General features: G+C 48.3%; 41 protein-coding genes (2 of these 41 only partly in view). 29 read left to right on the plus strand and 12 right to left on the minus strand.

All coding sequences use genetic code 11. From position 1 onward, the window contains the following. Positions 1–165, minus strand: the beginning of a protein-coding gene (locus TBC1_RS02060; RefSeq protein WP_062037797.1) for a glycoside hydrolase family 3 C-terminal domain-containing protein. Its footprint begins 2,493 nt before the window's first position; 165 of the gene's 2,658 nt are visible here — the first part of the coding sequence; the start codon lies at positions 163–165; its stop codon lies off the left edge, out of view. A gap of 528 nt (positions 166–693) precedes the next feature. Here TBC1_RS02060 and TBC1_RS02065 point away from each other — a divergent pair. Together TBC1_RS02065 and alr are read left to right on the plus strand one after the other, a co-directional pair. Then, entirely contained in the window at positions 694–2,160 is a 1,467-nt protein-coding gene (locus tag TBC1_RS02065; RefSeq protein ID WP_062042656.1) for a sodium:solute symporter family protein, read from the plus strand. Continuing rightward, positions 2,138–3,289, plus strand: coding sequence for an alanine racemase (gene alr / locus TBC1_RS02070; protein WP_062037800.1), 1,152 nt, complete (start codon positions 2,138–2,140; stop codon positions 3,287–3,289). The genes TBC1_RS02065 and alr overlap by 23 nt, the downstream gene beginning before the upstream one ends. 155 nt (positions 3,290–3,444) lie before the next feature. On the opposite strand, the gene TBC1_RS02075 is transcribed toward alr, so the two are convergent. Together TBC1_RS02075 and TBC1_RS02080 are read right to left on the minus strand one after the other, a co-directional pair. Then, positions 3,445–4,701 (minus strand): phosphoglycerate kinase, encoded by a 1,257-nt coding sequence (locus TBC1_RS02075; protein WP_062037802.1) that lies wholly within the window; start codon positions 4,699–4,701, stop codon positions 3,445–3,447. A gap of 86 nt (positions 4,702–4,787) precedes the next feature. Further along, the gene (locus TBC1_RS02080) at positions 4,788–5,141 is read right to left on the minus strand and encodes a hypothetical protein (protein ID WP_062037805.1); all 354 of its coding nucleotides are present in this window, start codon (positions 5,139–5,141) and stop codon (positions 4,788–4,790) included. Positions 5,142–5,757: 616 nt separating this feature from the next. Between TBC1_RS02080 and TBC1_RS02085 the strand changes: the two genes are divergently transcribed. The 5 genes from TBC1_RS02085 (at position 5,758) to TBC1_RS02105 (ending at position 9,419) form a co-directional block, all read left to right on the plus strand. Next, complete coding sequence (locus tag TBC1_RS02085) at positions 5,758–6,102, plus strand: single-stranded DNA-binding protein (RefSeq protein ID WP_062042658.1); 345 nt, start codon at positions 5,758–5,760, stop codon at positions 6,100–6,102. 52 nt (positions 6,103–6,154) lie between these two features. Next, a complete protein-coding gene (locus TBC1_RS02090; protein WP_062037808.1) occupies positions 6,155–6,499 on the plus strand; it encodes a single-stranded DNA-binding protein in 345 nt (114 codons plus the stop codon). A gap of 56 nt (positions 6,500–6,555) precedes the next feature. After that, complete coding sequence (locus TBC1_RS02095) at positions 6,556–6,900, plus strand: single-stranded DNA-binding protein (protein WP_062037811.1); 345 nt, start codon at positions 6,556–6,558, stop codon at positions 6,898–6,900. 262 nt (positions 6,901–7,162) lie between these two features. After that, the gene (locus tag TBC1_RS02100) at positions 7,163–7,720 is read left to right on the plus strand and encodes a lipocalin family protein (protein ID WP_236695630.1); all 558 of its coding nucleotides are present in this window, start codon (positions 7,163–7,165) and stop codon (positions 7,718–7,720) included. Between the two features lie 364 nt (positions 7,721–8,084). Then, complete coding sequence (locus tag TBC1_RS02105; protein WP_236695663.1) at positions 8,085–9,419, plus strand: PhoH family protein; 1,335 nt, start codon at positions 8,085–8,087, stop codon at positions 9,417–9,419. Between the two features lie 5 nt (positions 9,420–9,424). Here TBC1_RS02105 and TBC1_RS02110 read toward each other — a convergent pair whose 3' ends face one another. The 5 genes from TBC1_RS02110 to TBC1_RS02130 are packed head-to-tail and all read right to left on the minus strand — an operon-like array spanning position 9,425 to position 14,355. Further along, positions 9,425–9,958, minus strand: a complete 534-nt coding sequence (locus TBC1_RS02110; protein WP_062037814.1) for a dihydrofolate reductase family protein — start codon at positions 9,956–9,958, stop codon at positions 9,425–9,427. Between the two features lie 2 nt (positions 9,959–9,960). After that, positions 9,961–10,965 carry a M28 family peptidase gene (locus TBC1_RS02115; protein ID WP_062037817.1) on the minus strand — a complete coding sequence of 335 codons (1,005 nt, stop codon included), beginning with the start codon at positions 10,963–10,965 and terminating at the stop codon, positions 9,961–9,963. Between the two features lie 18 nt (positions 10,966–10,983). Then, the gene (locus TBC1_RS02120) at positions 10,984–11,580 is read right to left on the minus strand and encodes a nitroreductase family protein (RefSeq protein ID WP_062037820.1); all 597 of its coding nucleotides are present in this window, start codon (positions 11,578–11,580) and stop codon (positions 10,984–10,986) included. Between the two features lie 50 nt (positions 11,581–11,630). Further along, the gene (locus TBC1_RS02125; protein WP_062037822.1) at positions 11,631–12,986 is read right to left on the minus strand and encodes a sensor histidine kinase; all 1,356 of its coding nucleotides are present in this window, start codon (positions 12,984–12,986) and stop codon (positions 11,631–11,633) included. Then, the gene (locus tag TBC1_RS02130; RefSeq protein ID WP_137305375.1) at positions 12,976–14,355 is read right to left on the minus strand and encodes a sigma-54-dependent transcriptional regulator; all 1,380 of its coding nucleotides are present in this window, start codon (positions 14,353–14,355) and stop codon (positions 12,976–12,978) included. The genes TBC1_RS02125 and TBC1_RS02130 overlap by 11 nt, the downstream gene beginning before the upstream one ends. A 359-nt stretch (positions 14,356–14,714) precedes the next feature. Here TBC1_RS02130 and TBC1_RS02135 point away from each other — a divergent pair, with 359 nt between their 5' ends. The 9 genes from TBC1_RS02135 (at position 14,715) to TBC1_RS02185 (ending at position 30,866) form a co-directional block, all read left to right on the plus strand. Then, positions 14,715–15,968 carry an efflux RND transporter periplasmic adaptor subunit gene (locus tag TBC1_RS02135; RefSeq protein ID WP_062037826.1) on the plus strand — a complete coding sequence of 418 codons (1,254 nt, stop codon included), beginning with the start codon at positions 14,715–14,717 and terminating at the stop codon, positions 15,966–15,968. Positions 15,969–16,002: 34 nt separating this feature from the next. Beyond that, positions 16,003–16,704 carry an ABC transporter ATP-binding protein gene (locus TBC1_RS02140; protein WP_062037829.1) on the plus strand — a complete coding sequence of 234 codons (702 nt, stop codon included), beginning with the start codon at positions 16,003–16,005 and terminating at the stop codon, positions 16,702–16,704. A 51-nt stretch (positions 16,705–16,755) separates the two neighbouring features. Continuing rightward, positions 16,756–19,164 (plus strand): ABC transporter permease, encoded by a 2,409-nt coding sequence (locus TBC1_RS02145; RefSeq protein ID WP_062037831.1) that lies wholly within the window; start codon positions 16,756–16,758, stop codon positions 19,162–19,164. Positions 19,165–19,808: 644 nt separating this feature from the next. Further along, positions 19,809–21,200, plus strand: a complete 1,392-nt coding sequence (locus TBC1_RS02155) for a type III PLP-dependent enzyme domain-containing protein (protein ID WP_062037837.1) — start codon at positions 19,809–19,811, stop codon at positions 21,198–21,200. A 328-nt stretch (positions 21,201–21,528) separates the two neighbouring features. Beyond that, a complete protein-coding gene (locus tag TBC1_RS02165) occupies positions 21,529–22,398 on the plus strand; it encodes an arginase family protein (RefSeq protein WP_062037843.1) in 870 nt (289 codons plus the stop codon). Between the two features lie 609 nt (positions 22,399–23,007). Next, positions 23,008–24,771, plus strand: coding sequence for a PKD domain-containing protein (locus TBC1_RS02170; protein ID WP_062037846.1), 1,764 nt, complete (start codon positions 23,008–23,010; stop codon positions 24,769–24,771). A 61-nt stretch (positions 24,772–24,832) separates the two neighbouring features. Then, positions 24,833–27,769: a SusC/RagA family TonB-linked outer membrane protein gene (locus TBC1_RS02175; protein WP_201781622.1), complete on the plus strand. Its 2,937-nt coding sequence runs from the start codon at positions 24,833–24,835 to the stop codon at positions 27,767–27,769. A gap of 11 nt (positions 27,770–27,780) precedes the next feature. After that, positions 27,781–29,241, plus strand: a complete 1,461-nt coding sequence (locus tag TBC1_RS02180) for a RagB/SusD family nutrient uptake outer membrane protein (RefSeq protein WP_062037852.1) — start codon at positions 27,781–27,783, stop codon at positions 29,239–29,241. Positions 29,242–29,402: 161 nt separating this feature from the next. Next, positions 29,403–30,866, plus strand: coding sequence for a glycoside hydrolase family 30 protein (locus TBC1_RS02185; protein ID WP_062037855.1), 1,464 nt, complete (start codon positions 29,403–29,405; stop codon positions 30,864–30,866). 68 nt (positions 30,867–30,934) lie between these two features. Here the strand turns inward: TBC1_RS02185 and TBC1_RS02190 are convergent, their stop codons facing one another. Both TBC1_RS02190 and ypfJ read right to left on the minus strand, forming a co-directional pair. Beyond that, entirely contained in the window at positions 30,935–31,909 is a 975-nt protein-coding gene (locus TBC1_RS02190) for a deoxyhypusine synthase family protein (RefSeq protein ID WP_062037858.1), read from the minus strand. A gap of 400 nt (positions 31,910–32,309) precedes the next feature. Further along, positions 32,310–33,152 (minus strand): KPN_02809 family neutral zinc metallopeptidase, encoded by an 843-nt coding sequence (gene ypfJ, locus TBC1_RS02195; protein ID WP_062037861.1) that lies wholly within the window; start codon positions 33,150–33,152, stop codon positions 32,310–32,312. Positions 33,153–33,437: 285 nt separating this feature from the next. Here ypfJ and priA point away from each other — a divergent pair, with 285 nt between their 5' ends. The 8 genes from priA to TBC1_RS02235 all read left to right on the plus strand — a co-directional run bounded on the left by priA (position 33,438) and on the right by TBC1_RS02235 (position 46,444). Then, complete coding sequence (gene priA, locus TBC1_RS02200; RefSeq protein ID WP_137305377.1) at positions 33,438–35,966, plus strand: replication restart helicase PriA; 2,529 nt, start codon at positions 33,438–33,440, stop codon at positions 35,964–35,966. 677 nt (positions 35,967–36,643) lie between these two features. Continuing rightward, complete coding sequence (locus TBC1_RS02205) at positions 36,644–37,756, plus strand: PSP1 domain-containing protein (protein ID WP_062037867.1); 1,113 nt, start codon at positions 36,644–36,646, stop codon at positions 37,754–37,756. Between the two features lie 107 nt (positions 37,757–37,863). Next, complete coding sequence (locus TBC1_RS02210; RefSeq protein ID WP_062037870.1) at positions 37,864–38,346, plus strand: gliding motility lipoprotein GldH; 483 nt, start codon at positions 37,864–37,866, stop codon at positions 38,344–38,346. Positions 38,347–38,413: 67 nt separating this feature from the next. Further along, a complete protein-coding gene (locus TBC1_RS02215; RefSeq protein WP_082189448.1) occupies positions 38,414–40,768 on the plus strand; it encodes a penicillin-binding protein 1A in 2,355 nt (784 codons plus the stop codon). 1 nt (position 40,769) lies between these two features. Then, a complete protein-coding gene (locus TBC1_RS02220) occupies positions 40,770–42,392 on the plus strand; it encodes a hypothetical protein (protein WP_062037873.1) in 1,623 nt (540 codons plus the stop codon). Positions 42,393–42,539: 147 nt separating this feature from the next. Next, the gene (locus TBC1_RS02225; protein ID WP_062037876.1) at positions 42,540–43,958 is read left to right on the plus strand and encodes an MBOAT family O-acyltransferase; all 1,419 of its coding nucleotides are present in this window, start codon (positions 42,540–42,542) and stop codon (positions 43,956–43,958) included. A 1-nt stretch (position 43,959) separates the two neighbouring features. Further along, a complete protein-coding gene (locus TBC1_RS02230; protein WP_062037879.1) occupies positions 43,960–45,303 on the plus strand; it encodes an alginate O-acetyltransferase AlgX-related protein in 1,344 nt (447 codons plus the stop codon). A gap of 70 nt (positions 45,304–45,373) precedes the next feature. Beyond that, a complete protein-coding gene (locus TBC1_RS02235; protein ID WP_062037882.1) occupies positions 45,374–46,444 on the plus strand; it encodes an alanine racemase in 1,071 nt (356 codons plus the stop codon). Here TBC1_RS02235 and TBC1_RS02240 read toward each other — a convergent pair. After that, positions 46,438–48,339, minus strand: coding sequence for an amidophosphoribosyltransferase (locus tag TBC1_RS02240; protein ID WP_062037885.1), 1,902 nt, complete (start codon positions 48,337–48,339; stop codon positions 46,438–46,440). The genes TBC1_RS02235 and TBC1_RS02240 overlap by 7 nt on opposite strands. A gap of 1,341 nt (positions 48,340–49,680) precedes the next feature. Here TBC1_RS02240 and TBC1_RS02245 point away from each other — a divergent pair. The 3 genes from TBC1_RS02245 to TBC1_RS02255 all read left to right on the plus strand — a co-directional run bounded on the left by TBC1_RS02245 (position 49,681) and on the right by TBC1_RS02255 (position 53,380). Then, positions 49,681–50,151, plus strand: a complete 471-nt coding sequence (locus tag TBC1_RS02245; RefSeq protein ID WP_062037888.1) for a GNAT family N-acetyltransferase — start codon at positions 49,681–49,683, stop codon at positions 50,149–50,151. Between the two features lie 86 nt (positions 50,152–50,237). Beyond that, positions 50,238–51,329 carry a DUF4476 domain-containing protein gene (locus TBC1_RS02250; protein ID WP_062037891.1) on the plus strand — a complete coding sequence of 364 codons (1,092 nt, stop codon included), beginning with the start codon at positions 50,238–50,240 and terminating at the stop codon, positions 51,327–51,329. A 182-nt stretch (positions 51,330–51,511) separates the two neighbouring features. Continuing rightward, on the plus strand, positions 51,512–53,380 hold the full coding sequence (locus TBC1_RS02255) for an aldehyde ferredoxin oxidoreductase C-terminal domain-containing protein (protein WP_062037894.1): 1,869 nt from the start codon (positions 51,512–51,514) through the stop codon (positions 53,378–53,380). Positions 53,381–53,990: 610 nt separating this feature from the next. Here the strand turns inward: TBC1_RS02255 and TBC1_RS02265 are convergent. Further along, the gene (locus TBC1_RS02265) at positions 53,991–55,031 is read right to left on the minus strand and encodes a GMP reductase (RefSeq protein ID WP_062037900.1); all 1,041 of its coding nucleotides are present in this window, start codon (positions 55,029–55,031) and stop codon (positions 53,991–53,993) included. Between the two features lie 250 nt (positions 55,032–55,281). Here TBC1_RS02265 and TBC1_RS02270 point away from each other — a divergent pair, with 250 nt between their 5' ends. Next, the gene (locus TBC1_RS02270; protein WP_062037903.1) at positions 55,282–56,433 is read left to right on the plus strand and encodes a metallophosphoesterase; all 1,152 of its coding nucleotides are present in this window, start codon (positions 55,282–55,284) and stop codon (positions 56,431–56,433) included. A gap of 501 nt (positions 56,434–56,934) precedes the next feature. Continuing rightward, on the plus strand, positions 56,935–57,671 hold the start of the coding sequence (locus tag TBC1_RS02275) for a YfcC family protein (protein ID WP_062037906.1). It continues 865 nt past the right edge of the window; only the first 737 of its 1,602 coding nucleotides appear in the window; its start codon is at positions 56,935–56,937; its stop codon lies off the right edge, out of view.

The raw sequence follows: 57,671 nt of genomic DNA on the forward strand, positions 1-57,671 counted from the left end.
TTCAACCAGCATGAAAAGCTGCCAGAATTTCTCTTCAGGGGTCATGCGGCTCAACAGATCGTTTACCCTTAAAGGAACCGGAGCATCCGGGTTTTTATAAATCTGGCCCGGAGCTTTCACACTAAACAATGAAAGCAAAATGGCAGCTGTGAGAATTCTTGTCATCCTTGTGAATTTTCAGGAAATCTTATTATTAATCAAACATACATGAATTATAGGTTAGTCACAAAAGTGCTGAAATATTTTTGAGCTTTTTTTGTCTGTGCTGATGTACAAAAGATACAATCCAAGCATTTTATTCTCACGGATTGATCAGGTGGAAGCCCGGCAGGCCTGAACCATTGATTTTGCAATGATAACCCCGATTTACGGCTTGTTCAGTTTTTGACCGGACGACCTGATATTGAAGTGCCTCTTTGATACCCCGGCAACAGTGGCCTTACATTTTGTTACTGTTAAAGTATTGACTTTCAATATTTATTTTTAATTTTGTTTTCATAAAATTTGATTTTCAGCGTCAGGACTCCGGAGGAGCTCCTGATATTTTCAGGAGGCATGTTTCGGTAACATGCACGTTTTCAATTCTTTATCTCCTGAATCGCAAAGCCTTAAAGGTTTTTTGGGCGCACCGGCAAAGTGTTTACAGCCGGAGGTGGCTTTCTAACCCTTATTGCGTATCCTAAAGGAATTGCCATGGCGACAATTGATTTACTGATTTTTATCGTGTATATGCTTGGGATGCTGGGTGTGGGATATTATTTCCATATCCGCAATACCGGAGTTGAGGATTATTATGTTGGTGGCCGTGGAATGGGGAAATGGCACATTGGCCTTTCGGTGGTTGCAACGGATGTAGGAGGTGGTTTTTCAATCGGGCTGGGCGGCCTGGGCTTTTTGATCGGTATTTCCGGATCCTGGATGCTGTTTACCGGCTTACTGGGCGCCTGGATCAGCGGGATATTCTTGATTCCGAAGATTAAAAGATTATCCGACAAACACCGGTTTTTTACTTTTCCAGAAGTTTTTCTGCATTTTTTCGGATCCAGGGCTGCGCTCCTGGCAGGCCTGATTTCCGGTATAGGCTATCTGGGATTTACCAGTTCCCAGCTTCTGGCAGGGGCAAAGCTTGCATCGGCAGCATTCATCAGCCTCGACCTGACCACTGCATTGGTGGTTATGGGATTTGTGGCAGTAGGTTATACGGTGATGGGAGGGATAAAGGCAGTGATCTACACCGACACCGTTCAATGGATTTTATTGATGTCCGGGCTTATTTTTCTGGCAATTCCGATGGCCTGGGTTGCGGTGGGAGGATGGGAGAATATTTCAGCTTCACTACCTCCCGAGTTCTTCTCTTTCACCAATCTCACCTGGCAACAGTTTCTGAACTGGATGGTAACCATACTCCCGATCTGGTTCGTAGGGATGACGCTCTATCAGCGGATTTATGCCAGCAAGTCAGCAACAGAAGCCAGAAAGGCATGGTACATTGCCGGTTTATTTGAATGGCCTGTCATGGCATTTATGGGTGTGGGGCTGGGGCTGCTTTCCAGGGTGGCGTTTCAGGATGGGATGTTTGCGCCGCTGGGGTTTTCACCTGAAGGCCAGATTGACGCTGAAATGGGCTTGCCACTGCTCTTACGTACCATTATGCCCGCCGGATTGCTGGGATTGATGTTGTCGGCTTATTTTTCCGCCATCCTTTCCACGGCCGACAGTTGCCTGATGGCATCTTCCTCAAATCTGCTTCACGATCTGATTCAGAGGCTTTTTCCTTATGCCATTAGCCAAAAGTCAGCGATGAAATGGTCGAAACTGCTGACACTGTTGCTGGGAATCATTGCAGTTTTCATTGCCCTGAATCTATCGGAAGTTTTGTCCCTGATGCTGTATTCCTATGCTTTTATGGTAAGCGGTTTGCTGGTTCCGCTGATCGCTGCCGTATTTGCGGGTCAGCGCAGCGAAACAGCAGCAATACTCTCGATGTTCGCCGGTGGCGGGACCACCCTTGGACTGATCATTTCAGGTGCTGAGCTCCCGTTCGGTCTTGATGCCAATGTATTTGGAATTACGGCATCATTATTTACTTTCCTGATCTGCATTTACATATCCGGATCTGCAAACAAACTGATAAAGAATGAGAACACCCACAGAAATTGAAATCAGCCTGAATGCATTGGAACACAATATCCGCTTTATAAAGCGGCTGGTTAAGAAAAATGTAAGAATTTCATCGGTAGTTAAAGGTAACGCATATGGTCATGGAATCGAACAATACGTCCCTGCTGCTGAGAGTTTTGGGATTGATCACTTTTCGGTTTTCAGTGTGGATGAAGCCTGCCGGGTGATGAAGGTAAAACAGCCCGGATCAGCCATTATGATTATGGGTTGGATTCCGAAGGATCAACTTTCATGGGTCATCAGAAATGAGATTGAATGCTGGATATTTGATCTGGAAAGGCTGCGGTTATGTATAAAAGAAGCCATGAAACAAAAGAAGAAGGCGCGCATACATATTGAGTTTGAAACCGGCATGAACCGGATGGGTTTAAATGCTGCCGATGCCGCAAAGGCAATCAGCCTGATCAGGTCAAAACCTGAGACACTTGATCTTGTCGGACTTTGTACCCATCTGGCCGGAGCCGAAAGCATCGCCAATCATGTCAGGATTCACCGCCAGATCAAACAGTTTAAACGCCTTGCCTCACTCTTTGAGCAGAACGGCCTCCGGCCATCTGTGCTACATGCAGCCAGTTCAGCAGCAACAATTACTTATCCTGCTTTCCGTTTCAATATGGTTCGCATAGGCATACTTCAGTATGGTTACTGGCCGAGCCTGGAAACACTGATTCAATATATAGGGCGCAGAAAAGATAAAAAAGATCCCCTGCACCGGATTATACGCTGGAAAAGCAGCATCATGGCCCTGAAGGATGTTAAGCAGGGCGAATTTATCAGTTACGGAACCACATTCCAGGCGTCAGCGCACAAAAAGATCGCGGTAATACCCGCCGGTTATGCGCATGGCTACAGCCGTTCGCTCAGTAATTCGGGATCGGTGCTTATCCGGGAACAACGCCTGCCCATCATTGGTATGATCAATATGAATATGCTGATTGCAGACGTTACAGCGATTCCGGATGTGAGTACCGGTGATGAAGTAATTTTAATCGGAGATCAGGGAGAGCTCAGCATCAGTGTGGCCTCCTTCAGTGAACTCAGCAATCAGTTGAATTATGAATTATTGTCAAGGCTTCCAGCCGGAATTTCCCGCCGTGTTGTTCAGTAAGGTAATGTGACGATATTCCCGCAAAGGGTTTTACATTCCTTAATATTATAGATAGAAGAACAAGGAAAAATACGGAACCTGAGCAGCATGCGTGCTTTAAGCAAAAAGCCCCGGCGACCTGGCCCCGGGGCTGATATTACAACATTTTTAAAAGATTATTCCTCAATGGCTGCTACACCGGGGAGGATTTTCCCTTCGATAAACTCAAGCATGGCACCTCCGCCGGTGCTGACGTAACTCACTTTATCAGCAAGCTTGAATTTATTGACAGCAGCAACAGAGTCTCCTCCGCCAACCAGCGAAAAGGCGCCCTTCTGGGTCGCATTGGCGATGGATTTGGCTACCTGAATGGTACCTTCGGCAAATGCCGGCATTTCGAAAACGCCCATGGGCCCGTTCCAGAGAATGGTTGACGAGTTCATCAGGATTTTATCGAACAGCGCAACGGATTCAGGTCCGATATCGAGGCCCATCCATCCGTCGGGAATTTCGCCTGATTTAACCAGTTTAGTATCGGCATCATTGGCAAATGCATTGGCTGCAACCGCATCTACAGGGAGAATAATGTTGACGCCGTGCATTTTTGCGCCTTCCAGGGTGTTGATTGCCAGTTCGAGCAGGTCTTCTTCAACCAGAGATTTGCCTACGTTACCGCCCTGCGCCTTGATAAAGGTAAACATCATGCCGCCTCCGATAATGAGGTTATCCACCTTATCCAGCAGATGGTTGATGATTTGTATTTTGCCGGAAACTTTGGCGCCACCTAGTACAGCAGTAAATGGTTTTTTGCCTTCTCTCAGCACTTTATTGAGGCTGCCGACTTCAGCATTCATCAGGTAACCGAATAGTTTATCTTCGGGGAAGTATTTTGCTACCAGCGCGGTAGAAGCATGGGCCCTGTGCGCAGTGCCGAATGCGTCATTGATGTAGCAATCGGCATAAGTTGAAAGCTGTTTGGTGAAATCTTTCTGTTTTTCCTTTGTGGCGGCTTTGGCAGCTTTTTTCTCCTCTTCGGTCGCTGTTTCGGGCAAACGGGGTTTTCCTTCTTCCTCTTCGTAGTAACGGAGGTTTTCGAGCAGCAGCACTTCGCCCGGCTTTAGCCCGGCACTCAGGGTTCTGGCCGATTCACCCATGCAATCATCGGCGAATTTAACCTCCTGACCCAGTACATGGCTCAGGTAAGGAACGATATGTTTGAGTGACAACTTATTTTCGAAATTCTTTTTAGGCCTGCCCAGGTGCGACATAAGGATCACTGAACCGCCTCCGGCAAGCACCTTCCTGATTGAAGGGAGCGCCGCGTCAATACGGGTGGTATCGGTGATTTTCAGCTCATCATCCAGGGGTACGTTAAAATCAACGCGGATAAGCGCGCGTTTGCCTGTAAATTCGTATGAATCAATGTGTTTCATATATTTCTGTTTGATTTTTAACTGTACAAAGATACTGAATTTCCTGATTGCCTGAAAGCCGGTAACCGGATGCCGTGAACAGCAATCTACTTTTTATCCCGCACAACCAGCATATAAAAATCGTTTTCCAGCGGCAGATATCCGTATTCATAAACAAAGCGGTAGGTGGATCCTTTCTGCGTTGTGTAAAGGTGGGTATGGTAATTAAAATTGAAGCCCAGGTTGGATAGCTTTTCCTTGCTTACCGTCGTTTTGTCGTTGGGATTGAGTTCTGCCAGGATGCGCCGGTTCTTCCGGAGGATGTTATTAACCTGACGCATAAATGCGGTGATATCACTGTTCAGCTTGTTATTGTAATTGTTGCGGCACTGATCGCTGCAAAATTTCTTATCTGCCCGCCCAACCAATGGTTCGCCACAGTCAAGACATGTTTTCTGCATAATCCTGAAAATTATTTTTCTATAAAATATTGATGAGTATTGGTTTATTTAGAGTATGTAATCGTCGGAATCGTAAGAGAATAGTAATAAACATGATGTAAACATGCAGCATGTTTACAGCATAGAAAAAAGATCAATAACGAAGAAACTGATTGCCTACTTATTCTTTTTTTCTTTTTTCTCGGCGCGCTTTTCTTTCAGGCTTTTGGTAGGCGCTTTCTTCGTTTCCTTTTTGGCATCCATGCTTTTTGCCATAGCTTTGGGTTTTTGGTTAGAAAATGATTAAATCAATGATTGATAAAAATATTTCTTTATACAAAAATAAAGCATAAAATCAGAAATGTGACAAGGGCATTTCATTTTTTCTTTTGCCCTGAATTTTCCTGTCAAATGGCTGATCGGTTCTGTTCAGCAATGGCAGCGCAAACCCGATATCCATATTAAGCGTTTACAAACGCTTACAAATGTTTTTATCCGTAAGTAAATGATTAATAACCGAATCAGGTGAACAGGCCGTTATACTTTTGCTTCATCGTTCAACCGGACTGAGTATAGGTTGGAAAAGGTTAAGTTAATAAATGTTGAACAAGCCCTCACGGGCGCAAAACAAAAAACAATGAAAGCATTAAAAAATCATGTTCAGCTGATCGGCCACCTGGGTGCGGATCCTGAAGTAAAAACGTTTGAAAACGGCCGTATGATGGCCCGTCTTTCGCTGGCAACCAATGAGCCTGCCAGGGGTAAAAACGGGGAGAAGTCTATCCGCACCCACTGGCATACACTGGTTGTTTGGGGTAAACTGGCTGAAATATGCGCAAAGTATCTCCAAAAAGGGAGGGAGATTGCAGTGGAAGGCCGTATTTCATACCGCACCTACACGGATAGTGAGGGAAACAGCCGCTTAAGCACTGAGATAACCGTAAATGACCTGTTGATGATCAGCGGGAAAAGGGCCGGATAGTTCCGGGTACTTCAGGAAACCAATCAATGCTAAACCTTAAAAAACGAAAGTCATGAATAACCTTAATAACACAGTACAATTAATCGGTCGTCTGGGCGCTGACCCCGAGGTAAGGACCCTTAAGGGGGATCGTCGCTACGCCCGTCTCCGGCTTGCTACCAGCGATACCTATTTCAATAAAGCCGGCGAGAAGGTGCAGGAAACCCAATGGCACAATCTGGTGGCCTGGGGCGGACTTGCGGATGTATGTGCAAACCATCTTTCCAAAGGGCAGGAGATTGCCGTTGAAGGAAAGCTTGGCTACCGGATCTATACAGATAAGGACAACAATAAGCAGTTTATAACGGAGGTTACCATCCATGACCTGCTGATGATCAGCGGTCGCAAGGCAGGATAAATACTTATTCTTATTCATACAAAAGCGATTTTCATTAACCCTTAAATTTGATCAACATGAATTCACTGAGAAACCGCGTACAACTGATTGGCCACCTGGGCGCCGATCCTGAAGTAAAAACCTTTGAAAATAACCGGAAGGTTGCCAGGTTATCATTGGCCACCAATGATGAGTATACTGACAAGGAAGGTCAGAAAGTAAAACAAACCCAGTGGCACCAGCTGGTAGTATGGGGAAGGCTGGCCGACACCTGTGAGAAATATCTTGCAAAAGGCAAGGAAGTCGCCATTGAAGGCAAACTGACTTACCGCACCTGGAACGACAAGGACGGGAAAAGCCACAACATTACCGAGATCATGGTAAATGAACTGCTTATGATGGGTGGTAAGGAGAAGAAATGATCCCGGTCCTTCATTGAATCTCATGGCTGTCAGCAAAACTGGCAGCTTTTTTTTGTGACCAATGGTTAAACATGCAGTCTATCGGTGAAATTTCCGGGTTTTGAGGGCAGGGAACTAATTTTTCAACAAGCTCCGGATCAGAAGCTCTTAACCGGAGCTGATAATTGTTGATAAATTTTGTAAAACATAGATATACAGTGATTTATATCCAGATTCTATTGTTACTTAATAATTGAAATTCCGTAGATCTTACGGGGTGTTTATGATTAAATTTACCTCAGAGATGAATATTTCTATGAAATTCAGCGCGATGATCACTTTGGCCGGAATCTTTCTGCTGGGTTGCAGGGCTCAGGACAGAACACCAACTGCAGTTGGAAGTGTTGACCTGGAAAAGTATGCCGGTTTGTGGTATGATATTGCATCATTTCCACAGCGTTTTCAAAAAGGATGCCACTGTACTGTTGCTGAGTATGGTTTAAATGCCGATGGAACTGTCAGTGTTACGAACCGTTGTCGCAAGGGAGGTTATCAGGAGAAGGAAAGCAGTGTGACAGGAAAGGCTTTCATAGTTAAGGGCAGCAACAATACCAAGCTCAGGGTTCAGTTTTTCTGGCCTTTTCGGGGAGATTACTGGATCGTGATGCTTGAACCCGGATACCGGTGGGCTGTGGTTTCTTCACCAAAGAAGGATTATTTATGGATTTTAAGCCGGACCCCTTCCATGGATGAGAATGAATACAACGCTATCGTTAACAAGCTCGCGACAGAGGGATACGATACCGGCAAACTGGTCCGAACGCTGCAGGAGTGCCAATAATTTTAACAGTAGAAAAACTCGTACTATGGCTAAAAAGAAACTTAAAGCAGATGAAGGAAACGGGAATCCGGAATCAAAAAAGAAAACCACTTCAAAAACCAGGCAGGCTAGAGTAATCAAACCATTTGAAACGATCCGCCCGGGAAAGAAGGGGATCAGCCATAAACCATCCGATGTACTTCCCATCTCTTTGAGTGATGTAAAACCTTTTCATGACGCGGGTGCTGCTGAAAAAAACGGGCAGGAGACGCCTCACAGGTCTGAATTTATTCAAATGGAAGAATTTCCGGCAAAACACGGCTCAACGGATTATTCCCCGGCACATAAGCCTGCCGTGAAGAAAGCCCCGGTGAAGACAACAAAGGTGAAACGTGACAGCAAAAAGAAAAAAATTTTCGTACTCGACACTTCAGTAATTCTGTATAATCACGACTCAATCAACAACTTTGAGGACAACGATGTTGCGATTCCCATTACGGTGCTTGAGGAACTTGATAATTTCAAAAAAGGGAACGATACCAAGAATTTTGAAGCAAGGGAGTTTATCCGGATCATCGACAGCCTTTCGGATAATGCCACCCTCACCGACTGGATTCCACTGGTAAAGTCAAAAGGGGGCATGTTCAAGGTGGTAATGAACGAGCGCAGCGACCTTGATGCCCGTCAGATTTTTGATGATAATAAGCCTGATCACCGTATCCTGAATGCAGCCCTGAGCCTGGTGCAGGAGTATCCCGACCGCAAAGTGATCCTGGTCAGCAAGGACATTAATCTCAGGCTGAAAGCCAAGTCGCTCAATCTTACGGCCGAGGATTTTCTTACCGGTAAAATTAAGGATGTTGAAGGACTATACACCGGCATTTCCACAATTAACAATCTCAGCAGCCGGATCATTGACAAACTCTATCAGAGCGGGTATTGCCTCCCGCGCGACATCGGGGTGAAAAATCCGGTTCCTAACCATTATTACATTCTACGTAATACGAACACTTCCGCCCTTGCATGCTATAATGCACTGACCAGGCGGATTGAACGGCTCGAGAAACGTTCTGCCTTCCGCATTACCCCGCGTAATGCCGAGCAGGTATTTGCCATGCACGCCATTCTTAACCCGGATGTGAAGCTGGTTACTTTGCAGGGCGTTGCAGGAACCGGTAAAACGCTCCTCGCCCTGGCTGCCGCGCTCGAACAAAAGAGGAATTTCAAGCAGGTATTCCTTGCCAGGCCTATTGTTCCGCTGAGCAACAAGGATATCGGATATCTGCCGGGCGATATCAAGTCAAAGATTAATCCCTACATGGAGCCGCTGTACGATAACCTGAAGTTTATCCAGAGCCAGTACAGTGAAAAGGACAAGGAGTATAAAAACATTACCGATTCTCTTGAGAATGAAAAGCTTGTTATTCAGCCGCTTGCCTATATCAGGGGAAGAAGTATTTCAAATGTCTGCTTTATCATTGATGAAGCCCAGAACCTGACGCCGCACGAGGTGAAGACCATCATTACCAGGGCGGGGCAGGGTACCAAGATTATCTTCACAGGGGATATCTACCAGATTGATACTCCTTACCTGGATGCGCAGAGTAATGGTCTTTCCTACCTGATAGACAAGGTAAAGCACCACTCCATTTATGCACATGTAAGGCTGGAAAAGGGAGAGCGTTCGGAACTGGCAAATCTGGCCAATGATCTGCTTTAGCAGGTTCAATAAATGACGTTGTATTCCGTCTGAACAAGTCCGGAAGAGAAGCCTTTAACCTGAAGGAGCTCCAGTTTCAATGGATATAATCCTTCCCTGAAAAGGGGGATTCCATTACCCAGGAGCACAGGAATTGTTGAAATACAGATGCTGTCGAGCAGACGACTGTTTAACAGTTCACCGATCATTTGCGGTCCTCCCTCAATCTGTATGTCCTTTCCGGCCAATGATTTCAGCTCTCTGATAAGTTGTGTCAGGTTTCCGCTGTAAAATACAACCGGTCCGGACTCCGGATTTCCGGAGGAAGATATCACATAAACCTGTTTTTCCTTAAACGGAGAAGTGACACCATCCGAACTGACTTTTTCCCAGGTGCTGCGGCCGATAACGACAGTATCGGTTTCGCCGGCGTAGGCTGCATAACCATAATCTTCCCCAGCCCGTTCCACCGTCTGCAGAAAGCTCAGGTCATGATCCGGTCCGGCAATGTATCCATCGAGGCTGGTGGCAACGAACAGCCTTACTTTACGGGGTTGCATATTTACTTTGTTTCGTAAACAACAGTAATTACGGTGTGTCCGACCACCCTCAGCGTTTCCCTGCTGATGTGGTTCATATCATCATTTACGGTATGCCACTGGTCAAAAAAGCCCTTTTCACGGTCGGGATCGTAATCGATGATATCGATGGTCGGAATCCGGATGATCTCATTGATGTAGAGGTGGTCGTCTGTGATGCCGCCGGTTTTACGGGTCAGGAAATAATTCTGGTATCCCAGGCGGTGGGCAGTATTCCATACCTTACGCATGATGTCGGGCGCGTAATACATCGAGGTTCCTTCCATGGTAAAAGCGGGACTGGCGGCGCCCACCATATCGAGCAATATGCCGAAACGGGCGGAATAGCCCGGCACATGTGGATTTCTGGCCCAATACTGTGATCCCAGCGCCCATGAGTCAGTATTATTCCCGGGCCCTTCTTCGTGGTCGCCGTAATCTTCGGCATCGAACAGCACAATATCAACACCGATCCCGGGATTATAAAGGCTCATTTGCCGGGCAATTTCAAGCAGCACACCTACGCCGCTTGCGCCGTCATTGGCTCCGGGGATGGGTTCACGGCGCCTTGATGGATCGGGATCATGATCGGCCCAGGGCCTGGAGTCCCAATGGGCGCATAGCAGCACCCTTGAACGGTTCTCCGGATTAAAGGAAGCTATGATGTTTCTGGCATCAAGCATGGTACCGTCAGAAGCCCTGAGCCTAGTTTGCTGCACAATCACTTCGGGTGTAAATCGTTTCAGCGTATTTTCAAGCCAGGCGGCACAGGCTTTATGGGCAGCGGTATTGGGCACCCTCGGTCCGAATGAGACCTGCTTTTCAACATAATGGTAGGCCGAATCGGCATTGAATTGAGGGACAAATACAGCAACAGGCTCTTTCCCTTTCACATCGGGTTCCGCCTTTTTATTTTTCCGGTCTCCGCATGAAATCAAAAGCAAAAGTATAATTCCAAAAATTATATGGTGGTGGATGTTAATTTTCATTTAAGTCTGGTTTAATCATCAGAAAATAGAAGAAGGTGTATTGAATTTGCTGCTGAAGACTGAATCTTTGGCCTTCCGTCTTTCTCTGGGAGAAGTTTCTGATGCCACTAGATTTTTATGCAGGGATTCAGGTTTACCGATGTATCCCACTGCAACCACAGTCATCGCTTCGTGTGTGTCAGGGATTCCGAATATGGTTTTGGCCAGCAACGGGTCAAATCCACCCATCTGATGCACATACAATCCTTCTTCCATAGCCTGAAAGGTAAGATGCGCCACAGCCTGACCGAGATCGTATTGGGCAGTCGGATTGATTTCACCCTTTTTACCGATTTTATTGGCAACAGCCACAAAAAGCAAAGGCGCGCTGGTGGCCCAGAGCAGGTTAAATTCAACCAGTGTTCCGGTAATTTGTTCATAGGTGTCGTCGCCCTTCAGCCCTACGATAAAATACCATGGCTGAATATTGGAAGCCGACGGTGCCCAGCGGGCGGCTTCGAAAAGGCTGCGGATCTTGTCCGGTTCAATAAACCGGTTGTTAAAAGCCCTTGGCGACCATCTCTCTTTTAATAAAGGATGAATCGGGAAGTCGTTTGAAGCAGTTTTTATATTCATTTTGTTTCGTTTGTCCTGATCGTTAATATTTGACAGATTAAAAATTTATCTCAGAAGGTAACCGTAAACACTGTTCCCTCTCCGGGGGATGATTTCACAGTGACCGTGCCTTTGTGCAGATGCATGATCTGGCGCGAAAGACTCAATCCGATCCCCGATCCGTCCTTTTTCGATGTGAAGAATGGCATAAAAATCTTATCGAGGATATCAGGTTTGATTCCATGTCCGTTGTCCGAAAAGTCAATACTTACCCTGCCGTTGCTGTTTGGTGAGGCTGTCACTGATATCCGGGGTTCCGTTTTTTCTTTTACGGCATCGATGGCGTTAAGCAACAGGTTGATAAATACCTGGTCGATAAGGTCCGGATCAGCGGTGATCATAAGGTCTTCGGGAAATACCCGGGGAACGCAGACAATGCCGAGTTTTTCCATTTTTGGTTTCAGCAGGGTATGGGCCCGGTCAAATAGCTCTTTTACAGCGAAATACCTGAAATTTGGCCGGGGTATACGAGTCAGGTTGCGGTAAGTTTCAACAAAATTAAGCAATCCTTCGCTCCGGCTCTGAATGGTAATCAGTGCCTGGTGGATGCTATCCAGATCGTCTTCGTCAAGCGTATGGATCTGCACGCTGTTTTCACTTTCATCCAGCAGCATTTCGCGCACTGTTGATGCCAGCGATGATATCGGTGTGATTGAATTCATGATTTCATGCGTGAGCACCCTGATCAGTTTCTGCCAGGATTCAATTTCTTTTTCTTCCAGTTCCGAACTGATGTTTTGTAAGGAAACCAGCAGAAATTCCTCCCCGCGCATCCTGAATTCAGTTGCATAAACCGATATCTGAAGAAGCTCATTGTCAACTACCAGTTTGATCAGTTGCCTGTCACCGGCATTCATGCTGAGCAGCATCTCAGGCAGGGATGATTTGATCACGCCCAGGTCTCTGATGTGTTTAAGGTTCGAGATTTTCAACAGACGCTTGATGGCATTGTTGAAGATATCCACCTTACCGTCTTTTCTGAAAGCAATGATACCGATGCTGACATGCTGAACCACCGTGAGCAGGTAATTGTAGTGCTCTTCTTTTTCGGCCCTGTTTTTCCGGAATTCACTGATAACTTCATTGAAAGCGCGGTTGAGACCTTCGAAACTTCTTCCCAGGTCTCTGTCGAAGAAGGAAGTGCTGAAATCGGAATGCCTGATGCTTTCAAGGAATTGGGTAAGTTTCCGGTTGGTACGTTCAATATACCGGATAAGCACAGCGACCTGAATTACAGCCAGTAATCCGGTAATCAGTGCCGTTACTTCCTGTTGTTCATTGCGTGAAAGGATTACCAGCAACAAGAGGTTGGCTGTAATCAGCAATACCCTGACAATGACATTAATCCGGAATTTTTTAAAGCCCATGTTTCTCTATTCTGCGATAAAGTGAGGCCCTGGTAAGCCCGAGTTCTTTTGCAGCTTTGCTGATGTTTCCCCCGTGCTTGTCAATCACCCGGCGGATCAGCAGTTTTTCCCTTTCTTCGAGGTTGGTGATATCATCCGATTCATCGGACTGACCACCATCTTCTATCTGCGAGAGGAAGAAGTCCTGCGGCTGAAGGATATTGCTCTCACTGAGGATTACCGCTCTTTCCACAGCATGCTGAAGTTCCCTGATATTGCCCGGCCAGCTGTGTTTTTCCAGCCTTCTGATGGTTGTCGGGTTGATTCTTTTGAGCGGCATTTTATATTTTTTACAGTAGATCACCAGAAAGTGCTCCACCAGTTGCTGGATGTCCTCCAGTCTTTCGCGCAGGGGAGGCAGTAGAATTTCCACGGTATTGATGCGGTACAGCAGGTCCTGACGGAATTTGTTTTCATTCACCATCTGATATAACGGCATATTTGTGGCGCATATCAGCCTTACATCAATCGGTATCTCGCGGTTGGTCCCCAGCCTTACCACTTTCCTGTTCTGAAGCACGCTCAGCAACTTCGACTGCAGGTTAAAGGAAAGGTTTCCGATTTCATCAAGAAAAACAGTCCCTTTATTGGCAGCTTCAAAACGGCCGGCCCGGTCTTCCTTGGCGTCGGTGAAGGCGCCTTTCTTGAATCCGAACAGCTCGCTTTCGAACAGCGTTTCACTGATTGCACCCAGATCAACACTGATAAAAACCTCATCGCGGCGCGATGATGCTTTGTGAATGGCCCGGGCAATCAGTTCCTTGCCTGTTCCGTTTTCTCCGAGAATCAGTACATTGGCTTCTGTTTTGGCCACTTTCTCAACCGTGGCCATCACCTTCTGCATGGCAGGCGATTGGCCGATCAGGTTACCATAAGCCTGATCCTGGTTGGCAATCAGCACTTTTTGTTTGCTCTTCAGGTCTTCAATTTCTTCCTTGTTGTGCCTAACTTTCAGGTTGGCCGTAATGGTGGCCAGCAGTTTTTTATTGTCCCAGGGTTTCAGGATAAAGTTGGTAGCTCCTTCTTTTATGCCCTGCACGGCCAGCTCAATATCACCGTATCCGGTAATAAAAATAACCACCGCCAGGGGGTCAATTTCAATAATTTTATTCAGCCAGTGAAATCCCTCCTTACCACTGGTGGCATCCCTGGAGAAATTCATATCCAGCAGGATAAGATCATAGCTCTCATTCTTCATGATGGCTGGTATGTTCTCCGGATTTTTCTCCGTATGTATAATATTGAAGTGTTGCTTAAGAAAAAGCCTTGCTGCCAGCAGTACATCCTGATCATCATCAACAATCAGGATTTTAGCGTCAATCTTACTCATCAATTGTTTTTTTTTAGTTCTTTGCTTTGGTTATTCCGGCTTTTGAAGAGGAAAGTCCGGTGAAAAACTTCCATTAGAAATTTTGAGCAGGATCGCTTCCCAAACCGGCATGTTACAACAACTGATCCTGATATATTCTGGCGAAACGCAACCGGCAGTTGTCTCGGTTCCTGAATGGCCTGAAACTGACCCGGCAGGTTGCTAAGGTATAAAATGTTCGGAAACGTACATTCAAAAGAACGGCTTTGAACAACAATAAATTGTTAAAATTTTCATAAAATTTTTATTTTACTGATAAATAGTGTGTTATAATTAGTGGCATGGAATTAGTAACACCGGTTTCAGCATAAATGTAATTTATGGACAGGATCATAGAAAAGAAGCGATGGACTCCCGGAAGGATTGCCGCAATAGCGGGAATAGTCATGTTGGTGATACTGGTTTTGTGGGTATTTGTTTTCAGGGACAACCGCAGCAGGCTTTATGTGGAATATAACCAACTCAGTATAGCTGCAGTTGAAAAGAGCAGATTTCAGGAGTTTATCCCTGTTGACGGCATTGTTTTCCCGCGGAATACGGTTTATATTGATGCCGTTCAGGGTGGGATTGTTGAAGAGATTTATGTTGAAGACGGCGCCATTCTTAAGAGAGGGGATCCCATATTAAAGCTCTCTAATGCAAATATGGAGCTGAGTTATATGGATCAGGAAACGCGGATGTATGATGCCATCAACAACCTGGCCAATACCAGGATCAGCCTGGAGCAGTTGAAATACGTCAGACAGAAAGAAATTACTCAGCTTAACTATGATATTGACAGGCTCAAGACGGATTTCAGCCGTAAAGAGCAATTCTATAAGGATAAACTGATTTCCGATAAGGAATTTGAGGATGCCCGCCGCGACTACCAGTATTCACTAAAGCAGCTGGAGATCGCGCTGAACCTGAAAAGGCTTGACTCGATTTCAGGTGTTTCGCAGGGCAGGCAGATTTCTTTGTCGATGGAAAGGATGAATAATAATCTGGCCCTGCTGAAAAAGAATATGGATAATATGACCATTAAATCACCTGTTGATGGTAAGCTTTCATCATTCCTTGTAGAAATAGGGCAAACCAAAGTTTCCGGAGAGCACCTTGGCCAGATTGATATGATGGACGGCATCAAGCTTCGTGCAAACATTGATGAAAGGTATATCTCCCGTGTTTTTACCGGTCAGGAGGCATCCTGTGATATCGGGAACAAAACATACGAGCTTGAAATATCGAAGATCTATACAAATGTTACCGGTGGTACTTTTCAGGTGGATCTTTTGTTTACAGATGAAGAGCCTGTTAAAGTCAAGCGGGGGCAGACCATTCAACTGAAGGTGAAATTTTCAGGAGCCTCCGATGCCCTTATCCTGCGCAGGGGTGGATTTTTTCAGGAAACAGGCGGTAACTGGATTTATGTGCTGGATCCCTCAGAAGAATACGCGGTGAAGCGCAGCATCCGGATAGGCAGGCAGAATGCATCCCATTATGAGGTGCTTGAAGGACTTGAAGCCGGTGAAAAAGTTATTGTTTCGTCATACGATAACTTTAACGCGAAGGAGAAACTAATTTTCAGAAAATAAAATCAGTCAGCAAACGCTCTAAAATTCAAATACTATGCTCAAAACGGTAAATCTCTCCAAAATTTTCAGGACAGACGAAGTAGAAACCACTGCATTGAATAAAGTTTCTTTTGAAATCAAAAAAGGTGAGTTTGTCGCCATCATGGGGCCTTCGGGTTGCGGGAAGTCAACATTGCTTAATATTCTGGGGTTGCTGGATAATCCGACAGAAGGTGAGTATTATTTTCTGGGGAATGAGGTTTCAGGTTTTACCGAGAAGCAGCGTGCCAATACCCGCAAACAGAACATCGGTTTTGTATTTCAGAATTTTAATCTGATCGACGAACTGAATGTATATGAAAATGTTGAATTGCCGTTGATATATCTTGGTCTGAGTTCCTCAGAGCGCAAGCGCAGGGTTGAATCGGCCCTTGAACAGATGCAGATTATGCACCGCCGCAAACATTTCCCGCTTCAATTATCGGGTGGTCAGCAGCAGCGCGTGGCTGTCGCCAGGGCCGTGGTGGCCAATCCGCACCTTATCCTGGCCGATGAGCCTACCGGTAACCTTGATTCGGCGCACGGCGAAGAGGTGATGAACCTGCTGGCCTCGCTCAACCAGAACGGAACTACCATCATAATGGTTACACACTCTCAGCGTGATGCCGAGTATGCGCAGCGCATCATCAGGCTGTTTGACGGACAGGTGATCAATGAGAATATCAAAGCCGGTAGGGTTGAATCCGGAAATTTTTAAAGGCTTTTACTTTAAATTTTGATTTCCCGGCAATCCCTAAATACCTGAACCATGTTTGCCAATTACCTGAAGACTGCTTTGCGCAGCCTGATGCGCCAGAAGAATTACGCCCTGATTAATCTTGCCGGGCTCTCGTTCGGGATTGCAGCTTTTATCCTTATCATGCTGTATGTGCAGCATGAATTGAAATTCGACCATCACCTGAGTAAGCGTGACCGGATTTTCAGGGTGGTTGAAATTCAGAATGAGCCGGGTGTTGGTGAGCAGCATGTAGCCATTACCATGGGCCCGCTTGCCCAGGCAATGCTCAACGATTTTCCCCAGGTAAAGAACGCAGTCAGGCTGATGAGTGCTTTTAATGTGACTGCTGTCAGTCATGGTGAAAAGTCATTCAGGGAAGACCACCTGTATTATGCCGATCCCTCAGTAATCGACATGTTCGATATTTCTTTCATATACGGAGATCCGGCCACCGCGCTGAAGGAGCCACGAAGCGTGATTTTATCAAAAAAAGCTGCGGAAAAGTACTTCGGTGATGCCGCGAAAGCCACAGGAAGTAATCTTTTATTTGACAAGACAGGTTTTACGGTTACCGGGGTTATGGAAGATCAGCCTGAGACTACCCACTTCTTTTTCGATATGCTGATGCCCATCGCCACTGCCGAGGCATTGCCCGGATTTGAATGGATGAAGGGCTGGGGTTCCAATTCGCTGGTTACCTATGTGGAGCTGGACAGGACTTCATCGGCCGAGGAGGTTAACAAGGGATTTGATGATTTTCTGAAGCGGCATGTCTTTAGCCAGGAAGACGGCTGGCAGTACCTCGAAATGTATCTTCAGCCGCTGAACGAAGTGTATTTGAAATCAGGCCATATTAAGTTTCAGAATGTTTCAGCCATGGGCGATGCTTCCATGGTAAATGTTTTTATCGTGATTTCGGTGCTTATCCTGCTGATAGCCTGTGTGAATTTTATCAATATTGCCATTGCGCGTTCCGTTAAGCGCTCACGGGAAGTAGGTATGCGTAAAGTGCTGGGTGCGGGCAGAGGCAGTCTTATCGTTCAGTTTATCAGCGAGTCAGCCATTATTACCCTCACCTCGGTATTGATTGCCATTGGAATCGTTGAACTGGCCCTTCCTGAATTAAATAAAATGCTTGGCACTTCCTTCAGCATAGATTTCATTTCGAATCCCCTGTTTAACGTTGGTTTGCTGTTTCTTCTCGTGCTGATCAGCCTGGTCTCGGGTTCATATCCGGCATTCTACCTTTCGCGCCTGCATCCGATCGCTGTGCTGAGGGGCATTTCGGGGAAGTCAGGTCCGGGCAGCGGTTTACTGAGTAAGATTCTGGTAGTTTTTCAGTTTATTATTTCTGTCGGGCTGTTGCTTGCCGTATTTGTTATTCACGATCAGGTAAATTTTATCAGAAACAAGGATCTGGGCATTCAGTATGTTAACAGATTGTATGTGGACTTTGGCGAAACAGGGTATGAAAAAATCCGGGTTATCAAGCAGGAACTCATGCAGCATCCGGCCATACAACAGGTTTCAGGATGTTCTTATGTGAATGGTGTGGCCGGGAGCCAGGGGCCGGTATTCGTTGATGATTCAGCCAATACCAAGCTTTATGTAAGATATGGCTTTGTGGACGATGATTTTTTCGGCACTATGGACGTTCAGTTTGCCGATGGCCGCAATTTCAATGGTTTACAGTCAGGAGATATCAACAGGGCGGTAATCGTGAACCAGGCTACCATAAACGCGTTGGGGTGGGATAACGCCCTGGGGCGGAAGTTTGTGTTCCCCCAGTCTGCCGATTCTTCAGGGAAGGCTGAAATTATCGGCGTGGTGAAAGATTATCATTATTATTCATTGCGCAGCCCCATAGAACCTGCCGTATGGATATGGCAGCCGGAGCGCTTCAAGGGTGTTGTTATTAAATATGCAGGCAGTGGCAACAAGGATGAAATCAGAAGTTTTATTGAATCGAAGTGGGCTTCCGTTTATCCCGGGTTGCCGGTGCAGATTATGGAGGCCCCCAATTATCTGACACAGAATTACAAAGGCGACCAAACCACCTTTACCCTTTTCATTTATTTTACCCTGGTTTCCTTGCTGCTTTCCTGCCTTGGTCTGTTTGGCCTCACTTCATTGCTGATTGAACAGAGAACCAGGGTGATCGGCATCAGAAAGGTGATGGGCGGAACTGTTACCCAGATTACCGTTCATCTGGTTAAAGATTATCTGTTACTTGTATTAACTGCAGGGATTATCGCTTTGCCTGCCGGTTATTTACTACTTCAGAAACAATTGGATGAGTTCGCCTACCATATCTCCATCAATGTGATCCATTTGATAGTGCCTGTTATACTGGCATTGCTGATCGCTTTCCTGACCATTGTTTTCAAAGCGTATAAGGCAGCAAATGCCAATCCGGTTATAGCCCTGAAGTACGAATAGTGCACACAGGAAGCTCCTGTATTATTTCACCGGTTGGATGACCGGATGATTTCTGTCTGTCATCATTCATATACATCATTCTGAGCAGGTTAATCTATTTCGGATAGAGTGGTCCTTCTTTTTTATTCAGATCCCGGATCACTAGATTATTGCCGGTTCCAGATAAATTATTTATACAATCTGCTTAAGCATAACACTTATCAATCGATTTGCCAGTGTTGATTCTGAACCCTTCTCCTTTCCCGGGTTATAAACTGATCAGCATTTTGGGTGTTGTGTTTGCGATAATGATCAGCATTAATACGTCAGGTATTCTCGTTAGCTATCTGCTTTAATGAATAATATTTTTCCTGAATATCATAATTATAATTAATCCGGATAATGCAGAATGTAATAATTCTGATGATCCGGAATGCCCGGATGGTGAAAAGAATTTGCATCGATTGCTTATTTGGATTATTAAATAACATGAAATCAGGATGATAGAAAATTTTCATCGCCGAATGAATACAAATTCCGGCTTGGCCGGATTTATTTTAATCAGTCAATGTAATATAGATGCATTTCATTAGAAAATCTTATCCGGTAGCTTGAAAAATAGTTTATTTTTGCATTCCTTATTCATTTAATTATTCTCTCAGGCGATGAAAAACAAATACATTGATCTCATTGAGCAAACATTCGACTTTCCCCAGGAAGAATTCCGGGTTGAAGACAATGAGCTGTATTTTCACAATATTCCTTTGATGGATATCATCAAACAATATGGTACACCACTAAAGATATCCTATCTGCCGAAGATCAGCCAGCAGATTCAGAAGGCCAAGAAATTGTTCAATGTTGCCATTGCGCGGAGCGATTACCAGGGGGATTATCATTATTGTTATTGTACGAAGAGTTCCCATTTTTCATTTGTACTGGAGGAAGTGCTTAAGAATGATGTACACCTTGAAACCTCTTCCGCATTTGATATTTTTTTGCTGGAGACCCTGCATGAACAGGGGCTGATTGACAAGGAGACCTACATTATCTGTAACGGGTTTAAACGGCCGCAGTACATTGAGAACATTGCCAAGCTGATCAATGAAGAGTTTGTGAATACCATCCCCATCCTCGACAACAAGTTTGAACTGGATCAGCTTGACCGGAACATCACCCGCAAGTGCAAGATCGGTATGCGGATTGCCGCTGAGGAGGAGCCGAAATTTGAGTTTTACACTTCAAGGCTGGGAATCCGTTACAACGACATCATTCCCTATTATGAAGAGAAGATCAAGAACAATCCGAAATTTGAACTGAAGATGCTGCACTTCTTTATCAACACAGGGATCAGGGATTCAGCCTATTATTGGAATGAGCTTTCGAAATGCGTCAATCTGTATTGTCAGTTGAAACATATTTGTCCTGAACTTGATTCATTGAATATTGGCGGTGGTTTCCCCATCAAGAATTCGCTTTCGTTTGACTACGATTACGAATATATGGCCGAGGAGATCATTGCACAGATCAAGATGATCTGTGACAGGAACAACACTCCGGAACCACATATTTTCACTGAGTTCGGCTCATATACCGTTGGAGAAAGCGGCGCCGTGCTCTATTCAATCATTGACCAGAAACAGCAGAATGACCGGGAGTTGTGGGATATGATCGATTCATCATTTATGACCACGCTGCCTGATACCTGGGCCTTGAACCAGCGTTTTATTTTACTGGGCATTAACAAATGGGATTCGGAATACGAAAGGGTGTTTCTGGGCGGGCTTACCTGCGACAGTGAAGATTATTACAATGCAGAGGCACACGCCAACGCGATATTTCTTCCCAAGCTTGACAACGAAGAGCCGCTGTACATCGGTTTGTTCCATACCGGTGCTTATCAGGAATCCATCGGGGGTTACGGAGGGATTCAGCATTGCCTGATTCCTGCGCCCAAGCATATTATTATTGATCTGGACGAAGAAGGCGAATATACCACCAAGCTTTTTGCCAAAGAACAATCGCACAAATCAATGCTTCGCATTCTTGGTTACTGAGGCCTTTTGCAGCAGTCAAATTTTATAATTTATAGTCAGATTCCTGTACAGGTGTGTCCATGCCAGATGTATTTTTATGTGCAGGTCGAACCGGTGATTCAGTTGCCTTGTTCTGCCATGATGCGTGTTGGCAGGTTATACCCGTTGTTCCACTGCATACCCCTTACCTGATCTCTTTTTCCGGCCATGAAAATAACGGAATATTATCTTTCCGGTGATGGTTTTTCTTAAAGCTTGTTTAACTTTGTAGTCAGGGTTACTGATTCCCGAAGGGATTATTTTTTTATTTATCCGGTTTTCAAACACGCAGTAAAAAATTAACCTGACCATGAAACAGAAACAATTCGGATCACTTCCTGTCCAGCTTACGAACTTTGAGAATGCAAAATTTGTAATCCTTCCGGTTCCGTTCGAAGGTCCCGGCCATGTTTTCAAAGGCTCGGACAAGGGTCCCGAAGCCCTGATTGATGCTTCTGCTTCCATCGACCTGTATGATATTCATTCCGATTCAGAAGCCTATAAGGCCGGCATACACACAGCAGAGGCTGTCAGGGAGCGGTCACCCGAAAAAATGGTGAAAGAGGTGCAAGCCAGGACCCTGCAACTGCTTAAGAAAAAGAAATTTCCGGTTATTGTTGGCGGGGAACATACCGTTGCCATCGGGGCATTCAGGGCTTTTGCCGACTATTACAAGGATAAGGATCTTACCATTCTGCAGTTTGATGCCCATGCGGCGGGAAGTGCTGAAGCAGGGGGTACTGCTTACCATCACCATTGTGTAATGAAGCATGCAGCTGTTCATGCACCAGTACTTCAGGCAGGAATCAGGAGCATGAGTCTTGCTGAGCGCGAGGATGTGGAGCCGGGCAGAATGTTTTACGCCGGAAGCATGCTCGACGGATCCAATAAGACCTGGATGTATGATTTTCTGAATAAATTAACAAGGAATGTTTTTATCACCATTGACCTGGATGTACTCGATCCATCACTGATGCCGGCGGTAGCAACGCCGGAGCCGGGAGGACTTCAATGGTCCGGATTTATTGAAATACTCACCAAGGTCAGCGAAAAATCGAACATTGCCGGAGTGTGTATTGCCGGACTTGTCCCGATCAAATATAACAAAGCGCCCAATTTTATCGCCGCCAGGCTTTTGAACACCATTCTAACCCTCAGATATACTTCTGCATTGAAATAGTTTACCTGATTTTCCGAACTGATAGCGGATTTTTCGCGTAAGGGCATGGCTGCGGGTGGAAGGTCTGTAAGGGCAGTACCTTTCTTTACGTTTGTTTACGGGGGGCTCTGAACCGGATTGAGCATCTGATAATGCTTAAACGATTAAGTGTTTATGGTCTGCCCGATATTACCTGCGCAAAACCAACACCAGACCGGAGTCTCCTCAGAAAATCAAAAGTTCAGCCCGTTCAGGCTTTCTGTTGATTAAGCCGGGTTTATTTTTTCTGACAACCTGTAAATGCAATTGTTTTTTTCTTGTTTATTAGAAAAAGTTCACTTAGTTTTACTGCCACTTAGTGTATTAAATACACAAACATAGTGTATTAAGTACACATAAGAAAAGGTTTAATGTAATCTCCGGAAATAATTAGTCTATAGAGTTCATAAACATTGAGTTACCGATGTGAGTGACTGAAACGGAAAAAGCCGGAGGAGAAATGATTTTTAAATTGTTGTATAAAGGATATACTTTGAATGCAGGCAATTTTGGGCAGGGCTGAATTTTAAAGGTGTTTAATGAACAGATTACAGGCAAAACCAAATACAAACCAAACCAAACCAATCAAAAATGAAACAATTTTTCAGAATCCAATGGGCCATGCTGCTGTTGCTGGCAATCAGCCAGCTTACGGCATGCAAAAAGGACAAAGAGGATGATGTGATTGCCAGTTTTACCTATAAGGTTGACGAGGCTGACTTCCGTAAAGTTGCGTTCAAAAGTTATGCGAACGCGATCAATGAAGCACCGGAAATCACCTGGGATTTTGGCGATAATACCACTTTGCCGGGCGAAACTGAACCTGTTCATACGTATCAGGCTGAGGGCGTGTATACTGTAACGCTGACAGCTACCGCTTCGAACGGGGCAAAAGATGTGTACACAGTGCAGGTTGTAATTGCCGATCCGGATGTTGAACTCGCCAAGCTGGTGGGAGCCACGGAGAAAACATGGAAACTGCTGCGTGATGTAAGTACGGGAAGGTATCCGCTTGAGGTGGGGCCTGCAAATTTCTCCTCCATCTGGTGGGCAATGGGTCGTCAGAACGATGAGCTGGCCAACCGTCCCTGTATGCTGAACGATGAATGGATATTCAGGCGCGGCGGTGAGATGGAGTTTGACTCCAAGGGCGATTACTGGGCAGAAGGCGGTATATTTTTCCCTTCGAATATCTGTGCCTCCACCGACCAGATGGTCGGCCTGAGTGGTGAGGATCTTTCGGCCTGGGGCAGTGGTGTCCACAGTTTTGAGCTCACATCGGGAGATCAGCCTACCCTGAAAGTGATCGGCCTTGGCGCCTTTATCGGTCTGTCGAAGGTAGCAACGGATGCTGAAGTACGTGTACCTCAGCAGTCGGTTACCTATAGTATCATCAAACTCACTGACGGACCTGTGGATACCCTGATCCTTCAGACCTCCTATATGACTGGCGGAACAGCGCCCCAGCCAGCCTACTGGCGTTTTGTACTGGTGCATTATGACAATCCGCTTGATGAGCCGCCCATACCCGGCCCTGCACCCACGGCTGAGTTCTCGTTTACAGCTAGCGGGCGCACCATCACTGTTACCAACACTTCTACCCTCGCCGATTCCTATTTGTGGGAGTTCGGCGACGGACAGACCTCAACCGAGAACAATCCGGTGCATAACTATGCTACTGACGGTGCCTTCAACATCAAACTTACGGCCACCAATGCCAATGGTTTCAGTACGGCAATGAAATTCCATTTTATTTCAAAGGAAGGTATTGTGGCAACAGATATTCAGGGTGGCGCGTGGAAGGTCAGGCTGGATGAGAAATCCATTTTTGTCGGGCCTGACATGGCCAGCGACGGATGGTGGAGTTTGCCGCTCTCGTATCTCGACGGATCATCGACCGGTACAGATGACTGGTCGTGTATTGCCAATGATGAGTTTATTTTCAGCGCCGGCAGTGTTTACGAGTACAAGACCAACGGCGATGCCCGCAACGACGGATATTTCGGCGGAACAAACGGATGTATTTCGGATGATGAGATTGCTGCCAGCGGCAACGGGGCAGCTTTCGGCAGTGGCGTTCATACCTGGGCGTTCACCCCTGCCTCGGGCAGCGACAGGGCAAAGATTACCCTGACCAACGGGGCCAACAGAGCCGCCTTTATAGGATTTTATAAAGGTTATTTTGGCGGTGAAAACCTGAATGCTTCCGACCCGCCTAACGGAGGCAATTCCACAAACACTTACGAGGTGGTGGGATATGCCAGCACAGGTTCAAAGGAATATCTCTTTGTGACTGTGGATGTTTCGGCCGCGCATGATGGAAGTTCCTCGTGGTCGGCTGTGCTTGAGCGTTAGGGTCAGGATAACCTCTTAAAAATCTGAAAAAAACAAATTCATGAAGTTAAAAGAAAAGGTTATGAATAAGCTACTGCTGATTATATCATTTACCCTTGCCTCGTTGTTTGCATTTTCGCAAGGCAGGCCTTTGACAGGGAAAGTTACCGATGCCGGCGGGCAGGGACTGCCGGGTGTTACCGTTCTGATTAAAGGGACGGCTACAGGCACAACTACTGATATCAATGGTAATTACAGCCTGAATGTGGAGAACGGCAAGACCCTTGTATTCAGTTTTATGGGTTTTGTCAGTCAGGAAATTATCTATTCCGGACAGGGAGTCATCAACATCACGCTTGCCGAGGACAGCAAATTGCTAGACGAGGTGGTGGTAGTAGGATACGGTGTTCAGCGAAAGAAAGACATTACCACGGCTGTGGCGGTGGTGGATGACAAGGCGCTGAAAGACCGTCCCATTGTCACGGTGGCCCAGGCATTGCAGGGAAAAGCTGCCGGTGTGCAGGTCACCCAGCCTTCGGGGAAGCCGGGCAGCGGACTGGCCGTGCGTGTACGCGGCGCCACTTCGGTACTGGCAGGCAATGAGCCGGCCTATATTGTTGACGGTATCCGTACAACGGATATCAACGGGCTGAATCCCAACGACATTGAGTCGATGACCATTCTGAAAGATGCCTCCGCGGCAGCCATCTACGGTGCCGCCGCCGCCAACGGCGTGGTGCTGATCACCACCAAAAGGGGAAGTGCCGACAAGCCGGTGATTTCGTTTAATACTTACTTCGGATTCTCAACACTCCGGAAAAACATAGATGTACTCAATACCCGGCAATACAGGGATCTGATGAATGACATCGGTATTGCCTATGATCCGACATGGACCCGGTTCGGCGACTGGACCGATGAGACCTTCGGAACCGGATATCAGCAGTCGTACCAGGCTTCTTTTTCGGGCGGAAATGAAAAGAGCCGCTATTTTGTATCAGGAGGTTATCTGACCGAGCAGGGGATGGTAAAACCGGCCCGTTTCGACCGTTATACCTTCAGGATGAACCTCGACAACGAAATCAGGTCATGGTTCAAGTTGAAGACCAGCCTTTCGGCCTGGACGATTGACTCCAAAGACACGCCCGACAATGCCAGCTCGGGAAGGGGCGGGGTGATAATGAGTGCCCTGAATACGCCTCCTTTTCTGAATGTTTACAAGCAGGACGGCAGTGGCTGGTTCGACCCGAATCCTTTCCAGCCCTCATGGGAAAACCCTGTTGCCTACATGCAGGGGCCTGATCAGCTGACCCGCGACAATAAGGTGCTGGGTACGGTGGAGGCCGAAATAAATCTGGCCAAGGGCCTTAAGTTCCGTTCAAGCGCAGGTGCCGATATCACCAGCCACCGCTGGGATTATTACCTGGATCCGCTGCGCACGAATTACGGTAGGCAGAACAATGGAATAGGGCAGTCGGACAACTCTAACCATATGGTGATTCAGATCGAGAACCTTTTTGACTATACCGTGAAAACCGGTGAGCATACTATCTCAGCCCTTGTCGGAAATACGCTTATAAAATACGAAGGCCGGGGAACCTACATAGAAGGGAAAGATTTCCCGGAAGACACCAATGTGAAAGACCTCTGGGCTGCCAATCAAATCAGTACCGGCGGTACCTGGCATAATGCAAATTCAAGTGTTTCGTTCTTTGGAAGGCTGAATTACGATTTCGGCGGCAGGTATTATGCTACCTTCTCGTTTCGGCGCGACGGAAGTTCCAAGCTGGTGAACAAATGGAGGACTATGCCGGGTGTTTCAGCAGGTTACCGGCTCTCTTCTGCTCCCTTTATGCAGAAATTCACCTTTATAGATGACCTTAAAATCCGCGGGGGATACGGGGTTACCGGAAATTTCCAGGGTTTGAGCGATCAGGCGGCTTTTGCCCTTTGGTCATATTACCGCCGCGATCCAACGGATCCTCTGTCAGGCCCCGGTATCTACCAGTTGAGCTACGGAAACCCCGACCTGAAATGGGAAACCACGCGACAGACAAATCTCGGACTTGACCTGACCATGTTTGATGGAAAGGTATTGTTCACATTTGATGCATATCATAAACAGACGGTGGATGTTTTGCTGAATGTACAACTCACCAGCTCACTTCCGGTTTCTTCCATCCTGACCAATGCCGGAGAGATTATCAATAAAGGTCTTGAATTCAGTCTGAATACAGTCAACATCGACAACCGCGAACTCAACTGGACCACCGAGTTTAACCTTTCCTTCAACAAAAATGAAGTTGCGAATCTCAAATATACGCCAGTCTATTATTTTGGAAGTATATACAGCAACAATGAGTTTGCTTCAAGGGTGAAAGTGGGTGATCCGCTGGGAACATTTTACGGTTATGTTTCAGAGGGGGTGAATCCTGAAACAGGAGATATTATGTACAAGGATGTGAACAACAACGGGATCTTTGATCCCGGCGACCGTACCGTAATTGGTTATGGAATGCCTAAGGTAACGTTTGGATTCACAAATAATCTGGTTTATAAGGATTTCAGTCTGAATCTCTTCTTCCAGGGTTCGTACGGGAATGACATTTTCAATGCTACCCGTATCGATCTTGAGGGGATGTTCGACAGCAAAAACCAGTCGGTGGCCGTGCTCGACCGCTGGACACCGGAGAACCCAAATACCGATATCCCCAGGGCAGTTGGCGGAGGAAACGTAGATAACGTCAGGAACTCCACCCGTTTTATTGAGGATGGTTCCTATCTCAGGCTGAAATCGGCTACCCTGTCATACAATGTGCTGAAAAATAATGCCAAAGTCAGTTTTGTGAAAAACCTGGCAATCTATGTTACTGCACAGAACCTTTTCACCATCACCAATTATTCAGGATTTGACCCTGAGGTGAATGCATACGGAAACAGCGCCGTGGAAGTAGGAATTGACTATGGCACCTATCCGCAGTCGCGCACCTTTGTTTTTGGCGTAAATGTTGAATTTTAAAACGTTGAATTATGAAAAACATATTTAAATACAGCCTGTTTCTGTCGTTTGCCCTGGCTCTGGCATCCTGCGAAAAGTTTCTGGATATTGAACCCACAGGCAATTCCATTTTTATTGAAGAGCGGGGCGACACCATCTTCAGGACCGCCAATGAGGCGGAAGCTGCGCTTAGTGCTGTTTACGGCGATTTTCAGAATGAATACTGGCAGCTCGACTGGCTGGTCAACGGCGATGCGCAATCGGACGACGCTTATGCCGGAGCTGATAACCCTTCCAATTTCCAGATTGATGATTACCGGATTGTGGCCACCAATTCCAATGTAAGCCGCGACTGGGCTTATTTGTATCAAACCATCGGGAAGGCCAATCTGCTCATCAACAATGTTGAAGTAACGCCCGATGCCTCTTTCAGCGAACAGCGCAAAAAGGAAATAAAGGGTGAAGCATCTTTTGTCAGGGCGGTGATGTACTTTGAAGCCGTTCAGCTCTGGGGCGATGTTCCGCTGCAATTGAAAGAGGTTACCAGTGTGAGTGCCGCGGAGCTGGATGAAATTTATCCCCAGCTTTATCCCGAGCGCAAACCCATGGCCGAAGTATATGAGCAGATTATTGCTGACCTGGAATATGCCCTGGCCAATGTTAAAACAACCCAGCCCCACAAGGGCTTTGCGACCAAAGGTGCGGCCAATGCCTACCTGGCGAAAGTCTACGCCACCATTGAACCGAAAGATTACAACAAAGTAGTGGAATATTGCGATGCGGTGATTGCCGGGGGCTATTCGCTGCTGCCCGAATTCGACATGCTCTGGAATAATGAGAATGAGAACTCCCCGGAATCCATCTTTGAGGTGAATTATGCAGGTACCGCCAGCGATGCCAACTGGGGTTCCAGCATGTTCAGGGGCACCGACTGGAAGAAGTTCAATATTCCATCCAATGATCTGGTGAAGGCTTTTGACGATGAGAATGATATGATCCGCAAAAATGCTTCAATATCATTTGAAGATGTAACCGGTAAGTGGTCGGATGCCAACTGGCCGGCCAATAGTTATCCGTTTATGAACAAATACCGGATCATCACCTGGCCGAGTCCTCAGAATTATATCCTGGTAAGACTGGCGGATATTATACTGCTAAAGGCTGAAGCGCTGAATGAACTGGGCGATGTGAACGGCGCTGCCCAACTGGTAAATCAGATCCGTGGCCGTGCAGACCTGCCGGATACCCAGGCTTCGACTCAAGAGGCGATGCGGTTGGCTATAGAGAAGGAACGCCGCCTGGAGCTGGCTTTTGAAGGCAAGCGCTGGTTTGACCTGAAACGCACCGGAAGGGCCATAGAGGTGATCAACAACGCCATCGGACCCGACGGGAATAAGTTCGGATACAACCTGACGCAAAACGGCCTGTTGTGGCCCATCCCGCAATCGGAACTGGATAAGAATGAACTGCTGACCCAGAACCCGGGTTACTGATCTGAGATCCGGATTTTTGCCGGATCATCCAGGCTCAAATAACAACCACGCCGGGGCGCGTCTTTTACCGGATGCGCCCCTGTTTACGGTTGCCCGGTGGTTGCCGGGAACGCATGATTTCCTGTGAATTGTCGTTTAACTGTTGTTTAAAGATTACTGAGATGAAATCTGAAAGAAGCAAACTGCCGGTAATACTGATTTTAGTTATCCTGCTTTCGACGGGAGTGACCGCCTGCACCAAGAAGGATAAACCCAAACCTGAAGAACCCGGGCCGGGAAACAGCGTAAAATCATGGGTAACCACCGGCGACCGTGCGCAATTGCTGGCAGCAGGCAGGGAGATTTCCTTTATCAGCAGCGTCCCTGCCGGGCAGGCTGTGCTCAGGATCGACACCGCCATTACCTATCAGGAAGTGGAAGGCTACGGCGCCGCACTCACGGGTTCTTCGGCCTGGCTGATCAACCGCAAGTTAACGCCACAGACAAGACAGGCACTGTTGAATGAACTGTTTGACCCTGAAGCCGGGATTGGTATTTCTTACCTCCGGCTGACTATGGGCGCTTCCGATTTTTCGCTTTCCGACTTTACCTACAATGATTTGCCGGCCGGTCAGACGGATTTCGGATTGAATAATTTTTCGCTTTCCCAGGACAGGGATGATGTGATTCCGGTGATGAAAGAGATCCTTCAAATATCTCCGGATCTCAGCATACTGGGATCTCCCTGGAGTCCGCCGGCATGGATGAAAACCAACGGCAAGCTGGCGGGCGGAAAGCTGAAGACAGATTGTTACCCTGTATATGCCGAATATTTTGTCAGGTATATCCGGGCGATGGCGGAAGAAGGCATTACAATTGACGCGGTGACGATACAGAATGAGCCCCTGCATTTTACGGCCAATTATCCGTGTATGCAGATGCAGGCGGGAGAGCAGCTTCAGTTTATTAAAAACAACCTGGGACCGGTGTTTGCCGCTGAGGGTATATCCACAAGAATCATCACTTACGACCATAACTGGGACCGGCCCGATTATCCCATTACCATTCTGGATGATCCTGACGCCAGGCAATATGTGGCAGGTTCGGCCTTTCACGCTTATGCCGGGGATGTGTCGGCCATGGGAACGGTACATCAGGCCCATCCCGACAAGGCGCTGTATTTTACAGAAATTTCCGGTGGTGCCTGGGCTACCGATTTTGCCGGCAACCTGATGTGGAATATGCGAAACATCTTTATCGGAACCGCCCGTAACTGGTCGAAGAACGCGCTGCTCTGGAACCTGGCCCTGGATGAAAATTACGGGCCGCAGAACAACGGGTGCAACAACTGCCGGGGTGTGATTACCATCAATTCGGTAACGGGAGAAATCACCCGGAATGAGGAGTATTATGCCATCGCCCATTTTTCGAAATTCGTTCGTCCCGGAGCGCGCAGAATCAGCGGGAATCTGCCGCAATCGGCGGGTGATGCCGGGGTGGTAGCGTTTCAGAACGCCGATGGCTCGAAGGTGCTGATTGCCGCAAATTACAGCGGCGATGCCGTGGGGTTTGCCGTAGAACAGGGGCCGCAGATCTTCACCGTGAACCTGCCGGCAACTTCGGTTACCAGTTTTGTGTGGAAATAATTAACCCCGGAAGTTCATCCCGGGGTTAATCCATTAATTATCAGTTAAATTGGCTGAAACGTCGAAAATTACCAACGCAGCAGCCATGCGAAGATCAGGGGAGCGACGATGGTTGCATCGCTCTCGATGATGAATTTCGGAGTGTCGATATCGAGTTTGCCCCAGGTGATTTTTTCGTTGGGAACTGCGCCTGAATAGGATCCGTAAGAGGTGGTTGAGTCGCTGATCTGGCAGAAGTATGACCAGAAAGGAACGTCGTGCCACTCAAGGTCCTGATACATCATGGGTACCACGCAGATGGGGAAATCGCCGGCGATGCCTCCGCCTATCTGGAAGAATCCTACTCCTTTTCCCGAGGAATTCTTACGGTACCATTCCGAGAGGTACATCATGTATTCGATGCCCGACTTCATGGTGGAGGGATTCAGTTCGCCTTTGATACAATATGAAGCGAAGATATTTCCCATGGTGCTGTCTTCCCAGCCCGGAACGATGATCGGCAGGTTTTTTTCGGCGGCGGCCAGCATCCAGGAATGTTTGGGATCTATTTCATAGTCCTTTTCCATCACTTTGCTGAGCAGCAGTTTGTACATATATTCATGCGGGAACCAGCGCTCGCCGTTTGCCTGGGCATCCTTCCAGATTTTCTCGATGTGATGCTGAATTCTGCGGAAAGCCTCTTCCTCGGGGATGCAGGTATCGGTAACCCGGTTCATGCCCTGTTCCAGCAGTTCAAATTCCTGCTGCGGGGTGAGGTCGCGGTAGTGCGGCACCCGTTTGTAATGGCTGTGGGCAACCAGGTTCATAATGTCTTCTTCAAGATTGGCACCGGTACAACTGATGATTTGTACCTTGTCCTGACGGATCATTTCGGCAAGGGAGATGCCCAGCTCGGCGGTGCTCATGGCTCCGGCCAGGGTAATCATCATTTTTCCGCCTTCGGCAAGGTGATTTTCGTAAGATTTTGCGGCATCCACCACGGTAGCGGCGTTAAAATGCCTGTAGTGATGCTCGATAAATTGTGAAACAGGTCCTCTGTTCATGACAATGATTTTTTTTGCAAAGATAGGAAATGAAGTGAGAAGTGAGTCAAATCGGAGACAGGGGAGAAAAGGGCACGGAAGGGACGACCGTGCCAGCCTGGTAGAGAGTGAAGGGGAGAGGGAGGGAAGTAAGAAGTAAGAAGTATGAAGTAAGAAGTAGGTAGCAGGTAGTAAAAAGTAGGTGGAAAGTTGCAGGATTCACATGCAGGATGAAAAAATGAGAGGTTAAATGGAGGTTAGTAATTTATCACGGTTGCCGTTCAGCCGATGAGGGCTGGGTAAGTTGCTTCTAACGGACATGAGCACTTGAACATCTTAACACCTTAATACCTGAACACGCTGGACGGGACGTTCCTGCCAGCCCGGTATTTGAAATTATGAAACGTAAAGTGTGATACTGCTAAACAGCTCCCCTCCTGAAGGTATCGCCCTGAGCCAGGTCGCCGGTTTCCCAGCCTTTACGGAACCATGACATCCTTTGTTCGGAGGTGCCGTGTGTAAAATCGTCGGGGACAATACGGCCCTGGGATTTCAGCTGGATATTGTCGTCGCCGACGGCAGCCGCGGCGCGTAACGCTTCTTCGATGTCACCGGTCTCGAGGATATCCATCATGCGGTCGGCATGGTGGGCCCACAATCCGGCCAGGAAGTCGGCCTGCAGTTCGAGTTTAACGGTTAGTGCATTGGCTTCCGTCTGGCTGAGCCGGGCTCGTTGTGCCTGCACTTCTTCGAGAATTCCCAGCAGTTTCTGAACATGATGGCCTACTTCATGCGCAATCACATAGGCAACAGCAAAATCGCCCTGAGCGCCGAAACGGGTCTTCAATACATCACAGAAACTCAGGTCGATGTATATTTTTTCGTCGCCCGAACAATAGAAGGGTCCGCTGGCAGCACTGGCATACCCACATGCCGATTGCACCTGATCCCTGAAAAGTACCAGTTTCGGCTCCCGGTAAGTTTGTCCAGATTGTTCAAAAATCATTTTCCAGACTTCCTCGGTATCGGCAAGTACCACCGATACAAATTGCGCCATCTGGTCTTCTTCGGCGGACGTCTCCACTGTTTGTTCAGTTTGCCCTGATTCCAGGCCTCCCAGCATCTGGCCGGGGTCACCGCCCATGAGCCAGACAATCAGCACAATAACAATGGTGCCTAATCCTCCGCCAAGGGCCATCTTGCCGCCCGACATGCCACGGCGGTCTTCAACATTTGAACTTCCACGTCTTCCGGTCCAGCGCATATTTCAGATTTGTTTTTGATGAATAAAAACCTTTCGCACCAATATCAGCAGGTATGATGCAGTATGGTTATGGTACAATAAAGTAAATTAAATCAGGACTTCAGGCTAACGGATGCCGGTATGTTCCTCAATGCTAAGTTAATCATTTTTCAGTTTTCATCTCGGGCAGGTACAATAAAATGACGAATTTCAGAAGACCGGACAGGTGGTTGTCCGTAAACATGCTGCGCGGACCGGGCCGGGTGTTAAGAAATATTCCAAAACAATTTCAGGGGGTTTGTATCTTTGATCGTTGAAAAGAATACCACTTTGACGGATCAGGAAACCATCACTTTATTTGCGGAAGTTCTGCTTCCGCTTCCTGTAAAGGGCTATTTCACTTACAGGATACCCCGGGAGCTGAACGGGATGATTGCTCCGGGCATGCGTGTGGTGGTGCAGTTCGGTCAGAAGAAGTTTTATACAGCGCTGGTCAGGCGGATACATCAACAGGTGCCTGCTGTGATGTCGGTAAAGTATGTGCTTGCAGTTGTGGATCCCTGGCCGGTAGTGAACGGGAAGCAGTTCCAGCTGTGGGAATGGATGGCTGAGTACTATTTATGTACGGTGGGCGAAGTGATGAATGCTGCCCTGCCTTCGGCGTATAAACTGGCGAGCGAAACCCGGGTGGTAATGGATCCTGAATATGTAAAGGACGGAGAGCTGCTCAGCGACCGGGAGTTTATGGTGACAGAAGCCCTTGAGTTGCAGAAGATCCTTACGCTCACCGATATCAGCCGCATTGTCGGGATGGCCAAAGTGATTCCTTTGGTGAAGACAATGATAGAGAAGGGTATAGTCAGGGTTGAAGAAGAGATCACCGAAAAGTATAAGCCCCGGACCGAAACCTGTATACGCCTTACAGAAGCCTGCCGCGATGAATCGCTGTTGCATGCCGAGATGGACAGGCTTAGCAAAAAGGCGTTCAAACAACTGCAGGCTTTGATGGCTTATATCAGCATCAGCCGCTGTTTTTCGGAAAATCCGGTTGAAGTCAGCCGGCCTGAACTGCTCAAAACCCCGGATATCAGCGCTGCCCAGCTTGACGGGCTTATTAAAAAGGGGATACTGGAAACATATTCGCGCAATGTCAGCCGTCTGATCCATGATGATGCAAGCGACAGTTCGCGGAACATCATTTTCTCTGACGCTCAGAAACAGGTACTTGATGAGCTGAAAAGCCTGCTGAACGGAACCGGAATCGCCTTGTTAAAAGGGGTTACCTCGAGCGGGAAAACGGAGGTTTATATTCATTTGATTGAAGAAACCCTTGGAAGGGGGAAACAGGTGTTATATCTTCTTCCCGAAATCGCTTTAACTACGCAGATCATCAGGCGGCTTCAGAAGTATTTCGGCAATAAGGTCGGGGTTTACCATTCAAAGTATAACGAGTTTGAACGGATTGAGATCTGGAATAAGGCCAACATACCACTCTCGGACAATCAGCAAAACCAACCCTACCAGGTATTGCTCGGCGCCCGGTCGGCCCTGTTTCTGCCCTTTACCGACCTGGGGCTGATTATAGTGGATGAAGAGCATGACAGCTCATATAAGCAAAACGATCCCGCCCCCCGGTATAATGCCAGGGATGCTGCCACAATGCTTGGATATATACATCAATGTCCTGTTTTGTTAGGCTCTGCTACTCCTTCCGTTGAAAGTTATTTTAACGCCGTGAGCGGCAAATATGGGCTCGTTAACCTGAATGAGCGTTTTGGCAGTATGCAGATGCCGGAAATCCGGATTGTCAATATCAGGGAAGAGGCCCGGATGAAACGGATGAAGTCGCATTTCTCGCCGCAGTTGCTAGACGCCATCAGGCAAGCCCTGGGGGCAGGGGAACAGGTTATCCTTTTCCAGAACCGCCGGGGTTTTTCGCTCAGGCTGGAATGCGACACCTGTCATCATATTCCGCAATGTATCAACTGTGATGTAACGCTCACCTACCACAAGCAGGTAAATGTAATGAAGTGCCATTACTGCGGGTACACCACCCGGGTTCCGGATGTATGCCCCGAGTGCCACAGTCCGGCTATTAAGATGCAGGGGTTTGGCACGGAGAAGGTGGAGGAGGAGCTTTCCATTCTGTTTCCTGATGCGGTGATCGGGAGGATGGACCTTGACACCACGCGGACCAAGAATGCCTATCAACGCATCATTGGGGATTTTGAATCGCGGAGGATTAATGTTTTGGTGGGAACCCAGATGGTTACCAAAGGACTGGATTTCGACAATGTAAGTCTGGTGGGTGTGCTTTACGCGGATGGGATGATGAGTTACCCCGACTTCCGGGCGCTGGAGCGAAGCTATCAGCTGATGGCCCAGGTGAGCGGCAGGGCAGGGCGCAAGCATAAGCGCGGGCTGGTGATGATTCAGACGAACAATCCCAAACATCCCCTGCTTCAGTGGGTGGTGGATGACAATTACGATGCCATGTTTGAACAGCAACTTTCGGACAGGCATAAATACCGGTTTCCTCCGTATTTCAGGCTGATTGAAATATCCCTGATGCACCGTGATTCCGAATTGCTGAACAAAGCGGCTGCTGTCCTGGCAGGTATGCTGAAGCCAACCTTTGGCGCACTGTTGCTGGGCCCCGAGTATCCGTTGGTTTCAAGGGTCAGAAATCTTTATATCAAGAATTTACTGCTGAAAACCGGCAAAGGCTTGCAGGGGAAACAAAGTAAAGCTGAGCTTACCCGTCAGCTGGAAATATTCAGGGCCCTGCGGGATTATAAAAGTGTCAGAATTGCCATTGATGTAGATCCGGTTTAAGAATCCGGTGAAAGGTGTATAACATCAGCCGGGTTCAGGCAAAAGCCTCCCTGACTGAATTTTCAGTTGCAGGCAAACCAGGAACCCTTGCGGGGTTATTCGTTAAATGATGCGCTGGTTTTATGATATCTCGATTGTTATCAGGACATAAAAATCAAATATTTGTAAGGGGATAAATCATCAGTAAGTGTTAAAGGTTTATCCCTCAAAATCAGACTCGCTGGGTCTTTTAAAATAAGCAGTCACATAGAACTCAACGAGGTATCACTGTGACGAATATTGAACTCTGTGACCCTCTGTGACTACTCTGTGAATCTCTGTGAAAAAAAAGTTACACAGAGCACACCGAGGCTTCACGGAGCAACACGGAGAAGAATACAACCCTCTTTGAGCCTCAGTGACTTCTCTTTGATTCACTATGCATCTCTGTGAAATTATTTCCTGGATTACACTGCTAATTATTAAGTACATCTTTAACTGCCGCACATCAAATGACGAATTAACCCCCATACGGGAGAAAATGAACATCCTGATTCCTTTAACCCTTAATTTTCTTTTCAAGCTTTTATTGTACATTTGCCTTTTACATGTTCAACCGATGACCGGTTGAAAATCAATATATTTCATCCCGTTTCAGGGGGCATCCCTGAGGGATTCAATTTCACAACACTCAAAAAATGGAAGAAACTGAAAAAATATCTCCCGAAAAAAATCATTTTGTTACCCGGGGCTGCTGCCATCAACCCAGCCTGATTCATAAGAATGACAAGATTTTTAAGCACGGTTGCGCCAAACTTGACGCTTTTGACTGGCTGGGTTATGTACCGATGCCTGAGGGCCATAAACCATTTGATTGTATTGAGGTAAGGTTTAAGAATAACCGCAAGGAATTTTTCCGTTCCTCCTGCGATCCTGATCTGCACGCCGGCGATATTGTGGCGGTGGAGGCCAATCCGGGCCACGACATCGGGATTGTTTCCCTGACCGGTGAGATTGTCAGGCTTCAGATGCGTAAACGGAACACTGATCCCGGAAGGGATGATATCCGCAAGGTATACCGCAAGGCCAGGTTAAGTGATATTGAAAAGTGGATAACCGCGGTGGAAAAGGAGGACAACACCATGTTCAGGGCCAGGGAAATTGCCGCCCGGCTTAACCTGAAAATGAAAATCAATGATGTTGAATACCAGGGGGATGATACGAAGGCGATTTTTTACTATACGGCTGATGAGCGGGTTGACTTCCGTGAACTGATCAAAATTCTCGCTGAAGAGTTCAAGGTGAGGATTGAGATGCGTCAGATCGGGGCAAGGCAGGAGGCCGCCCGTTTGGGGGGTATAGGTACCTGTGGCCGTGAACTTTGCTGCTCAACCTGGCTCAACGGATTCAACACGGTAAGTACCAATGCGGCGCGCATTCAGCAACTTTCACTTAATCCGCAGAAGCTCGCCGGACAGTGTGGCAAGCTCAAATGCTGTCTGAATTACGAGTATTCCGCTTATGCCGAAGCGTTAAAACACTTTCCTCCGGACGATACCGTGCTCAATACGAAAAAGGGAGATGCCATACCCCAAAAAACGGATGTTTTTGGCGGCGTGATCTGGTATGCCTACAAATCGGACCCGAACAATATGATGGCCATCCCCGTGGATAAGGTAAAAGAGATCATTGATCTGAACAGGAAGGGGAAGGCCATTGATAAACTCGAGGACTTTGCCCGCAAACTGGAGAAAAAAGTTGATTTTGAAAATGTTGTTGGTCAGGAGGATTTGCACAGATTTGATCAGTAATCCGGCTGACGGGAAGAGGATTTTGATGAGTGATGAAGTTTAAATTTCACGAACGGAAATCCGGGGTGAGATAATTTATCTGCCATTCGGGCGTTGAATACAACGTAATGAAAATGACATTTCTGAATAACCTGGTTAAATATCCGTTATCCTTTCTGCTGGTGATTGCCTTTGCAGGTTGTGATCCGGATAAGTTTTATGATGAGAGCCTGAGCCTTCCCGGTGACCGCTGGCCCAAGGAGGATGCGCTGAGTTTTACCGTGAATATTGAAGATACCGTCAGTCCTTACAGTTTTTATCTGAATGTGCGAAACAGTACTTCGTACAAGTACAATAACATCTATTTCTTTCTTACCACCTCCTATCCCGGGGGTGGCATGTCGCGCGATACCATTGAGTGTATGCTGGCATCCAAAAACGGTGAATGGCTGGGCAAGGGCAACGGTCGCTACCGTGACAACCGCATCTGGGTAAGGGACAACATCCGTTTTCCGCGGAAGGGAGAATATACGTTGCGGCTGAACCAGGCCATGCGGGAGGATGTGTTGGAAGGAATTTCGGAGGCGGGTGTAAGGCTGGAGAAAAAGTAAAGGATGCCGGTAGCAGGATTGGAAGGCCGGGTGAAGTTTGAGTGATCAGAACGAATGTGACAACAGAATGAGCAAAAAACCTAAAGGCAGCACAGCTGATGTTAATTCCTGGAAGAAGCGCTTCTGGAAAGCATACCTCGTTGTATTTGTTTTCATAGTCCTTTTATTTACAGCCATTTCTTCAGGACTGCTCGGATTTATGCCTTCATTTGAAGAACTGGAGAATCCCAAGAGCAACCTGGCTTCCGAAATCATCTCGGCCGACCAGGAGTTGCTGGGCAAATATTATATTGAAAACCGGTCAAATATAAATTACAAAGACCTGTCTCCCAACCTGGTAAATGCCATTATTGCCACGGAGGATGCCCGTTTTGAGAAGCATTCGGGGGTAGATGTAAAGGCGCTTTTCAGGGTAACCTTCGGGCTGCTGACCGGGAGCAATAAAGGCGGAGGAAGTACGCTCAGCCAGCAGCTGGCCAAAAATCTCTTCCCGCGGAAAGCCAACCGTAATTTCTTTGAAACGGTGTTTATCAAGTTAAAGGAGTGGGTAACAGCCATAAAGCTGGAGCGTAATTACACTAAAGAAGAGATTCTGGCCATGTACTTCAATACAGTGGATTTCGGAAGCAATTCGTTTGGCATCAAATCGGCTGCGAAGACTTTTTTTAACAAGCTGCCTTCCGAATTGACTATTGAAGAGTCGGCCATGCTTGTGGGTATGCTGAAAGCGCCAACCTTCTTTTCGCCGGTGCGTAATCCCGAAAGGGCCATCAAGCGCAGGGAGGTGGTGCTCCATCAGATGGAAAGATACGGTTACATCAGTGAACATGCATACGATTCCATCAGGGTGATTCCCCTGGATATGTCAAAATACCGGCAGCAGGATCATACTTCAGGTACAGCTACTTACTTCCGTGAGTACCTGCGCATGGCCATGTCGGCAAAGAAGCCGCACCGGAAAAACTATATAGACAAGCAGGCATATACCGAGGATTCATTGCAGTGGGTCTCCAATCCGATCTACGGATGGATAGAGAAGAATCCGAAACCCGACGGATCGAAATACAATCTTTACAAAGACGGATTAAGGATCTATACCACCATTAATTCACGGATGCAGCGTTATGCTGAGGAGGCCGTGGCGGAGCACATGGGTGGCGATATCCAGCCTGCATTTTTCAGGCACTGGAAGGGCAGGGAAGAGGCTCCTTTTGATTTTCCGAAGTCACAGGTGAAGGCGGAAGCGCACAAGCTGCTCAATGCTTCGATGAAACGATCAGAGCGTTACCGGAAAATGAAGGCTGCCGGGTTGCCCGAAGACTCCATCCGCCTGGCGTTTCACACCAAAACACCTATGAAGGTATTTACCTGGCAGGGAGAGCGCGATACCATTATGACGCCCTGGGATTCCATCCGTTACTGTAAGTTCTTTCTGCAAGCCGGCCTGTTGTCGGTGGAGCCGCAGACCGGATTTGTCAGGGCTTATGTAGGTGGCATCAATTACAGCCACTTCCAGTTCGACCATGTTAAAATGGCCAGGCGGCAGGTTGGTTCTACATTCAAGCCTTTTGTTTACACGCTGGCCATGCAGGAGGGCGATTTCTCACCCTGCACCAAAGTGGCGAACATTCAGTACAGCATCGATCTCCCTGAGGGCGGAAGGTGGGAACCCCGCAACTCCAACGATTATAAGAAAGGCGAGATGGTGACCCTGAAAGAGGCACTTGCCAATTCCATCAACTGGATTTCGGCCTTTCTGATCAAAAGGTATTCGCCCATGGCGGTGATCAAGATCGCCCGGAAAATGGGGGTTGTCAGCCCCATCGACCCCGTGCCTTCCATTTCGCTGGGGACCCCTGACCTTACTCTTTATGAGATGACAGGGGCCATGAATACTTTTGCGGCCAAAGGGGTATACATCGAACCGCTTTTCGTGACCCGCATCGAAGATAAAAACGGAAACGTGCTGGCCCGCTTTATGCCCCGGCAGGAAGAGGCCATGAGTGAAGAAACCGCCTTTTTGATGCTGGAACTGATGAAAGGGGTGGTGGAAAGCGGAACAGGCGTTCGTTTGCGGTATAAGTACGGCATTGCAAATCCCGTGGCCGGTAAAACCGGAACCACGCAAAACAACTCAGACGGATGGTTTATGGGCCTGACCCCCGACCTGGTAACCGGCGTGTGGGTGGGCGGTGAAGACCGCAGCATCCGTTTCAGGACCATCACCCTGGGGCAAGGGGCGAATATGGCACTCCCGATCTGGGCCCTTTATATGAAGCGCATTTATGCTGATCCGAAACTGAAACTGTCGCAGGGCGATTTTGAAGGGCCTTCAGGTCCACTGTCGGTGGAAATTGACTGTAAAAAATACGAAGAATTACAGAAACAGCAGAAAAGCAAATACAGTCCCGGAGACTTCTGAGATGAAGAAATTGGTTGACGGCATTGACCGGATTTCTGAATATTTCTTCGGTAAAGCAGGAAAAAACCTGCTGTCTCTTGTTACACTCTGGCTGGTTTTTATCAGTATAACGGGTATTAATCTGAAAACGCGTGAATGGGAGAACCCCATCCGCATCATTCAGGACGACGTACACCTTTACTATATTTATCTCCCTGCTGTTTTTGTACATCACGATCTGACGTTCGGTTTCTTTCAGGAAGAACCTGATTATCAGCGAAAATTCTGGCTTTCCGCTCATCCTGAAACCGGAGTCAGGATACCCAAGATGTCGATGGGGATGGCGATGGTTTATGCCCCTTTCTTTCTTTTTACCCATTACATTGTTATGCCGCTGACAGGTGCGGCGGGCGGAGTCTATACTATTCCCTACAAAGTGGCCCTGGTGATCGCGTCCCTGTTGTACCTGCTGCTGGGCTTGTGGCTGCTCAGGAAACTGCTGCTCAGCTATTTTGATGAAGCTGCGGTGGCTCTTACCCTTGTTGTGGTGGCATTTGGCACAAATATGCTTTGGTATGTAACCCATGAGCCGGCCATGTCGCATATCTTCAGCTTTGCGCTGATCCTGCTGATGGCCGTTCAGACGCAGCGGTGGCTGGCAAAACCAGGACTGAAACAATCCCTGCTGCTGGGTCTCTTGTTCGGCCTGATTGTGCTGATAAGGCCGACCAATATAATTTTTGGCATGATCATACTCTTTATGCCCGGGAAAGCTGTTTATCGCTTCCGCGAGAGGGCTCAGTTTATTCTGAGCAATTACAGGGGGCTGATCATCATGATAGCCGGATTTTTAATAGTATGGGCGCCGCAGCTGGTATTCTGGAAATTTGCCAGCGGCAGCTGGTTTTATTACACTTACGGCGAAGAGGGGTTCTTTTTTGGTAATCCGCAGGTTTTCAGCAGCCTGTTCAGCTGGCGGAAGGGATGGCTTGTTTATACGCCGCTGATGCTGCTGGCTTTTACCGGACTTCCTTTACTATACCGCAAACAGCGGGGATTATTTAACCTCACGGCAATTATGCTGGTGTTGCTTGTCTGGGTGAATGCATCATGGTGGTGCTGGTGGTTTGGCGGGAGTTTCGGTAACCGTGCCTACATTGACGGATACGGGATATTTGCCTTTGGGGTGGCTGCCGTGGCACAGGCTATGCTTACGCAGCGTTTCAGGTTACTCAGGGCTGCATTTCTGCTTATAACCGGTTTCTTTGTTTTTTTAAGTGTCTTCCAGCAATGGCAATACCGGCAGGGCATTATTCATTATGATGCCATGACCCGGGCAGCCTATTCAGATGCTTTTTTCGAAACAACCCTAAGGCCTGACCTGCAGGGATCCCTGGTAGATCCTGACTATGCTCCGGGGGTAAAAGGCGTTTATTATCCCCTGCATGAAATTTCGAAGGCCGAAAGACAAAAAAGAAATTACAGGATTCTGATCAACCGGCCGTATCTTGAAGAATATCTGAAGAACAGCGCAGGAAACGACCCGGCCCTGATGCGGCGTATCCTGGCTGCTTCGCCGCAGACGGATACTGCAGCAGCCATAGAAAAATGGGTCGATGATAAGATCACCCGAATGTGGAAGTAAGTGTACCTGAACGGCCGGCCGGCTCCGGCAACTCCCGTAAGCTTTTGTATTCTCCAAAACCTGCCGGTTGTTTGCTGTTATCTTCTTCAACTTCCTTACATTTGCTGGCTAATAAATTTCCGATAGGCACCATTTAATTCCTGAGCAATGGTTTTCAGCAGCAGCCTGTTTCTTCTTTACTTTTTGCCGGTTTTCCTGTTGTTCTATTATTTTGCCGATGTAAGATACAAGAACTATGTCGCCCTGGCAGCCAGTTTATTTTTCTATGCCTGGGGAGCGCCCACTTTTATTTTCATTGTTGTCGGATCAATCATCGCCGATTTTTACGCTGTAAAGGTGATGCACCGGTCGAAGGGCAGGAAGAAGCGTTTACTGGTGGCATTTTCCATTGTGCTGAACATCGGCATGCTGCTCTATTTCAAATATGCCAATTTCTTTGTCGAGAACTTCAACCTGATGGTGGAAGGTTTTGGCGGCAAACCGGTGGAATGGGCAAAGGTGGCACTGCCCATTGGCATTTCGTTTTTCAGTTTTCAGAAAATGACTTATGCGGTGGATGTCTATCGCAAGGTGCATGTCCCGCTGAAAAAGATCAGCGATTTTGCCCTCTACATCCTTATGTTTCCCCAGCTGATTGCCGGCCCCATTGTGCGTTTCAATGAAATTGCCGATCAGCTTGAAGACCGGCGCGCCAACGAAAATGCGGACAACCGCCTGACCGGTTTTTTCAGGTTTGCCCTGGGTTTGGGTAAGAAGGTGCTGATCGCCAATGTACTGGGCGAGTATGCCGATACCGTTTTTGCCATGGATCCTGCAGGCATGACCACCGCTACCGCCTGGATGGGGGTGCTGGCCTATGCCTTCCAGATCTATTACGATTTTGCCGGTTATTCCGATATGGCCATCGGTCTTGGCAGGATGATCGGTTTTGACTTTCTGGAGAATTTCAATAATCCTTATATTTCTCAGAATATCAGTGAGTTCTGGCGACGCTGGCATATTTCGCTGGGGCGCTGGATGCGCGATTACCTGTACATTCCCCTGGGCGGTAACAGGGTTTCGATACGGCGGTTGTATTTTAACCTCTGGCTGGTATTCCTGATTTCGGGTTTCTGGCACGGCGCGGCCTGGAACTTCGTGGTGTGGGGTGCGTTCCATGGTTTCTTCCTGATCGCCGACAGGATTTTTCTGCTGAAGTTTTTCGCGGCCATCGGGAAAGCCCCTTCCATCCTGATCACCTTTATCATTACCCTGGTGGGTTGGGTACTTTTCAGGGCCGAAACCCTGCCTTACGCCATCCATTTCCTTGGGCGTATGTTCTCTTTTGAAGGCGGCCCCGCGGTGTATATCAGCCAGAAAGTATGGATAATGCTGATTATCGGCGCTTTCTTCGGCCTTTGGGCGGCTTTCGGTAACATTGAGAAATGGCAGATGAAACTCTTTGCCAAAAAGCAGAGGATTTCCACCATGGTGTGGATGACCGCGGCCTCTGTCCTGCTGTTTATCATTAGTCTGGCAGCCATCACTTCCTCAGGTTTTAATCCCTTCATCTACTTCAGGTTCTGAAATGACAAAACTGAAACAACTTCTTTTTGGTCTGCTGATGCTGATGCTGGGGTTGCCGCTGTTGCAGCGGACGGTGCCGGTATTTGATGTAAGCCCCCTTAAAGGTTCTTTCCAGGAGCCGGTTAAGCCCGGTGCCACCCTGAAATCGGTTTTCAGTGGCAGCTATCAGGAAGATTACAACGATTATTACGAACACTCCATAGGTTTCAGACCCCTGCTTGTGCGCCTGAACAATCAGCTCGATTTCTGGCTGTTTGATACAGCCCGGGCTGCCGGGGTGGTGGTCGGCAGGGACAATTACCTGTTCGAAATCAACTATATCAGGGCCTGGAAGGGATGGGATTTTTCGGGATATACAGCCATTGAAGCGCAGGCCCGAAAAGCGGCGCTGGTTCACGAAAACCTGCAGGCAGCCGGCAAAACCCTGGTGTTTGTGCTGGCACCCGGCAAAGCGTCATTCTTTCCTGAGAAAATACCCGCCAAATATCTTGACCGTCCATCGGGGGAAGCCACCAATTATGCGGTGATCAGGGAATCTTTTGCAAAACATGCTCTTCCGGTGATTGATTTCAATAAATGGTTTGTTAAGATGAAAGATACAGCCGCTTATCCGTTGTACCCGCAGTGCGGCATCCACTGGAGTGCATACGGGGTGGCGCTGGCGGTAGATTCGCTGATCAGTTATACTGAAAGCAGGCGCGGCATTGATATGGTGGACTTCAGGTGGGATGGATTCGACCTTCCCGATACCCTGCGCAGCCCGGATTACGATGTGGCCGAAGGGATGAACCTGCTGTTTACCATTCCCCATTATCCCATGGCATACCCCAGGTTGCGGTTCGGAAACGAGGAAGGAAAGGTGAAGCCCAATGCCATTGTGGTTTCCGACAGCTATTACTGGAATATATACGGCAGCGGGATTTCCAGCCGCCTTTTTGCGGATGACAATTTCTGGTACTATAATGAGCAGGTGCACAACCCGCAATGGTCTGAGCCGCGTAAAACCAAGGATCTCGACCTGATGGATGAACTGGGCCGCGCCGATGTGATCATCATCATGGCTACGGAAGCCAATCTGTACCGTTTTCCGTACGGTTTTATCGACCAGGTTTATGATGCCCTGAACGAAGGGCGGGTACCTGCGCCCAGCCAGCCTCCTGCTGCGGGATTACCGGGAAAGGAGGAGGCCATTGCCGGAATTATGCAAACCATTGATTCCGATCCCGGCTACCGGGCTTCCATACGTGAAAAAGCTGCTGCCAGAGGCGTTTCCTATGAAGAGATGCTGCGCCTGGATGCCGGCTGGATCTGGGAACAGAAGCAAAAGTCCTCCGGAAATAAATAGGCGTCGTTGCTGAAGTTTTTATCCCCGCTGATTTCCGGCCGGGTTTTATAATTATAAAAAAGCTGAATCCATGGATATATGCAAGCCCACCCTGTGCATTGATGAGCGCATTGCCCGCGAAAACATCCGGATAATGGCGGCAAAGGCCGCCCGGCTTCGCGTGCAGTTCAGGCCGCATTTTAAAACCCATCAGTCGGTGGAAGTGGGAATGTGGTTCCGGCAGGCGGGAGTTACCGCCATTACGGTTTCGTCAGTTAGTATGGCAAGACAGTTTGCCGATGCGGGCTGGAACGACATCACCATTGCTTTTCCGTTGAATATCAGGGAAACAGAGGAGGTCAGCGCACTGGCTGCAAGGATAAAGCTGAATGTGCTTTTTGACAGTCCGGAGCAGGCGGCAGCCCTGGCAAAAGTGCTGAAGCAGGCTGCCGGTTTTTTTATAAAGGTGGATACCGGCTACCACCGTGCCGGTGTGTTGCCCGGTGACCGTGAAACCATGGAGGCCATTCTGTCGGTGGCGGCGGCCGGCCCATTGGATTTCAGGGGATTTCTGACTCATGCCGGACAAACCTATATGGCCGAAAGTCCTGAGGCGGTGCTGCAGGTCTCCCGTGAAAGCCGCGCCCGGCTGGAAGGACTGAAAGAGGTCTACAGCGGGCGTTTTCCCGGACTGATTACCTCGACAGGCGACACCCCCTCCTGCAGTATCGACGATGACTTCAGCGGTGCGGATGAGATCCGGCCGGGTAATTTTGTGTATTACGATCTGATGCAGCTCAGGCTGGGCAGTTGCCGGTTCGGTCAGATTGCTGCTGCGGTGATATGTCCGGTAGTGTCGGTTTACCCATCACGAAATCAGGCGCTTATCTATGGTGGCGCGGTGCATTTATCGAAAGAATATCAGATGCATCCTGATGGCAGTAAAATTTATGGCCTGGCTGTACCCTTTACCGGGGGTAGATGGAGGCTTCCGGAAGGAGAAGATTATATGGTTTCTCTCTCTCAGGAACATGGCATGATGCGCGCGGGCAGCCGGTGGGCAGCCTCGCTCAGTCCGGGCGACCTGGTAGCGGTTATACCGGTGCATTCCTGCCTGGCGGCAGACCTGCTGAAAGAAACTGTTACTTTCCTTGCTCAGTAAGCCCTTTCGTTGCGCCCTTCTATGTAGTTGATAAACGAGCGGTTCACCACCTTATTGCCGCCCGGGGTGGGGTAGTTGCCGGTGAAATACCAGTCGCCGGTGTGGTTGGGAATGGCTTCGTGCAGGTCTTCAATGGTCTGGTAAACCACCTGTACCTCGGCCCTGCAGTCAGCAGGGGTAACCAGTTGGGATATCTTGGCTGATATCTGCTCAGCGGTGAAAGGTTTGTAGATTTCTTTAACATGGTTCACCACCTCTTCCTTAGGCAGTTTTTCCTGTGCCTTGCATTTCAGGTAAACCTCATTGATGATGCCGGCCATTTTGTGTTCTTTCAGCAATTCAATGGTGGCAATAAAGGCAATGAAATCTCCCAACTTTGTCATATCAATGCCATAGCAGTCAGGGTAACGGATCTGAGGGGCAGAAGATGCAATCACGATTTTCTTCGGGCCGAGGCGGTCAAGTATGCGGATAATGCTCTTTTTTAGGGTTGTACCTCTTACAATGGAGTCGTCAAGAACCACCAGGTTATCGGTTCCGGCATTAACGATGCCATAGGTGACGTCATATACATGGGCAACAAGATCGTCGCGGGCATTATCCTGGGTGATAAAAGTACGGAGCTTAATGTCTTTCACGGCCACTTTTTCTACCCTGGGTCTCAGGCTGAATATCTCGTCCATCTTTGCAGGGGTAAGTCCGGGTCCCTCTTTGAGGATAAGGTCTTTTTTTATGGTGTCGCAAAAGATGCCCAACTCCTCAACCATTCCATAATATGCTACGGCGGCCGTATTCGGGATATATGAAAAGACGGTATTTTTCAGGTCATGGTTTACAGCCCTCAGGATGGCAGGGGTGAGCACTTTACCAAGTCTCTTGCGTTCCTGGTAAATATCCACATCCGTACCCCGGCTGAAATAAATTCTTTCAAAGGAGCAGGCCAGCTTTTTTTCAGGTTCAAGTATGGAGGTCAGCGAAACCTTCCCGTCTTTTTCCACAATCAGCGCCTGTCCGGGGAGCAGCTCCTTCACCTGGCTGTGGTGCACATTCAGGGCGGTTTGTATCACCGGCCTTTCCGATGCCGCCACCACCACATCCTCATCCTGATAATAAAATGCAGGCCGGATTCCCGATGGATCGCGCAGCACAAAAGCGTCGCCGTGTCCGAAAAGCCCGGCAATGGCATAGCCTCCGTCCCAGTTACAGGCCGACCTCTTCAATATTTCAGCAACGTCGAGGGCCCTGGCGATCTTGGAGGTAATTTCCTTTTTGCTGTAACCTTCAGCTTTGTATCTGGCATAAAGCCTTTCATTTTCTTCATCCAGAAAATGACCGATTTTCTCGAGAATGGTAATGGTGTCGGAGGTTTCCACCGGGTATTGTCCCAGATCAAGCAGGCGGTTGAAAAGCTCGTCGACGTTGGTCATGTTAAAGTTCCCGGCCAGTACCAGGTTGCGTGTCATCCAGTTGTTGGCCCTTATTACCGGGTGAAGGTTTTGTATATTGTTTTTCCCGAAGGTGCCGTAACGCAGGTGACCCAGGAAAAGCTCTCCCGAAAAGCCGGTGTTGTATTTAAGCCATTGCAGGTCGCGCAGCCTTTCGGGATGATCGTTCACCGAATCGCGGATCTCTTCATAAGCCCATTTAAATACGTCGGCAATCGGGGTGTTTGAGTTTGAACGGTGACGATTGATATACTTGGAGCCCGGTTTGGGATCGAACTTGATACAGGCGATACCGGCTCCGTCCTGCCCCCGGTTGTGCTGCTTTTCCATCAGCAGATGCAGCTTATTGAGGCCCCAGGTGGAGGTTCCGTAACGGTTAAGGTAATACTCCAGGGGTTTCAGCAGCCTTACCATGGCAATGCCGCATTCGTGCTTGATTTGCTCGCTCATTGAATGAGGGTTTAATCTGTCATTGTTCAGGAAAGAACTCCCGGTTCATTTCTGAAAAGAAAGTGCAAAAATAGATAAAAATGATGCCTGAAGAGAACAAATCGCATTGCGGGATTAATTTCTGCTGACATTCAAGGAAGTGAATCAGGGATGAAGGGGAGAGAGAGAATGTGGGAATGTGGAAATGTGGAAATGTGGAAATGTGGAAATGAGAGGATTAGAGGATGAGAGAATTGAGGAAGTTAGGGAGGGTGTGGCAGGGACAGGACGTCCGCGCCATCAGGGGAGAAAGCTGGAAAGAATCGGGACATCCGCGCCAACCTGTACAAGGATCCTCCTAACAGGTTTTCTTCTAACCTGTTAGGTGTAATAGAGACGCTTAGACCTCGATATGTCAAACTCTTTGCACGGATGGGACGTTTGCGCAAGCCGGGGTCCCGATCGTTATAGGGATTGAATTTACCTTCGGTGAACTCCGCTTCGCTCCGGTTCGGATTTGTTTCGACGTAGTCACAGACTACGCCGAACAAGGGAGAGAATGTGATAATGTGGGAATGTGGAAATGAGTGGATGAGAGCATGAGAGAATTGAGGAAGTTAGGGAGGGTGTGGCAGGGACAGGACGTCCGCGCCATCAGGGGAGAAAGCTGGAAAGAATCGGGACATCCGCGCCAACCGGTACCAGGATCCTCCTAACAGGTTTTCTTCTAACCTGTTAGGTGTAATAGAGACGCTTAGACCTCGATATGTCAAACTCTTTGCACGGACGGGACGTTTGCGCCAGCCGGGGTCCCGATCGTTATAGGGATTGAATTTACCTTCGGTGAACTCCGCTTCGCTCCGGTTCGGATTTGTTTCGACGTAGTCACAGACTACGCCGAACAAGGGAGAGAATGTGAGAATGTGAGAATGTGGAAATGAGTGGATGAGAGCATGAGAGAATTGAGGAAGTTAGGGAGGGTGTGGCAGGGACAGGACGTCCGCGCCATCAGGGGAGAAAGCTGGAAAGAATCGGGACATCCGCGCCAACCTGTACCAGGATCCTCCTAACAGGTTTTCTTCTAACCTGTTAGGTGTAATAGAGACGCTTAGACCTCGATATGTCAAACTCTTTGCACGGACGGGACGTTTGCGCAAGCCGGGGTCCCGATCGTTATAGGGATTGAATTTACCTTCGGTGAACTCCGCTTCGCTCCGGTTCGGATTTGTTTCGACGTAGTCACAGACTACGCCGAACAAGGTAAGTGAGGTCATGTTTTTTTCATAGATTCTTATGGAGCAGAAAAAAATCTGTTATTTTTCATCGCTATCCATTTACTTTGCATAATATATCCCTGCTGTAATGACAACCTTGCCATCCGTCAACATCCGCCCCGCCACCGAGGCTGATATTCAGTTTATCATTGACAGTCAGCTCAGTATGGCGTTCGAAACCGAACAGCTCAGGCTGGAACCGCATATTGTTGAAAAGGGCGTAGAGGCGGTTTTTAACGATTCCGGCCGCGGTTTTTATCTTCTGGCTGAAACCGGAGGCATTCGTGCCGGCTGCCTGATGGTAACCCCGGAGTGGAGCGACTGGCGCAATGCATGGGTATGGTGGCTGCAATCGGTATATGTTTTGCCCGGAAACCGCAAATCCGGCATTTTCGGCATGATGTATGATTATGTGAAAAAAATGGTGATGCAACGCAAAGAGGTCTCCGGTATCAGGCTTTATGTGGACCGGACCAACCTGAGGGCACAACAGGTATATACCCGTGTGGGCATGAATGGAGAGCATTACAGCACGTTTGAGTGGATGAAGGAGAAGTAATTGAAGCGGGACTAAATGGGACGGGGAGCGCATTTTTTTTAAGTTTGGTTGAATCCGAAGGAGAACACACATAATCAGATAAATATATGAAAGCAAGCATCTTTACCCTTATTCTTATTATCCCGGCCATGCTGGTGCTGGGCCAGCGCCCGCAGCCACATCGTTGCGATGTACCGCTTCCCGATCATATCTTCAGGCAGAAACAGCGTTCCGTTTCGCTACAGCCAACCGAAGAACTGAAACTGAAAGTGGCTGTGGCAGTCGCAACCGGGAATTGTCTGTCTGTGGAGCAGGTACGCTCGATCGCCGAACTGTTTATCGATGACTTCAGCCGCCTCAATTTTGCACAGGCCGCCTGGCACAACACGGTTGACCGGGAAAACTTCTATTATGTATATGATGCTTTTGCTTATTTCTCCACGGTTTTCATGCTGCACGACTATGTAAAGTCGGTCGAAAGCCGTCCTGTCGATTACCTGCCTCCTTATGAACCGCCTCTGAGCCTGAATTTTCCGGCATTGGAATACCCGGTGTATGAGAATTACCGCGGGCCTTCCAATTGCAACTACCCTATACGTGAGGATGATTTTCTCAGGCTGGCCGCACAGGTGCAGTCCAACACCTCGGAGAGTAACCGGGCGCTGCTGCTGTCGCAGATTGCTCAGAACAACTGCCTGAGCGTATCCCAGGCCATGAAACTTTCTTCTCTCCTTCAATCGGAGGGCAACCGTCTGGTATTTTTCCGCAATGCAATCAGTACCATTTTCGATCCGGGAAACCTGCAGTATGGCGCCCAGCTCTTTGCCCATATTCCCAACAAAGCTGCTTACAATGAGCTGATCAATCAACCGTTACCCGCTGATATTCCGGTAGAACAGCCTCCCTGCTTTGTGCCGGACGAGGAGTTTAACCAGATCATGGCATCCATCCGGAAGGAGAGCTTCAACAGCACCAAAGTCACCCTGGCCAAGCAGATACTGCGCAGCAAACAGTGCTTCACTACGGTGCAGATCAAAGAGATGCTGAAACTCTTCAGTTTTGACGATTCAAGGCTTGAGATGGCCAAATTTGCCTGGGAATTTACCACCGACCGTGATAATTATTATCAGGTTGCCGATGTGTTTACCTTCAGCAGCAGTAAGGAGGAGCTGATGAAGTTCCTGGATGGCCGGGAGTAAGCTGGTTCGGATTTACCTTCGGTGAACTCCGCTTCGCTCCGGTTCGGATTTGTTTCGATGTAGTCACAGACTACGCTGAAATGGAGTATCTGGTGTATGGGACTTAAAATCCCTCACGGATACTTTTAATTCATGTTTCCAAGCCTTATCTTTGATAAATTGTACCATTAAAGATCCGGGACATGGACTCTACCCTTAAAGTGCTTTTCGTCAATGCAACCGATGCATTTTACCGCATCAGGAAATACAAGGTTGGTGATTTCTTCGGGCCTGTCGATCTCGGTCTACACCTGGCCGGGCGTTACAAAAGTCTGAACATTGGTGTCGGATTGCTCTCCGGTTCTATTTTTCCGGGATCCAACCGGCTGATATTCACCGGATTTTCTCCCTGCTGGGGCGGTTTTTACATTTCCTCCATGGGCGGGGCCGGGTTGGTTTTCGACAATCTTGGCATCAATATGCTTTCCATTGTCGGCAAAGCGCCGGTGCCTTCCGTACTTTACCTCAACCGTGTGCACGGGGAAGAGATTCAGGTTGAAATTGCTCCGCTCGATCTGAACAGGATATGGTACGAAGGCCGGGGAGGCATCTATTCCCTGATGGATTATGTTTTTGAGCAATACCGGCCCCGTTATGAAAACGAACCACGTATTCTTGCCACGGGGCCTGCGGCGATGGTTACCGATTTCGGCGGTGTTGCCTCTGTGCCGGTTAAACGCGGGGCGCTTTCTAATGTGGATACCTGGGCAGGCAGGGGCGGCTTTGGCTCGGCATTACTTCAGGAACACGGCATTGCAGCGGTAATTTACGGGGGTACCCATATCGATGAAGACTTCCGCGACCGTAAGGTAGCCGATGAATGGTTCGAAAACCGCTATGCCAGGAAACTGGCAGCCAAAGACCTTGAAATCACCACCAAATACCGGTTTGATCCAAACTTTGATACCGGGGGCACGTTCGGCGTAAACTATGCCACCATGGGCAGCAAACTGCTGGCGTTTAATTATCAGTCGATGAACTGGAGCAAAGAACTCCGCCAGAAGTTGCAAAAGGAGTTTATCCTCGATCACTACCTGAAACAGTTCAATGAGGAGACCATCAAGACCAGGCAACAGGCTACCTGCGGAGAACCCTGCGCTGCCGTCTGCAAGAAGCTGCGCGACGAATACAAGAAGGATTATGAGCCTTACCAGACCATGGGTCCGTTGAGCGGCATCTTTGACCAGCGGGCTGCCGAAAAACTGAACCATCATGCCGATATGCTCGGCTTCGATGCCATCTCGGTGGGCGGGGTAATCTCCTGGCTGATGGAATGCCTCGATGCCGGGGAGCTGCAGCCTGCCGATCTGGGAGTAAGTGCAAAACCGGTATTTAACCCGCAGAACTTTGATATCGTAAAAGATTCCATGCACAACGCCCTGCTGGGATGTGAAATCCTCGACAGCATCATTGCAGGCACCATCAATCTGAAAGAAGGTGCCCGCAAATACGGGCGCAGGCTTTCACGCGCGAAAGGGGTCAACCTGCTGAACCGCTTCGTTTATACCGCTTATGCGCGAAAGGGATGGATGGTCCCCAACCAGTACTGGACCCCGGGCGCACTGTCGCCCATGGCCATCATGGGGAAATATTACATGTACTACGGGGATGAGTTCGTATCGCCCCGTGAGCTGGGCAGGGTAAATGCACAGCGCATGCTGGCCGAGCTGATCATCGACAACATGGGTATCTGCCGGTTCCACCGGCTGTGGGCCGAAGAGATGGTGCCCGAGATCGTGGAATCGCTTTACGGACTGGGAGAAAAATTTATGGAATCCATCCGCTTCACTGCCAGCCGGATCAACGGCCGAAACAGCTCGGTATTCTGGGAATCGGAGCGGAATTTCGAATATATTGCCAGCTTTCTGCGCCGCAAAAAAGAAGAGGGGCTGGACAGTGAGGAGTTCAATAAATGGCTGGATGCCTTTGAAGCCATTCCCAAAGAAGCCGCGCTCGACTTCTGGTACGAGATCCACAAGGGGGTGCAGGAGTCGCTGCGGGAGTTTAATTAAAATGTACTTTTCACCCGGTCAGATTACCATCAGGGGCGGTAATCCGGAATGATGCAGTTAACTGGTGCAATGGTTTTATCAAGGTGCACCTGCATTTGTATTTTCATGGCAATCCACCCGGTGCAGCCGGGGTCCCGATCGTTATCGGGATCGGATCTACCTTCGGTGAACTCCGCTTCGCTCCGGTCCGGATTTGTTTCGACGTAGTCACAGACTACGCCGAACAAGGGGGTGCAGGAGTCGCTGCGGGAGTTTAATTAAAATGTACTTTTCACCCGGATAGATTACCGTCAGGGGCGGTAATCCGGAATGATGCAGTTAACTGGTGCAATGGTTTTATCAAGGTGCACCTGCATTTGTATTTTCATGGCAATCCACCCGGTGCAGCCGGGGTCCCGATTGTTATCGGGATCGGATTTTGGATTTACCTTCGGTGAACTCCGCTTCGCTCCGGTCCGGATTTGTTTCGATGTAGTCACAGACTACGCCGAACAAGGGATTAGGACGTCCCCGCCAACCGTTACCAGGATTCACCTAACAGGTTTTCTTATAACCTGTTAGGTGTAATAAAGCCGTTTATACTTGAACAAATCAAATTCAGGCAAAATTCCTAATCGGTATAGACCTGATTTTCCTGTTCCGCCACGCGTATGAATGTAGTTCTCTTGCTCAGCTCTTTCAGTTGGGAAGCCCCGACATAGGTACAGGTGCTGCGCAGGCCGCCAAGTATATCCTGAACGGTATTTTCAACTTTGCCACGATAAGGGACTTCGACTGTTTTGCCTTCGCTGGCGCGGTAATCGGCTACGCCGCCCACATGTTTTTCCATGGCGGTGGCCGAGCTCATCCCATAGAACATTCTGAACTTTTTACCGTCTTTTTCAATAAGTTCCCCGCCACTCTCATCGTGTCCGGCAAGCATCCCTCCGAGCATCACAAAATCGGCCCCGGCACCAAAGGCTTTGGCTACATCGCCGGGCGTGGAGCAGCCTCCGTCGCTGATAATCAGTCCGCCAAGACCGTGTGCTGCATCAGCGCATTCGATGATGGCCGACAATTGCGGGTATCCAACCCCGGTTTTTACCCTGGTGGTACACACCGATCCCGGCCCGATGCCGACTTTAATAATGTCGGCGCCGGATAACAGCAATTCTTCAACCATCTCACCGGTCACCACATTCCCGGCAATGATTACCTTGTCGTGAAACCTTTTGCGCGCCTGTTTGACAAAAGCCACAAAATGTTCCGAATAGCCATTGGCCACATCAATACACAGAAACCTGAGGCGGGGATAGGCAGTGAAAATTGCTGTCAGTTTCTCAAAATCATCCTGCCCTGTTCCTGTGCTTACCGCGATATAGTCTTCGATTCCCGTGGGTGCGGTATCCATAAACCGCTTCCATTCATCCGGCGTGTAATGCTTATGAATGGCGGTAAACAGCTTCATACCTGACAGTGAAAGCGCCATGTCAAAAGTGCCTGTTGTGTCCATATTTGCAGCCATTACCGGAATGCCTGTCCATTCCGATTGCGTGTGCAGCATCCGGAAAGTACGTTCGAGCCTTACCAGGCTCCTGCTTTTGAGGGTTGAACGTTTCGGTCTGAACATCACGTCCTTAAAGCCCAGTTTGATCTCATAATCTATTCTCATACCTGTTTTTTTACAAAGATAATGCATTCATGTTTTTCATTCTATCCTGAACAGCTTCCTGAGGGAATCGTTCAGATTTCCAAAGTCATACTGAAAAGAGCATAACAGGCCGTACCGCAGACTGTATGCCATGCGGAAAATTGGGCCACCGGCCGTTTCGTTCAGTCCCGCAAAGCCTGTACCCGGTACTGCTTAAAACTTAATACATTTACAGTTGTTTATATTGCCCTTAATTAATGATTGTCAAATAATGAAATCCTATCAGTTTCTGGTCTTCTTCAGCATTGTGCTGCTGATATACGCTTCGGTCAACTATTATATTTATGCAAGGTCAATGCAGGCGATTCCTGCCGACAGCAGCTTCAGGGGCTGGTTCCGCTGGGGTTTTCTGATCCTGGCCTCGGCTTATGTGGCCGGCCGTTTTCTCGAGCGGGCCTATCTCTCGGTAATGAGCGATTTGCTCACCTGGGTGGGAGCCTTCTGGCTTGCCGTGATGCTGTATGGGTTCCTTATGGTTGTGCTGATCGACCTTATTCGCCTCGCCGACCATTTCACCGGCTTTTTACCGCAGATACTGCATACTTCCCGCGGGAAGCTTAACGTCCTTTACCTGGGTATGGCAGCAACAGCCATCATTGTGCTGGCCGGTTATATCAATGCCATTACCCCGAAGACCACTAAGCTGGTACTCGACATCCCGAAAGAAGCCAACGGGCTGAAGGAGCTGAAGATTGCCATGGCTTCGGATATCCATATGGGTACGCTGATCGGGCCAAGGCGCACTGGTAAGCTGGTGGATTCGATCAATGCCCTGAATCCGGATATTATATTGCTGGCCGGCGATATTGTGGATGAAGACCTGGCTCCCGTAATCCGTCAGAACCTGGGCGAAGCGCTCACCCGCCTCAAAGCTCCGCTGGGCGTTTACGGCATCACCGGAAACCATGAGTATATCGGCGGTGCCGAAGCGGCGGTAAAATACCTTGAAGCGCATGGCATTACCATGTTGCGCGACAGCGTGGTGAAGGTTGCGGATGCTTTTTATGTGGCCGGACGCGAAGACCGCGATAAAAACCGCTTCAGCGGAAAACCCCGGAAAGAGGTGAAGGAGCTGCTGCTGGGCGCAGACCTCAGCCGGCCGGTAATCCTGCTCGACCATCAGCCCTTTGCACTGGATAAAGCCATGGAAGCCGGAGTGGACCTGCAGCTGTCGGGACACACCCACCACGGACAATTGTGGCCGCTCAATTTTATCACCCGCGCCGTGTATGAGGTGAGTATGGGCTATAAAAAGAAAGGAAACACTCATATATACGTATCCCCGGGATTTGGTGGCTGGGGCCCGCCGGTGCGAACCGGCCACCGGCCTGAAGTGGTGAGTATTTTGCTGAGATTCAGGTAGGGTTTTCTGAAGGGGGGAGAGGGGGAGAAAGGGAGACAAGTGGACCAGGATTCACCTGACAGGTTTTCTTCTAACCTGTCAGGTGTAAAAGAGGCGAATAAGCCTTGCTAGGTTTGATTTTTTTGCCCGGATGAGACGTCCGCACCAGCAGCAGCTTGCACCATGAATAATGAACCACATCAGGCGCAACTTGTCCCGCAACAGGTGTGATTCTTATATTGCGCAGCATTTTACGTGCCCGGGGACAAGAACACCCGAACCCCGCAGTTGCGGGACTTCCCCGTCGAAGTAACGGGGCAAGCTGCTTCGCTAAGCACCCGAACACCGGAACACCCGGATACAACAACAGCATGTCTGAATTCAAGGATAGCTTTCCTCATTTAACCGCTCAGGCTGCGGGGTATAAATCATGCTGCTCTACCGGCATATATCCTGTCTTTTCTCTCTGTATTACCTGGTGATTGCCGGGAATTTCTATTTTTGTAATTCAATGTACAAGCTATGGCCAAAACAAGGAAATTTCCCCATACTTACGTTATTATCTTCTATCTGATCCTTTTCTCGGCGTTTCTTACCTGGGTAATTCCCGGAGGGCGCTATGAGCGCACAGTAGTGGAAATCAACGGGACAGAACGCGAAGTGATCGCCGATGACTCCTTTAGTTACACCGAAAGCCAGCCACAGACCTGGCAGGTGTTCTCGGCTTTTTTCGACGGATTTGTCGACAAGGCGGATATCATTGTCTTTATCCTGATGATCGGCGGTGCCTTCTGGATCATGAACCACAGCAAAGCAATAGACGTTGGAATACTTTCCTTTCTCAAAAGGGCACGCCGTCTTGAAAACAGGCGCACCATCCGCCGGCTGGGGGTCGATAATATCATCGTTACGCTTATCGTATTGCTTTTCAGTATTTTCGGGGCAACTTTCGGCATGAGCGAAGAAACCATCGCCTTCGTAATTATATTCGTACCATTGTCCATCAGCATGGGTTATGACTCCATCACGGGACTGTATATGTGTTATGTGGCCGCCGCCCTGGGGTTTGCAGGCGCCCTGCTCAACCCCTTCACCATCGGTATTGCCCAGGGACTGTCGCACCTCCCGCTCTTTTCAGGCATTGAATACCGTTTCTTCTGCTGGGTGGTGATCAATATCGTCGGCATCGCATGGATACTGCGCTATATGCACCGCATCCGGAAGCATCCGCAGAAATCGCCTGTATATGAAGAAGATGC

Source organism: Lentimicrobium saccharophilum (genome assembly GCF_001192835.1).
GTDB classification, from domain to species: domain Bacteria; phylum Bacteroidota; class Bacteroidia; order Bacteroidales; family Lentimicrobiaceae; genus Lentimicrobium; species Lentimicrobium saccharophilum.

What these genes read in the sequence shown, in the direction of transcription:
- TBC1_RS02190 (WP_062037858.1), bottom strand. Translation starts at nt 31,909, where the DNA reads ATGAACAGAGGACCTGTTTCACAATTTATCGAGCATCACTACAGGCAT.
- TBC1_RS02080 (WP_062037805.1), bottom strand. Translation starts at nt 5,141, where the DNA reads ATGCAGAAAACATGTCTTGACTGTGGCGAACCATTGGTTGGGCGGGCA.
- TBC1_RS02270 (WP_062037903.1), top strand. Translation starts at nt 55,282, where the DNA reads ATGAAATCCTATCAGTTTCTGGTCTTCTTCAGCATTGTGCTGCTGATA.
- TBC1_RS02220 (WP_062037873.1), top strand. Translation starts at nt 40,770, where the DNA reads ATGAAGAAATTGGTTGACGGCATTGACCGGATTTCTGAATATTTCTTC.
- TBC1_RS02100 (WP_236695630.1), top strand. Translation starts at nt 7,163, where the DNA reads ATGATTAAATTTACCTCAGAGATGAATATTTCTATGAAATTCAGCGCG.
- TBC1_RS02090 (WP_062037808.1), top strand. Translation starts at nt 6,155, where the DNA reads ATGAATAACCTTAATAACACAGTACAATTAATCGGTCGTCTGGGCGCT.
- TBC1_RS02180 (WP_062037852.1), top strand. Translation starts at nt 27,781, where the DNA reads ATGAAAAACATATTTAAATACAGCCTGTTTCTGTCGTTTGCCCTGGCT.
- TBC1_RS02165 (WP_062037843.1), top strand. Translation starts at nt 21,529, where the DNA reads ATGAAACAGAAACAATTCGGATCACTTCCTGTCCAGCTTACGAACTTT.
- TBC1_RS02115 (WP_062037817.1), bottom strand. Translation starts at nt 10,965, where the DNA reads ATGAAAATTAACATCCACCACCATATAATTTTTGGAATTATACTTTTG.
- TBC1_RS02170 (WP_062037846.1), top strand. Translation starts at nt 23,008, where the DNA reads ATGAAACAATTTTTCAGAATCCAATGGGCCATGCTGCTGTTGCTGGCA.
- TBC1_RS02235 (WP_062037882.1), top strand. Translation starts at nt 45,374, where the DNA reads ATGGATATATGCAAGCCCACCCTGTGCATTGATGAGCGCATTGCCCGC.
- TBC1_RS02230 (WP_062037879.1), top strand. Translation starts at nt 43,960, where the DNA reads ATGACAAAACTGAAACAACTTCTTTTTGGTCTGCTGATGCTGATGCTG.
- TBC1_RS02110 (WP_062037814.1), bottom strand. Translation starts at nt 9,958, where the DNA reads ATGCAACCCCGTAAAGTAAGGCTGTTCGTTGCCACCAGCCTCGATGGA.
- TBC1_RS02120 (WP_062037820.1), bottom strand. Translation starts at nt 11,580, where the DNA reads ATGAATATAAAAACTGCTTCAAACGACTTCCCGATTCATCCTTTATTA.
- TBC1_RS02175 (WP_201781622.1), top strand. Translation starts at nt 24,833, where the DNA reads ATGAATAAGCTACTGCTGATTATATCATTTACCCTTGCCTCGTTGTTT.
- TBC1_RS02065 (WP_062042656.1), top strand. Translation starts at nt 694, where the DNA reads ATGGCGACAATTGATTTACTGATTTTTATCGTGTATATGCTTGGGATG.
- alr (WP_062037800.1), top strand. Translation starts at nt 2,138, where the DNA reads ATGAGAACACCCACAGAAATTGAAATCAGCCTGAATGCATTGGAACAC.
- TBC1_RS02245 (WP_062037888.1), top strand. Translation starts at nt 49,681, where the DNA reads ATGACAACCTTGCCATCCGTCAACATCCGCCCCGCCACCGAGGCTGAT.
- TBC1_RS02250 (WP_062037891.1), top strand. Translation starts at nt 50,238, where the DNA reads ATGAAAGCAAGCATCTTTACCCTTATTCTTATTATCCCGGCCATGCTG.
- TBC1_RS02265 (WP_062037900.1), bottom strand. Translation starts at nt 55,031, where the DNA reads ATGAGAATAGATTATGAGATCAAACTGGGCTTTAAGGACGTGATGTTC.
- TBC1_RS02075 (WP_062037802.1), bottom strand. Translation starts at nt 4,701, where the DNA reads ATGAAACACATTGATTCATACGAATTTACAGGCAAACGCGCGCTTATC.
- TBC1_RS02215 (WP_082189448.1), top strand. Translation starts at nt 38,414, where the DNA reads ATGAGCAAAAAACCTAAAGGCAGCACAGCTGATGTTAATTCCTGGAAG.
- TBC1_RS02240 (WP_062037885.1), bottom strand. Translation starts at nt 48,339, where the DNA reads ATGAGCGAGCAAATCAAGCACGAATGCGGCATTGCCATGGTAAGGCTG.
- TBC1_RS02185 (WP_062037855.1), top strand. Translation starts at nt 29,403, where the DNA reads ATGAAATCTGAAAGAAGCAAACTGCCGGTAATACTGATTTTAGTTATC.
- TBC1_RS02140 (WP_062037829.1), top strand. Translation starts at nt 16,003, where the DNA reads ATGCTCAAAACGGTAAATCTCTCCAAAATTTTCAGGACAGACGAAGTA.
- TBC1_RS02210 (WP_062037870.1), top strand. Translation starts at nt 37,864, where the DNA reads ATGAAAATGACATTTCTGAATAACCTGGTTAAATATCCGTTATCCTTT.
- TBC1_RS02205 (WP_062037867.1), top strand. Translation starts at nt 36,644, where the DNA reads ATGGAAGAAACTGAAAAAATATCTCCCGAAAAAAATCATTTTGTTACC.
- TBC1_RS02135 (WP_062037826.1), top strand. Translation starts at nt 14,715, where the DNA reads ATGGACAGGATCATAGAAAAGAAGCGATGGACTCCCGGAAGGATTGCC.
- TBC1_RS02225 (WP_062037876.1), top strand. Translation starts at nt 42,540, where the DNA reads ATGGTTTTCAGCAGCAGCCTGTTTCTTCTTTACTTTTTGCCGGTTTTC.
- TBC1_RS02125 (WP_062037822.1), bottom strand. Translation starts at nt 12,986, where the DNA reads ATGGGCTTTAAAAAATTCCGGATTAATGTCATTGTCAGGGTATTGCTG.
- TBC1_RS02155 (WP_062037837.1), top strand. Translation starts at nt 19,809, where the DNA reads ATGAAAAACAAATACATTGATCTCATTGAGCAAACATTCGACTTTCCC.
- TBC1_RS02255 (WP_062037894.1), top strand. Translation starts at nt 51,512, where the DNA reads ATGGACTCTACCCTTAAAGTGCTTTTCGTCAATGCAACCGATGCATTT.
- TBC1_RS02130 (WP_137305375.1), bottom strand. Translation starts at nt 14,355, where the DNA reads ATGAGTAAGATTGACGCTAAAATCCTGATTGTTGATGATGATCAGGAT.
- ypfJ (WP_062037861.1), bottom strand. Translation starts at nt 33,152, where the DNA reads ATGCGCTGGACCGGAAGACGTGGAAGTTCAAATGTTGAAGACCGCCGT.
- TBC1_RS02085 (WP_062042658.1), top strand. Translation starts at nt 5,758, where the DNA reads ATGAAAGCATTAAAAAATCATGTTCAGCTGATCGGCCACCTGGGTGCG.
- TBC1_RS02095 (WP_062037811.1), top strand. Translation starts at nt 6,556, where the DNA reads ATGAATTCACTGAGAAACCGCGTACAACTGATTGGCCACCTGGGCGCC.
- TBC1_RS02145 (WP_062037831.1), top strand. Translation starts at nt 16,756, where the DNA reads ATGTTTGCCAATTACCTGAAGACTGCTTTGCGCAGCCTGATGCGCCAG.